This is a genomic window from Demequina globuliformis, from assembly GCF_000975155.1.
Lineage (GTDB): Bacteria > Actinomycetota > Actinomycetes > Actinomycetales > Demequinaceae > Demequina > Demequina globuliformis.
On record NZ_BBRG01000001.1, the window covers coordinates 873,095 to 930,473 of the forward strand.

The 57,379-nt window shown below is 66.0% G+C and carries 50 protein-coding genes, 2 tRNA genes, 1 other RNA gene and 1 riboswitch (2 of these 54 cut by a window edge); of the genes, 24 read left to right on the forward strand and 29 right to left on the reverse strand.

All coding sequences use genetic code 11. From position 1 onward, the window contains the following. Positions 1–508 carry the beginning of a non-hydrolyzing UDP-N-acetylglucosamine 2-epimerase gene (wecB, locus tag AOP75_RS04020; RefSeq protein ID WP_062077033.1) on the reverse strand. 536 nt of this gene lie to the left of the window's left edge, so the window shows 508 of its 1,044 coding nt (coding positions 1–508); its start codon is at positions 506–508; its stop codon lies off the left edge, out of view. 119 nt (positions 509–627) lie between these two features. Between wecB and dcd the strand changes: the two genes are divergently transcribed. Next, positions 628–1,203, forward strand: coding sequence for a dCTP deaminase (gene dcd, locus AOP75_RS04025; RefSeq protein ID WP_062077034.1), 576 nt, complete (start codon positions 628–630; stop codon positions 1,201–1,203). Between the two features lie 85 nt (positions 1,204–1,288). On the opposite strand, the gene AOP75_RS04030 is transcribed toward dcd, so the two are convergent. Next, entirely contained in the window at positions 1,289–1,849 is a 561-nt protein-coding gene (locus AOP75_RS04030) for a TetR/AcrR family transcriptional regulator (RefSeq protein WP_062077035.1), read from the reverse strand. A 76-nt stretch (positions 1,850–1,925) separates the two neighbouring features. Between AOP75_RS04030 and AOP75_RS04035 the strand changes: the two genes are divergently transcribed. The 4 genes from AOP75_RS04035 (at position 1,926) to AOP75_RS04050 (ending at position 5,973) form a co-directional block, all read left to right on the forward strand. Further along, positions 1,926–2,282, forward strand: a complete 357-nt coding sequence (locus AOP75_RS04035) for a DsrE family protein (protein WP_236683068.1) — start codon at positions 1,926–1,928, stop codon at positions 2,280–2,282. Between the two features lie 111 nt (positions 2,283–2,393). Continuing rightward, positions 2,394–2,524, forward strand: a riboswitch (TPP riboswitch). Positions 2,525–2,549: 25 nt separating this feature from the next. Then, on the forward strand, positions 2,550–3,656 hold the full coding sequence (locus AOP75_RS04040; protein WP_236683069.1) for a thiamine ABC transporter substrate-binding protein: 1,107 nt from the start codon (positions 2,550–2,552) through the stop codon (positions 3,654–3,656). 29 nt (positions 3,657–3,685) lie between these two features. Next, positions 3,686–5,326, forward strand: coding sequence for an ABC transporter permease (locus AOP75_RS04045; RefSeq protein ID WP_062077037.1), 1,641 nt, complete (start codon positions 3,686–3,688; stop codon positions 5,324–5,326). Then, a complete protein-coding gene (locus AOP75_RS04050; protein WP_083966677.1) occupies positions 5,323–5,973 on the forward strand; it encodes an ABC transporter ATP-binding protein in 651 nt (216 codons plus the stop codon). The genes AOP75_RS04045 and AOP75_RS04050 overlap by 4 nt, the downstream gene beginning before the upstream one ends. Before the next feature lie 46 nt (positions 5,974–6,019). Here the strand turns inward: AOP75_RS04050 and AOP75_RS04055 are convergent, their stop codons facing one another. The 5 genes from AOP75_RS04055 to AOP75_RS04075 form a co-directional block, all read right to left on the reverse strand. Further along, on the reverse strand, positions 6,020–7,528 hold the full coding sequence (locus AOP75_RS04055) for a hypothetical protein (RefSeq protein WP_152649934.1): 1,509 nt from the start codon (positions 7,526–7,528) through the stop codon (positions 6,020–6,022). Positions 7,529–7,541: 13 nt separating this feature from the next. Continuing rightward, entirely contained in the window at positions 7,542–8,876 is a 1,335-nt protein-coding gene (locus tag AOP75_RS04060) for a S8 family peptidase (protein ID WP_062077040.1), read from the reverse strand. Between the two features lie 4 nt (positions 8,877–8,880). Next, a complete protein-coding gene (locus tag AOP75_RS04065) occupies positions 8,881–10,254 on the reverse strand; it encodes a S8 family peptidase (protein ID WP_062077041.1) in 1,374 nt (457 codons plus the stop codon). Between the two features lie 5 nt (positions 10,255–10,259). Next, positions 10,260–10,742 (reverse strand): hypothetical protein, encoded by a 483-nt coding sequence (locus tag AOP75_RS12505; protein WP_152649935.1) that lies wholly within the window; start codon positions 10,740–10,742, stop codon positions 10,260–10,262. 160 nt (positions 10,743–10,902) lie between these two features. Beyond that, entirely contained in the window at positions 10,903–11,367 is a 465-nt protein-coding gene (locus AOP75_RS04075; protein ID WP_062078398.1) for a rhodanese-like domain-containing protein, read from the reverse strand. Positions 11,368–11,655: 288 nt separating this feature from the next. On the opposite strand from AOP75_RS04075, the gene dnaK reads away from it, so the two are divergent. The 4 genes from dnaK (at position 11,656) to AOP75_RS04095 (ending at position 15,644) form a co-directional block, all read left to right on the forward strand. After that, a complete protein-coding gene (dnaK, locus tag AOP75_RS04080) occupies positions 11,656–13,515 on the forward strand; it encodes a molecular chaperone DnaK (RefSeq protein ID WP_062077043.1) in 1,860 nt (619 codons plus the stop codon). 65 nt (positions 13,516–13,580) lie between these two features. Beyond that, positions 13,581–14,171 carry a nucleotide exchange factor GrpE gene (locus AOP75_RS04085; protein ID WP_062077044.1) on the forward strand — a complete coding sequence of 197 codons (591 nt, stop codon included), beginning with the start codon at positions 13,581–13,583 and terminating at the stop codon, positions 14,169–14,171. Between the two features lie 41 nt (positions 14,172–14,212). Further along, positions 14,213–15,178: a DnaJ C-terminal domain-containing protein gene (locus tag AOP75_RS04090; protein WP_062077045.1), complete on the forward strand. Its 966-nt coding sequence runs from the start codon at positions 14,213–14,215 to the stop codon at positions 15,176–15,178. 31 nt (positions 15,179–15,209) lie between these two features. Then, complete coding sequence (locus AOP75_RS04095; protein ID WP_062077046.1) at positions 15,210–15,644, forward strand: heat shock protein transcriptional repressor HspR; 435 nt, start codon at positions 15,210–15,212, stop codon at positions 15,642–15,644. A gap of 155 nt (positions 15,645–15,799) precedes the next feature. Here the strand turns inward: AOP75_RS04095 and AOP75_RS04100 are convergent, their stop codons facing one another. Beyond that, positions 15,800–16,561 (reverse strand): hypothetical protein, encoded by a 762-nt coding sequence (locus AOP75_RS04100; protein ID WP_062077047.1) that lies wholly within the window; start codon positions 16,559–16,561, stop codon positions 15,800–15,802. Positions 16,562–16,733: 172 nt separating this feature from the next. On the opposite strand from AOP75_RS04100, the gene AOP75_RS12365 reads away from it, so the two are divergent. Next, positions 16,734–19,895 (forward strand): sigma-70 family RNA polymerase sigma factor, encoded by a 3,162-nt coding sequence (locus AOP75_RS12365; protein WP_083966679.1) that lies wholly within the window; start codon positions 16,734–16,736, stop codon positions 19,893–19,895. Between the two features lie 2 nt (positions 19,896–19,897). On the opposite strand, the gene AOP75_RS04110 is transcribed toward AOP75_RS12365, so the two are convergent. The 10 genes from AOP75_RS04110 to AOP75_RS04155 all read right to left on the reverse strand — a co-directional run bounded on the left by AOP75_RS04110 (position 19,898) and on the right by AOP75_RS04155 (position 33,751). After that, complete coding sequence (locus tag AOP75_RS04110; RefSeq protein ID WP_083966680.1) at positions 19,898–20,503, reverse strand: DJ-1/PfpI family protein; 606 nt, start codon at positions 20,501–20,503, stop codon at positions 19,898–19,900. Positions 20,504–20,533: 30 nt separating this feature from the next. After that, positions 20,534–21,805, reverse strand: a complete 1,272-nt coding sequence (locus tag AOP75_RS04115) for a multidrug effflux MFS transporter (protein ID WP_152649936.1) — start codon at positions 21,803–21,805, stop codon at positions 20,534–20,536. A gap of 269 nt (positions 21,806–22,074) precedes the next feature. Then, on the reverse strand, positions 22,075–23,061 hold the full coding sequence (locus AOP75_RS04120; RefSeq protein WP_062077049.1) for a ribonucleotide-diphosphate reductase subunit beta: 987 nt from the start codon (positions 23,059–23,061) through the stop codon (positions 22,075–22,077). Positions 23,062–23,094: 33 nt separating this feature from the next. Then, a complete protein-coding gene (locus AOP75_RS04125) occupies positions 23,095–25,887 on the reverse strand; it encodes a ribonucleoside-diphosphate reductase subunit alpha (RefSeq protein ID WP_236683114.1) in 2,793 nt (930 codons plus the stop codon). A gap of 540 nt (positions 25,888–26,427) precedes the next feature. Next, complete coding sequence (gene upp / locus AOP75_RS04130) at positions 26,428–27,069, reverse strand: uracil phosphoribosyltransferase (RefSeq protein ID WP_062077050.1); 642 nt, start codon at positions 27,067–27,069, stop codon at positions 26,428–26,430. Between the two features lie 73 nt (positions 27,070–27,142). Continuing rightward, the gene (locus AOP75_RS04135; protein ID WP_062078404.1) at positions 27,143–28,063 is read right to left on the reverse strand and encodes a carbohydrate ABC transporter permease; all 921 of its coding nucleotides are present in this window, start codon (positions 28,061–28,063) and stop codon (positions 27,143–27,145) included. A gap of 38 nt (positions 28,064–28,101) precedes the next feature. Continuing rightward, complete coding sequence (locus AOP75_RS04140) at positions 28,102–28,941, reverse strand: carbohydrate ABC transporter permease (protein WP_062078402.1); 840 nt, start codon at positions 28,939–28,941, stop codon at positions 28,102–28,104. Positions 28,942–29,220: 279 nt separating this feature from the next. Then, positions 29,221–30,621 carry an ABC transporter substrate-binding protein gene (locus AOP75_RS04145; protein ID WP_062077051.1) on the reverse strand — a complete coding sequence of 467 codons (1,401 nt, stop codon included), beginning with the start codon at positions 30,619–30,621 and terminating at the stop codon, positions 29,221–29,223. Between the two features lie 33 nt (positions 30,622–30,654). Next, positions 30,655–32,502: a glycoside hydrolase family 13 protein gene (locus AOP75_RS04150; protein ID WP_062077052.1), complete on the reverse strand. Its 1,848-nt coding sequence runs from the start codon at positions 32,500–32,502 to the stop codon at positions 30,655–30,657. 235 nt (positions 32,503–32,737) lie between these two features. Further along, positions 32,738–33,751, reverse strand: a complete 1,014-nt coding sequence (locus tag AOP75_RS04155) for a LacI family DNA-binding transcriptional regulator (RefSeq protein WP_062077053.1) — start codon at positions 33,749–33,751, stop codon at positions 32,738–32,740. 166 nt (positions 33,752–33,917) lie between these two features. On the opposite strand from AOP75_RS04155, the gene tadA reads away from it, so the two are divergent. The 5 genes from tadA to AOP75_RS04185 all read left to right on the forward strand — a co-directional run bounded on the left by tadA (position 33,918) and on the right by AOP75_RS04185 (position 37,579). Continuing rightward, complete coding sequence (gene tadA, locus AOP75_RS04160; RefSeq protein WP_062077054.1) at positions 33,918–34,355, forward strand: tRNA adenosine(34) deaminase TadA; 438 nt, start codon at positions 33,918–33,920, stop codon at positions 34,353–34,355. Then, positions 34,352–35,476, forward strand: coding sequence for an FUSC family protein (locus AOP75_RS04165; RefSeq protein ID WP_062077055.1), 1,125 nt, complete (start codon positions 34,352–34,354; stop codon positions 35,474–35,476). Before tadA ends, AOP75_RS04165 begins: the two co-directional genes overlap by 4 nt. 33 nt (positions 35,477–35,509) lie before the next feature. Next, a tRNA-Ser gene (locus AOP75_RS04170) sits at positions 35,510–35,600 on the forward strand. A 677-nt stretch (positions 35,601–36,277) separates the two neighbouring features. Beyond that, on the forward strand, positions 36,278–36,850 hold the full coding sequence (locus AOP75_RS04180; RefSeq protein ID WP_062077057.1) for a hypothetical protein: 573 nt from the start codon (positions 36,278–36,280) through the stop codon (positions 36,848–36,850). Between the two features lie 384 nt (positions 36,851–37,234). Then, positions 37,235–37,579 (forward strand): hypothetical protein, encoded by a 345-nt coding sequence (locus AOP75_RS04185; RefSeq protein ID WP_062077058.1) that lies wholly within the window; start codon positions 37,235–37,237, stop codon positions 37,577–37,579. Positions 37,580–37,956: 377 nt separating this feature from the next. Here AOP75_RS04185 and AOP75_RS04190 read toward each other — a convergent pair whose 3' ends face one another. Continuing rightward, positions 37,957–39,384: an aldehyde dehydrogenase family protein gene (locus tag AOP75_RS04190; RefSeq protein WP_062077059.1), complete on the reverse strand. Its 1,428-nt coding sequence runs from the start codon at positions 39,382–39,384 to the stop codon at positions 37,957–37,959. Positions 39,385–39,674: 290 nt separating this feature from the next. Here AOP75_RS04190 and AOP75_RS04195 point away from each other — a divergent pair, with 290 nt between their 5' ends. Further along, positions 39,675–40,187, forward strand: coding sequence for an LURP-one-related/scramblase family protein (locus AOP75_RS04195; RefSeq protein WP_062077060.1), 513 nt, complete (start codon positions 39,675–39,677; stop codon positions 40,185–40,187). An 18-nt stretch (positions 40,188–40,205) separates the two neighbouring features. Here the strand turns inward: AOP75_RS04195 and AOP75_RS04200 are convergent, their stop codons facing one another. The 5 genes from AOP75_RS04200 to AOP75_RS04220 form a co-directional block, all read right to left on the reverse strand. Then, the gene (locus tag AOP75_RS04200; protein WP_062077061.1) at positions 40,206–41,069 is read right to left on the reverse strand and encodes an SDR family oxidoreductase; all 864 of its coding nucleotides are present in this window, start codon (positions 41,067–41,069) and stop codon (positions 40,206–40,208) included. Then, positions 41,066–41,506, reverse strand: a complete 441-nt coding sequence (locus AOP75_RS04205) for a MarR family winged helix-turn-helix transcriptional regulator (RefSeq protein ID WP_062077062.1) — start codon at positions 41,504–41,506, stop codon at positions 41,066–41,068. Before AOP75_RS04205 ends, AOP75_RS04200 begins: the two co-directional genes overlap by 4 nt. Continuing rightward, the gene (locus tag AOP75_RS04210) at positions 41,499–42,128 is read right to left on the reverse strand and encodes an NAD(P)-dependent oxidoreductase (protein ID WP_062077063.1); all 630 of its coding nucleotides are present in this window, start codon (positions 42,126–42,128) and stop codon (positions 41,499–41,501) included. Before AOP75_RS04210 ends, AOP75_RS04205 begins: the two co-directional genes overlap by 8 nt. Positions 42,129–42,174: 46 nt before the next feature. Continuing rightward, complete coding sequence (locus AOP75_RS04215; RefSeq protein ID WP_062077064.1) at positions 42,175–42,882, reverse strand: LytR C-terminal domain-containing protein; 708 nt, start codon at positions 42,880–42,882, stop codon at positions 42,175–42,177. A 38-nt stretch (positions 42,883–42,920) separates the two neighbouring features. After that, positions 42,921–43,010: transfer RNA gene (locus AOP75_RS04220), tRNA-Ser, on the reverse strand. Positions 43,011–43,082: 72 nt separating this feature from the next. Between AOP75_RS04220 and ffs the strand changes: the two genes are divergently transcribed. The 5 genes from ffs (at position 43,083) to recR (ending at position 48,290) form a co-directional block, all read left to right on the forward strand. Continuing rightward, positions 43,083–43,179: signal recognition particle sRNA small type (gene ffs / locus AOP75_RS04225), an RNA gene on the forward strand. A 218-nt stretch (positions 43,180–43,397) separates the two neighbouring features. Beyond that, entirely contained in the window at positions 43,398–44,429 is a 1,032-nt protein-coding gene (gene adhP, locus AOP75_RS04230) for an alcohol dehydrogenase AdhP (protein ID WP_062077065.1), read from the forward strand. A gap of 106 nt (positions 44,430–44,535) precedes the next feature. Next, positions 44,536–46,911, forward strand: coding sequence for a DNA polymerase III subunit gamma and tau (locus tag AOP75_RS04235; RefSeq protein WP_062078406.1), 2,376 nt, complete (start codon positions 44,536–44,538; stop codon positions 46,909–46,911). A gap of 55 nt (positions 46,912–46,966) precedes the next feature. Then, positions 46,967–47,590 carry a TetR/AcrR family transcriptional regulator gene (locus AOP75_RS04240; protein WP_062077066.1) on the forward strand — a complete coding sequence of 208 codons (624 nt, stop codon included), beginning with the start codon at positions 46,967–46,969 and terminating at the stop codon, positions 47,588–47,590. A gap of 103 nt (positions 47,591–47,693) precedes the next feature. Beyond that, the gene (recR, locus tag AOP75_RS04245) at positions 47,694–48,290 is read left to right on the forward strand and encodes a recombination mediator RecR (RefSeq protein WP_062077067.1); all 597 of its coding nucleotides are present in this window, start codon (positions 47,694–47,696) and stop codon (positions 48,288–48,290) included. A 266-nt stretch (positions 48,291–48,556) separates the two neighbouring features. Here recR and AOP75_RS04250 read toward each other — a convergent pair whose 3' ends face one another. After that, on the reverse strand, positions 48,557–49,837 hold the full coding sequence (locus AOP75_RS04250) for an ABC transporter permease (protein WP_062077068.1): 1,281 nt from the start codon (positions 49,835–49,837) through the stop codon (positions 48,557–48,559). Further along, positions 49,834–50,775, reverse strand: coding sequence for an ABC transporter ATP-binding protein (locus AOP75_RS04255; RefSeq protein ID WP_062077069.1), 942 nt, complete (start codon positions 50,773–50,775; stop codon positions 49,834–49,836). Before AOP75_RS04255 ends, AOP75_RS04250 begins: the two co-directional genes overlap by 4 nt. Positions 50,776–50,963: 188 nt before the next feature. On the opposite strand from AOP75_RS04255, the gene AOP75_RS04260 reads away from it, so the two are divergent. From AOP75_RS04260 to AOP75_RS04270, 3 genes are all read left to right on the forward strand, one after another. Next, a complete protein-coding gene (locus tag AOP75_RS04260; protein WP_062077070.1) occupies positions 50,964–51,506 on the forward strand; it encodes a TetR/AcrR family transcriptional regulator in 543 nt (180 codons plus the stop codon). 179 nt (positions 51,507–51,685) lie between these two features. Next, on the forward strand, positions 51,686–52,957 hold the full coding sequence (locus AOP75_RS04265) for an aspartate kinase (protein WP_062077071.1): 1,272 nt from the start codon (positions 51,686–51,688) through the stop codon (positions 52,955–52,957). Beyond that, positions 52,954–53,991 carry an aspartate-semialdehyde dehydrogenase gene (locus tag AOP75_RS04270; RefSeq protein ID WP_062077072.1) on the forward strand — a complete coding sequence of 346 codons (1,038 nt, stop codon included), beginning with the start codon at positions 52,954–52,956 and terminating at the stop codon, positions 53,989–53,991. Before AOP75_RS04265 ends, AOP75_RS04270 begins: the two co-directional genes overlap by 4 nt. A gap of 99 nt (positions 53,992–54,090) precedes the next feature. Here the strand turns inward: AOP75_RS04270 and AOP75_RS04275 are convergent, their stop codons facing one another. The 3 genes from AOP75_RS04275 to AOP75_RS04285 form a co-directional block, all read right to left on the reverse strand. Next, a complete protein-coding gene (locus AOP75_RS04275) occupies positions 54,091–55,584 on the reverse strand; it encodes a hypothetical protein (RefSeq protein ID WP_062077073.1) in 1,494 nt (497 codons plus the stop codon). Next, positions 55,581–56,129, reverse strand: a complete 549-nt coding sequence (locus AOP75_RS04280; protein ID WP_062077074.1) for a hypothetical protein — start codon at positions 56,127–56,129, stop codon at positions 55,581–55,583. The genes AOP75_RS04275 and AOP75_RS04280 overlap by 4 nt, the downstream gene beginning before the upstream one ends. Positions 56,130–56,194: 65 nt before the next feature. Further along, positions 56,195–57,379, reverse strand: the 3' portion of a protein-coding gene (locus AOP75_RS04285; RefSeq protein WP_062077075.1) for an ROK family transcriptional regulator. The gene runs 9 nt beyond the window's last position; only the last 1,185 of its 1,194 coding nucleotides appear in the window; the start codon falls outside the window, past its right edge; it ends in the stop codon at positions 56,195–56,197.

Sequence of the window (57,379 nt, forward strand, 5' to 3'; positions counted from 1 at the left end):
TGACGTCTCCCACGACTCGGGTGATCGCGGCAAGGCCCTCGTTCGCAAGATGGCCCTGTGCTACCTCCGTGGGAGCGAGCAAGAGGTCCGCGCAATGATCCGTCATGACACGGTTGTGCTCCTCAGGCATGCGCTTGTTGAAACTGCGCAACCCTGCCTCGAGGTGAGCGACCGGGAGATGGATCTTCACCGCGGCAAGTGCGGCTGCAAGCGTCGAGTTCGTGTCTCCGTACACCAACACCCAGTCCGGGTTGTGCTCCAAGAACACGGGCTCGAGCGCCGCCAGCATTGCGCCCGTCTGAGCGCCGTGAGACCCGGATCCCACGCCCAGGTGAACGTCAGGGGCCGGGATAGACAGCCCGTCAAAGAACACGTCCGACATGTCCGCGTCATAGTGCTGACCGGTGTGGACAATGACGTGATCAACCCCTGCGGCGGAAAGCGCCTGAGCGACCGGTGCGAGCTTGACGAACTGGGGGCGGGCGCCCACGACGCTGATGACCTTCATGGGGCACTACTGTAGAGCGTGCATCCGGAGCACAGTGTCCGCACAACTCAGCATGCGCATCGGCCCTATCCTCCGCGTCAAGCTGTCAGTCGCGAGAGCCGCCCGGCTAGGATGCGAACATGCTGCTCTCCGACCGCGACATCCGTGCAGAGATCAACGACGGCCGCGTGGCCCTCGACCCGTACGAAGAAGACATGATCCAGCCGTCCTCGATCGACGTGCGCCTGGACAAGTTTTTCCGCGTGTTCGACAACCACAAGTACGCGGCCATCGATCCGGCCGCGGAGCAGCCGCAGCTCACGCGCCTGGTCGAGGTCGAGGGTGACGGACCTTTTGTGCTTCACCCGGGCGAGTTCGTCCTGGGCTCCACTTTCGAATCCGTGTCCCTGCCGGATGACATCGCAGCGCGCCTGGAGGGAAAATCCAGCCTGGGCCGCCTGGGGCTGCTCACCCACTCCACGGCAGGCTTCATCGACCCCGGATTCACCGGCAACGTCACCCTCGAGTTGTCCAACATGGCGACGCTGCCCATCAACTTGTGGCCAGGCATGAAGATTGGTCAGTTGTGCTTCTTCCGCCTATCCTCCCCCGCTGAGCACCCGTACGGCTCAGACAAGTACGGCTCGCGCTATCGCGGCCAGCGTGGGCCGACTGCTTCGAAGAGCTTCCTGAACTTCCACCGCACGGACGTCTAACTCCCACGCGGGAGGCGCAGCCCCGCTCCGTCCGCGCAAGCGTGAGCGCCACGATCTGCACCCGCAGGGGCGGCACTGCGCCTACTCAGGCCGTCACCATGGCAACGGCCGCAGCGCGCGCACGCTCCACGGGCGCGGCATCGCCTGACACCTTCGCGGCGATGAGCGCACCGTCATAGAGCATCGCAATGGTCCGCGCCAGCTCGCCATCCCCGGTCGCTACCGCGAGGTACCGCACCACGTCCTCGGTGTGCTCCTGCACGACCTCCATCGCCGCAGCATTGCCAGGGACCTCGACGGCAGCCTTGGCAAACGGGCACCCGTGGAAGTCGCCGCGTTGAATATCGCCCACCACCGCGTCAAAGAGCGCGGCCACGCGCTGCGACGCCGCTGAGACCTCGCCGGGCTCGGCACTCAGGCCCGCGCGAGACGCTTCGAGGCGCTCGCGCAGGTACGCCACGACCAGAAGGTCTTTGCTGGCGAAGTGGTTGTAGAGCGTGGCTTTGGTGACGCCTGCGCGCGCAGCGACAGCCTCGACGCCTGTGGTGTTGATGCCACCGCAATAAAACAGTTCGCCTGCGGCTGCGAGCAATCGCTCGCGGGCATGGCCGCGTGGCGCGGGTGCCTCAGAGCCGTCACGTGCCATGACTTGACTATACCGATCGGTCAACTTAGGCTTCAACTATACCGACCGGTATGTATATCTACGAAAGGATCTCACTGTGAGTGACAACAAGATCGCCGTCGTCATCTACGAGCCCGCCTCCGGCGACCTCTCCCGCGTGTTCCGCGGCCTCAAGGTCGCCTCTGAGTTCAAGTCCGCTGGGGACGACGTCGTCGTGGTGTTCGACGGTTCGGGCGTCGAGTCGCTCGGCGCACTCAGCGAGGCCGACCACAAGCTCCACCCGCTGCTCGAGTCGCTGCGCGACAACGTGCACGGCGCCTGCGCCTACTGCGCCAACGGCCACGGCGTGAAGGACCAGATCGAGGCCGCCGGGTACGCGCTCAAGGGCGACGCCGACGGCGAAGTGTCCATCCGCAACCTGGTCACCGACGGCCGCCAGATCCTCAACTACTAACGACGCGCGCGTGCAGCCGTGGCGCCACCACATCGCGCCGCGGCTGCGCAGTCGCGTACCTCCCTGAGCTCACCGGCGTCGTTCCCCTCCCCACGCCCGCGCTATGCTGACCGGACACGACAGGGGAGCGCTTCCCGATTGCCAGTGGCATCGAGAGTAAGAGCGCTGAGAGTGCGGAACCGCCGCAGACCCTCGAACCTGATCCGGGTGATACCGGCGTAGGGAGTCGAGTCTCGTCCCCTCCTGATGCATGTGGGAGGAACCACTATGCGCTTCACGCGCACCACGGCCGTCACAACGGCCGCCATCGCCACCCTGACCCTCGCGGCCTGCTCAAGCGACGCGGAAGGGGACGCGACTTCTGCCACCCCAGCCGCGACATCGGCCAGCACCTCGCCCACCGCGACCGCCGCAACCGATCTCGCCGGCCAGAGCGTCACGGTCGTGACGCACGACTCCTTCAATGTCCCCGACAACGTGCTCGCCGCCTTCGAAGAGGAGACGGGCCTGACGGTCGAGTTCGCCGCCCCAGGAGACGCCGGCAGCCTGGTCAACCAGCTCATCCTCACCAAGGACGCACCGCTAGGCGACGTCGTGTACGGCGTCGACAACACGTTCGCGTCGCGCGCGCTCGATGAAGGCATCTTCGCGGACTACACCTCTGAGGTTCCTGCGGCAGCGGACGCAGCGGCGTACGCGGTGCCCGGGTCGCAGGCGCTGACCGCGATCGACTACTCCGACGTCTGCCTCAACTACGATCTGGCGACCTTCGAAGGCGACCTTGAGGTCCCACAGGGTCTCAGCGATCTAACGGACCCGGCGTATCAGGGGATGCTCTCCGTCACGAACCCCGCGACGTCCTCACCTGGACTCGCGTTCGTGCTCGCCACGGTCGCGGAGTTCGGCGATGACTGGGAGCAGTTCTGGACCGACCTGGCTGCCAACGATGTGCGCGTCACGTCGTCGTGGTCGGAGACCTACTACACGGACTTCGCGGCCCCCAACTACGGCGGCGACTATCCGCTCGTGTTGTCCTACGCTTCATCCCCGCCGTACGAGCTGATTGACGGTGAGCCCACCACGGCGGCACTGCTGGACACCTGCTTCCGCCAGGTCGAGTACGCGGGCGTACTCAACGGCGCGGCGAACCCTGAGGCGGCGCAGGCGGTCGTGGACTGGATGCTGTCGGACGACTTCCAGGCTGCTTTGCCGGAGAACATGTACGTCTACCCGGTCTCGGAGCAGATCGAGGTGCCAGCGGAGTGGGCAGAGTATGCGCCGCTTGCCGAGGAGCCGCACTCGTTGAGCCCGGAGGACATCTCCGCTGGTCGCGACGAGTGGATTGAGACCTGGAACGCGATCGTTCTGGGCTAACACCTCCACCACTCACGCCGAGGATCGCCATGCACCCGCGCCGCCATCGCCGCCACCTTGTGTGGTGGGCGGTGGCGGCGCTGCCGCTGGGGTTCCTCGGCATTTTCTTTGTGTGGCCGCTCCTTACGGTGCTGGCACGCGGCCTGTGGGACGGGGGCTTCGACTGGGCTGGCACATGGGCGGTGGTCGTTGACCCCCGGACGGCCGATGCCCTGGTCACCACCGCTGGTTTGGCCACCTTGGGAACGCTGGGATCCCTCGCACTGGGGATTCCAGCGGCGTACGTTCTGTACCGGCTTCGTTGGCGAGGGCAGGTCACGGTGCGCGCGATCGCGGCCGTGCCCTTCGTGTTGCCCACGATTGTGGTGGCGACGGCTTTCACGGCGCTGCTAGGGCGGTCGGGTCCACTCGCGTTCCTGGGATGGGATCAAACAGTGTGGGCCATTGGCCTCGCGATGGTGTTCTACAACACGTCCGTCGTGATGCGCATTGTGGGGGGAAGTTGGGCGGGCTTAGATCCGCGCAGGGCCGATGCCGCACGGACGTTGGGCGCCAACCGGCGCCAGGCGTGGTGGCACGTGACGGTCCCGGCGTTGGCACCCGCGGTCGCCTCCGCGGCATCGGTGGTGTTTCTGTTCTGCGCCACTTCGTTTGGCGTGGTGTTGGTCATGGGCGGCACGCGCATCAACACCTTGGAAACAGAGATCTGGTTGCAGGTCAACCAGTTTCTCGACATACGTGCGGCTGCCGTGTTGTCGATCCTTCAGTTGGTTTTCGTCGCCGGCATCCTCGCGGCATCCGCGTGGGCGCGGCGGCGGCGCGAGCGGGTGTTGGGCACCCGCACGGTCGATGGCACCAGGCCCGCAACGCGCTCTGACGTCAAGGTCGTTGTGCCGGTGCTCGTCGCCCTGGGGTTGCTCTTGGCCGCGCCGCTGTGGGCGCTGCTGTCGCGCTCGCTCAAGGTCGGCGATGGCTATGGTTTCGACCACTACGTCGCACTCTTCACCGACCCGCCGCGCTCGGTGTTGCCCGTGAGCGTCTGGCAGGCGACGCTCAACTCGCTCACCACCGCGGTGATTGCTGCGTCCGTTGCGACGGGGCTGGGGCTCATCGTCGCGTCGCTCCTCGCGCGACGGGGTCGCAAGGCAGCGGTGCTCGACGCAATCGTGATGCTGCCGCTGGGCGTCAGCGCAGTGATTGTGGGTCTAGGCATGCTGTTGACCCTGAACCGCACAGTGCTCGGGGTAGATCTGCGCGGGTCATGGTGGCTGGTCCCGATGGCCCAAGCGGTGGTGGCGCTGCCCCTCGTCGTCCGCACCCTGGTGCCGCCTGCCCGCGCTATCGATCCACGCATGCGCGCAGCCGCTGGCGCCCTAGGGGCCAGTCCCGGGCGGGTGTGGACACGTGTGGAGTGGCCGCTGTTACGGCGCCCGTTCGGGCTAGCACTCGGCTTCGCGTTCGCGATTTCCATGGGTGAGTTTGGTGCCACGTCCTTTGTTGCCCGCCCCGACCGCCCCACGTTGCCGACGGCGATTTATCGCCTGCTGGGCAGGCCAGGGGCGGAGAACCTCGGCATGGCGTTCGCAGCCGCTGTGCTTCTGGCGGCGTTGACCGCATCCGTGATGATGGTGTCCGAACGTATGCGGACCACTGTGGGAGGAGACCTATGACCGGCCTTCGCGTCGACAATGTGGTGGTGCGCTATGGCGGTGCTCACCCGGTGACCGCCGTTGATGGGGTGTCGCTCACTGTCGCTCCTGGCGAGACGGTTGCGCTCCTGGGCCCGTCTGGGTGCGGCAAGTCATCCCTGCTTGGCGCGGTGGTCGGTATTGTCGACGTCGACGCTGGCCAGGTGGTGTGGGACGACGAGGATGTGACGGACGTGGAAGTCCACCGGCGCGGATTTGGCCTGGTGTTTCAGGACGGCCAGTTGTTCCCTCACCGCTCGGTGGCGCGCAACATCTCGTTCGGCCTAGAGATGCAACGGCTGCCAGCCACCGACAAGCGGGCGCGTGTACTCGAGCTGCTCGAGCTCGTGGGTCTGGACGGGCTAGGGGATCGGCCCGTGACGGATCTGTCGGGCGGTCAGCGTCAACGCGTGGCACTGGCACGTTCGCTCGCTCCCCAGCCGCGCTTGCTCGCACTTGACGAGCCACTGTCCGCCCTCGACGCTGACCTCCGCGGCCGGCTTGCCATCGAAGTTCGGGACATCCTCGCTGCCGCGGGCACGGCCGCACTTGTGGTCACTCACGATCCGGCTGAGGCCGAGGTCATGGCAACCCGTGTGCTGCGCATGCGCGACGGCCGACTGGCCTGAAGCATCGGCCCGAGCGCCGTTGCTTCTCACCCGGGCAACGCGCTCGCTAGCCCTCTTCGCCCTCCGTGGGGTCGGGGGCTGAAGTCCGGCTTCCGGCGCCTGCGGCAGCGGATAGTGGACGCGCTTCAGCGTCATCATCGATCTTGGGCGCAATCAGGCCGCTACGCGTGGGGCCGTTCTTCCGGGATTGTTGCTGTGCAGCTGCGGGCGCACCGCCGCCGACCATGCCGGTACGACCTCCCGCGCCGGCGCCGGTGCTAGCAGCACCTCCGGCACCTGAACCGTTCACGCCGCCGCTACCCATGGCGCCGGCCCGTCCTGCGGCGCCGGCGTTCACACCGGTGCCACCTGCTCCCGTGCCCCCGCTCGCCACGCCACGCAAACCAGCACCGCTGCGGCCAGTGCCGCCTCCTGCCTGGCCACCAGCTCCCTGCCCGCCGGGGGCAACGTTGCCGAGCAAGCCTCGTCCAGCGTTCGCGGAGCCACCGACACCCGCGCCGGAACCGCTACCAAACCCGGACCCAGCTGTGCCGGCACGCATTGCGGCTGCGCCGCCCATGGCTCCGGCGCCCATGAGGCCCGAGGTAAGACCGCTGGACGCTCCACCGCCGTTGTACGAACCGCCGTTGTATCCTGCGCCGCCGGACGCGGAGCCGCCCCCGTACGCGCCACCGCCGTAGCTAGGTGTGGTTCCCGGCGACTGTGAGTCCACCGAGTAGTCGGAGTCGCTTCCGTCCCATGTGCCCGGCGTGTAGTCGCCGCCGCCCGACTGGCTCGGCTGATAGTCCGAGGGGTCAAAGGCGCCCGAGTCCACCGGCTGGCCGCTGGCCGGGACGTAACCGGCCCCACTCGAACCGGCCGGAACAAAGCCCGCGGAATCGTATTGAACACCCTGGTAATCGCGTGGCTTCAGCGGCGAGACTCCACCGCCACCGGTGTAGCCGCCCGTGCCATCACCGCCGCCTCCGTTGGTGTGCCAGTCATCATCCCGCCTATCGTCGTCGTCCAGCTCGTCTGGATCATCACCTCTGAACAGGTCCGGAAGAGCCCGGCGTAGTGCCTCTGCCTCCTGGCGAAGGTCTGCTTCAAGGTCGTTGAGAGCGTTGCGCGCAGCATTTTGCTTGGACTGGCCGAGCACGCTGGAGATCCCGGAGAGAGCGCCCGAGATCGTGAACGCAGGCATAGAGGGTTCGACGCGCACCCACTCCTGACCCTGCTGCGCGGCCCACGCGACCCGGTCCTGCATCCAGTCCGGGACAATGTCGGAAGGCAGGGAGTCGTATGCGGCAAGCGCGCGGTCGACGGCGTGGTTGGCGCGGTCGATGATCGTCTCCATCTCTGTGACAGCCGCCTCCACGCCTCGCATCTTTTTGCTCAACGCGTTGAAACTCTCTCCCGCAGCTTGGGCGGCTTCGCCTTCCCACCCCTCGGGCGCGCGCAGCGATCTGAGCGTGTCTGCCAACACACTGAAACTGGAACGCACCTGCCCAAACTTGGGCGCCTCGAACCGGCCCCCGTCCACGATCGCCCGCAAGCGTTCTACGTCACTGGCCATGACCATTCCCCCCCTAGTTCTCTGCCCGGCGGCGGCTCGCCACCACTACGGCCACAATAATGATGGCAAGCGCCACCAGCACACCCAACGCGATCCACACCACCGTGTTGGTGTTGCCACTATCGGTAGGTGCAGGCTCTGTAGTCGGCTCCGCGGTCGGTGCCGCAGGCGACGGGGACGCCTCACTAGAGGCCTCCCCACTTGGCTCCGGATCCGCCGTCGCGGCCGTCTCACCAAAGATCTCCTCGACCGTCGGCGACTGGTCGTCGCCGTCAAGAATGAAGGGGTTCACATCGTCATACTTGGTCGCATCATCACCCAGCAGCGAGATCGTGTCTACGACGCCGTAACCGACCTCACCGGTAGGGTCAAACACCGGTTCATGCGGAGCATCCACCCCAGTGTTATGAATCAGCAACTGCAACACCTGATTCGGCGTCGCCTCCGGATTAGCCTGCAACGCCAACGCCACATTGCCCGCCGTGATCGGCGTCGCAAACGAGGTGCCATTGCCCAGCTCGGGAGCCTCCCACGACGCACCACCACCAAGAGTCAAACCCACCCCCGGCGCCACCACATCCAACCACTCATTCGTATTGTGGACCGTCACCAGGTCCTCGGCACCATCAAAGGCCTCGCGGCTTGGAGTCTGACCATCCTCACCCACAGAACCCACACCCACCACACCGTTTCCAGTCATAAAGCCGACGCCAACATCGAGATCGTCATTAGGCACCCCAGCAGTGATAATCACGTTTTCACGCATCGCCCGCGCAAGTTGATCCGCAAACTCACCCGTCGACAACAGTTCGCCGCCTCCCACAGAGATTGTCACGATGTCCGCGTCAGCATCGAGCGCGGCCTTCAACGACGCGCCGACATCGAGCCGGTACTCCGAGGGATTTGAGCCGCACTTGTCCTCGGCGAAGTCTCCCCAGCTGTAGAACGTGATCTCCGCGCCCGGAGCAATGCCCTTGGGTCCTTGATCCCCGTTACCCACCAGGAAGCCAGTGACGTTCGTGCCATGGTCGTCCACGTCACCACCACTAATGGCCGCCGGAACCGACTCCCCGCCTTCCTGCTGCGGAACACAGAAACTCGGCTCATGCACCGTGACGTTCGCATCCGCCAAGAACGGCGCATCCGGATCAATCACCGAGTCGATCACCGCGATCTTCACTCCCGAACCATCAATACCCTGCTCATGAAAACTCGCCACGTCATAGTTATCGAAATACCAATACCCATCCTCGGTATTAGCAACCCCCACACCAGCAGCCACAACAGTCACCGCCAACGCTGACACCACCACAGCCGAACCCCGCGACACCCAACCAGACATCATCATCTCCCTACCTCACCACACCCTGTCGGCCACTACGCCGACGCGCCCCCACCACGACCACAGGCACCACCACCGCCACTACAACCACCACACCCACCGCAATCCACACCACCGTCATGGTGTTGCCACTATCGGTAGGTGCAGGCTCTGTAGTCGGCTCCGCGGTGGGCGCCGCAGGCGACGGGAACGCCTCCCTAGAGGCCTCCACACTTGGCTCCGGATCCCCCGTCGCAGCCGTCTCACCAAAGATCTCTTCGACCGTCGGCGATTGGTCATCGCCATCAAGAATGAACGGATTCACATCCTCATACTTCGTCGCATCATCACCCAGCAGCGAGATCGTGTCCACCACGCCGTAGCCGACCTCACCCGTAGGGTCAAACACCGGCTCGTGCGGAGCATCCACACCAGTGTTATGAATCAACAACTGCAACACCTGATTCGGCGTCGCCTCCGGATTAGCCTGCAACGCCAACGCCACATTCCCCGCCGTAATCGGCGTGGCATACGAGGTGCCATTGCGCGGCTCAGGAGCTTCCCACGACGCGCCACCACCAACAGTCAAACCCACCCCCGGCGCCACCACATCCAACCACTCATTCGTATTGTGGACCGTCACCAGCTCCTCACCATCGAGGACCTCCGACGTCGGGACCTGGCCGTCCGCACCCACAGACCCCACGCCCACCACACCATTGGCGCTTGTGGCGTCACCACCGAGCTCCGAGTCGTCATTAGGCGCAGCAGAGGTAATAATCACACCCTCACGCATCGCACGCGCGATTGGGTCGCGGAGTTGGCTCCTTTCCGCAAAGGAGCCAGTAACCGAGAGAGTCACAATGTCCGGATCGTCGGCAAGTGCGGCCTCAAGCGCACCCGCAGCATCGGCCCGATATCCCATGCCTTCACTACCCCGTGCCGTGCAATTGAGATCGTCCTCATCTCCCAGGTTGTCGCCCCAACTGTAAAACGTGATCTCCGCCCGCGGAGCAATGCCCTTGGGGCCCCGATCCCCGTTACCCACCAGGAAGCCCGTGACATTCGTACCGTGGGCATGCACGCTGGCCGCACCGCCCGTGATGGTCGCCGGAACCGGCTCTCCACCTTCCTCATCCGGAACACAAAAACTCGGCTCGTGAACCGTGATGTTCGCGTCCGCCAAGAACGGCGCATCCGGATCAATCACCGTGTCGATCACCGCGATCTTCACACCCGAACCATCAATGCCCTGCTCATGAAAACTGGCCACGTCGTAGTTATCGAAGTACCAATACCCATCGTCGGTATCAGCAGCCCCCACACCAGCAGCAACAACCGTCACCGCCAACGCCGACACCACCACAGCCGAACCCCGCGACAGCCACGGTGGAAGAGCCTGCACCTCGGTTACGCCTTGCCGCCGCGCACCGCGCGGACCTGAGACGTGTCGGTGTCGCCTCCGCGCACGCCGCGCGTGTCCACGGTGGAACTGTGAGTCTGGTTGTACTTCGGCTGCCCACCCGATTTCTTTGCGTCGGCGGCGGCATCTCCGCGCGCATCGTCGAGGATGCGTTCAGCACGCTCAAGAGTGACCTGCGCCTCGTCGTCCTCGGCAGTGAGGTCCCTAATCGCTGCTCGAACCGCCTTGTCCAGTCGCAGCAGCTCGTCACGAGCCGCGCGGACCTGGTCCGAGACAGTTTCAGCGGCGGCGTCCAGAGGGTCCTTAAACACGCGTGCGACGGCGTCATTGTTCGGGCCATTGGTTCGCCGCACGTCGGATGGGTCGGGAAACTCGTTTAGCTCCCTGAGCAACTTTTGGATCTGCTGCAAAACTGCATCGACATCGATCCTGACCTGCTTCACCACGAGGCCAACCCCCACCTTCGCCACACGCTTATGTGCACTGCGGGGCCACAGGGTGCGGTGTGCGATTCACCACGAGGCCCCCATCTCGCATCGGCCCCACCCCAAGCGGAGTGAAGCACGCGCGACGAGTCTATAGTCAACCCCGTACAAGCACCACTGGCAATCGAGGCTGCGCCTCACGACCTCAGCAGTCGCAGGCGATGACCCCGTGCGCACCGATGGAAGCCGTCAGAGGATCTGGGGCGCGGGTCGCGTCGACAGCGGCACTCGCGCCTTGTGTATCGACAGCGATCGCGTCAACCGGCATACCCTCGCGTGCCCAGTACTCAAAGCCGCCGATCATCTCCTTCACCGCGTAACCCAACTCAGAGATGATGAGGCCCGCGCGGGTGGCGCCGTTGCAGCCAGGACCCCAGCAGTAGACGACGAACTGCGTGTCCGCGGGATACTCCGGGATCCTCACCGGCATGTCCGGCTTGGGAATGTGCACGGCCCCACGGGCATGACCCTGAATCCACGCATGCTCGTCGCGAGTGTCAACGAAAACGAAGTCCTCACTGCCGTCGGCAAGCGCGGAGGCAACGTCGGAGGGGTCGGTCTCGAACGCGAGCTTGGCGCGGAAGTGGCGCGCGGCGTCAGAAGTGGTCATGAGCACAAAGTAGGACTCGGGGGCCAGCAGGCGCTAGACCCACCGTCACGCGAAGTGGCTCCAATTCGTTGTCTAGCAGTGCCATAACAACCACATGGCTCCATTTGGCGGGAAGGGGCGGAGTCGCGATCCACAGGAGTTGAGCGAAGTTCACTCAACTTTCACCGATTCGACTTGACACCGTGAGCCCAGCGTGGATACTTGAGCGTAGGCGGCTCAACTCTGGACGAGCCGGCAGCAACGCAGGGCGAGGGTCACCAACCCCGCCACCAACTCAAGGAGGAACGCATGTCGCGTGCAGTAGGAATTGACCTCGGAACCACGAACTCGGTGGTGACTGTCCTGGAGGGCGGCGAGCCCACCGTCATCGCCAACGCAGAAGGCGCCCGCACCACCCCGTCGGTCGTGGCCTTCTCGAAGACCGGCGAGGTCCTGGTCGGCGAGATCGCCAAGCGCCAGGCCGTCACGAACGTTGACCGCACCATCTCGTCGGTGAAGCGCCACATGGGCACCGACTGGACGCAAGAGGTCGACGACAAGAAGTACACCGCGCAGGAGATCTCGGCTCGTATTTTGGGCAAGCTCAAGCGCGACGCGGAGGAGTACCTGGGCGAGAAGGTCACTGAGGCCGTCATCACCGTCCCCGCCTACTTCAACGACGCCGAGCGCCAGGCCACCAAGGACGCCGGTGAGATCGCTGGCCTCAAGGTGCAGCGCATCGTCAACGAGCCCACTGCCGCCGCACTGGCGTACGGTCTCGACAAGGGCAAGGAAGACGAGCTCATCCTGGTGTTCGACCTCGGTGGTGGCACGTTCGACGTCTCGCTGCTCGAAGTCGGCAAGGACGAGGACGACTTCTCCACCATCCAGGTCCGCGCTACCGCCGGTGACAACCGCCTGGGCGGCGATGACTGGGACCAGCGTGTCGTTGACCACCTGATCAAGGAAGTCAAGAACACCGAGGGCGTCGACCTGTCCAAGGACAAGGCCGCCGTGCAGCGTCTGCGCGAGGCTGCGGAGCAGGCAAAGAAGGAACTGTCGTCCGCGACCAGCACCAACATCTCGCTGCAGTACCTCAGCATTGGCGAGAACGGTCCCGTCCACATGGACACCCGCCTCACCCGGGCCCAGTTCCAGCAGATGACCTCCGACCTGATCGAGCGCACCAAGGCGCCGTTCCACCAGGTCATCAAGGACGCCGGCATCCAGTTGTCCCAGATCGACCACGTGGTCCTCGTGGGTGGCTCGACCCGCATGCCCGCAGTGACCGATGTCGTGAAGGAACTGACCGGTGGACGCGAGCCCAACAAGGGCGTCAACCCCGACGAGGTCGTGGCTGTGGGTGCCGCGCTGCAGGCCGGCGTGATCTCCGGTGAGCGTAAGGACGTGCTGCTCATCGACGTGACCCCGCTGAGCCTGGGCATTGAGACCAAGGGTGGCGTCATGACCACCCTGATCGAGCGCAACACCGCGATCCCGACCAAGTCGTCCGAGGTCTTCTCGACCGCCGACGACAACCAGCCCTCCGTGCTGGTGCAGGTCTACCAGGGTGAGCGTCAGTTCGCTCGCGACAACAAGCTGCTGGGAACGTTCGAGCTGGGCGGCATTGCGCCCGCACCGCGCGGTGTTCCGCAGATTGAGGTCACGTTCGACATCGACGCCAACGGCATTGTGCACGTGGGCGCCAAGGACCGTGGCACCGGCAAGGAGCAGTCCATCACCGTGACCGGCGGCTCCGCGCTGTCGAAGGAAGACATCGAGCAGATGGTCAAGGACGCTCAGGAGCACGAGGCCGAGGACAAGGCACGTCGCGAGGCCCAGGAGACCCGCAACAACGCTGAGACCTTCGCCTACTCGACGGAGAAGATCCTGTCCGAGAACGAGGACAAGGTTCCCGCGGAGGTCGCTGAGGACGTCAAGAGCGCCATCGCCGAGGTCAAGACCGCGCTTGAGGGCGACGATGACGAGGCCGTGAAGACCGCGCACGACGCTCTGGTCGAGAAGGCTCAGAAGATTGGCGAAGCGGTCTACGCTGCCGAGCAGGCGGCAGGCGCCGAGGGTGCCCCCGAAGGCGAGCAGCCCGCGGACAACGCCGACGACGACGTCGTTGACGCCGAGATCGTCGACGACGAAAACGACAAGAAGTAGCAACCCGACAGCCGCGGGTCAGGTCACCCTGGCCCGCGGCTTCGGCCGCTCACGGAAGGCAGGCCATGACTGAGACGAACCCCACGCCCGAGCCCGAGGACCACAACGAGGCATCCCAGGGCGACCCCACCCCCGCTGACGACCGCGACGCGCTCGCTGAGGCGGAAGCCATCTTGAACGAAGAAGCCGCGCGCGCCGAGAGCGAGCAGGCCGACCCGAGCGACCCTGTCGCCCAGGCAGAGCAGAAGGCTGCCGAGCACCTCGCAGATCTCCAGCGCCTTCAGGCCGAGTATGTCAACTACCGCAAGCGTGTGGACCGCGACCGTGCCGCGGCAGGCGAGCAGGCGACCATCAAGCTCATCGAGTCTTTGATCCCCGTGCTCGACGACGTCTCGAAGGCGCGCGAACATGGCGACCTTGAGGACGGCCCGTTCGCGTCGATCGCCACCAAGCTCGAAGAGGCGCTCGGCCGCATGGGATGGAGCAGCTTTGGCGCCGAGGGCGAAGAGTTCGACCCTCAGCTGCACGAGGCCCTCACGTCCCAGCCGTCGACTGATGTCGAGGTCCCGACCGTCCAGATCGTCGCTCAGCCAGGACACCGCGTGGGCGACCGCGTCGTGCGCGCCGCGCGCGTCATCGTGGCTCAGCCCGAGTAACGCATACCACCCACTCACGCCGCAACTGAAGGGAGGCGCTGATGTCGAGCCAGGACTGGTTCACCAAGGACTTCTACGCAACGCTAGGCGTCTCCAAGGACGCCTCGGACGAGGAGATCAAGAAGGCGTACCGCCGCAAGGCCCGTGATCTCCACCCCGACCGCAATCCCGGTGACGCTGCAGCGGAGCAACGCTTCAAAGAGGCCGGCGAAGCCTACGGCGTGCTGTCCGACAAGGAACAGCGCCAGCAGTACGACGCCATCCGCACCATGGGCGGCGGGGGGCCGCGCTTCCAGTCAGGCGGCCCCGGCGGGGCTGGCTTCGAAGACGCGTTCTCGAACATGTTTGGTGGCGGCGCCCGCGGTGCCGGCCCTGGCGCTGGGCAGCAATACCGTGCCCAGGGCTTCGAGGACATGCTCGCGAACATGTTTGGCGGCGGCGGGTTCTCCCGCGGACCCCAGAAGGGAACGGATGTCGCCGCGACAACGGAAGTGAGTTTCCGCCAGGCGGCGCAGGGCGACACCGTGTCGCTGCGCACCTCCACGGGAACCATCAACGCCCGCCTGCCGGTTGGCGTCAGCGATGGCCAAAAGATTCGGCTCGCAGGCAAGGGCAGGCCGGGCACCAACGGCGGACCCGCAGGGGACCTACTGCTCACCGTAAGGGTCGCCAAGCACCCCGTGTTCGCCATGGATGGCAAGAACCTGCGCATGACCCTGCCCATCAGCATCGACGAGGCCGCCCTGGGTGCTCACGTCGAGGTCCCCACACTCGAGGGCGACCGCGTCAAGGTCAAAATCGCGGCGGGCACCACGTCAGGCACGGTCCTGCGCGTCAAGGGCCGGGGCCTACAGACTAAGGCCGGCACGGGCGACCTTCTCGTGACAGTGCAGGTCGACGTGCCCAGCAAACTCAGCCGCAAGGCGAAAGAAGCGCTGCAGGCGTTCGCGCTCGCCGCGGCAAAGCACGACCCGCGCGCCCACCTCTACAACGACGCCGCGAAGTAGCCGTACGGTCGCAAGGAAAAGGAGGACCGCGATGCAACAGCCAGATGTCGACGAGCCGGTCTTCCTGATCTCTGCCGCCGCGGAACTCGCGGGCATGCACGCCCAAACTCTGCGTCAATACGACCGTCTTGGACTGGTGGTACCCCGGCGCCGGGCCGGCGGCGGGCGGCGCTACTCCCTGCGCGACGTGGCGGTGCTGCGCGAAATCCAGCGGATGAGCCAAGACGAAGGCATCAACCTCGCAGGCATCAAGCGCATCCTCGCGCTCCAGAACAAGGTGGACCGCCTGTCCGCAGAGGTCGAGAAGTTGCGCCCGCGCGCGGACACCGGTTCGCGCGTGTTTACTTCCGGTCCCACCGGGCACGTGGTGATCGTCGAACGCGGCCGGCGCGTCAGCCGCAACGAGGGACGATCCTTGGTCCTGTGGCGGGATTCCTCCAGTTGGGACGCGCCCGGCTCCTCGTAGCGGGCCGCCACGTCCGCCCGTGGTGCGGGCCGATGCTGTGGTGACCCGGGCATCGGCCCGCAGGACCGGCGGGGCATCAGCGCCTCAGACAGCAACAGGGGTCTGGCACCGCCCTCAGCTCGGTGCCAGACCCCGTGTCTCCCGGAACGCCGGGACTACCGCTGCAGCGACTCCACGAGCGCGCTTGCGTAGTGATGGGTCGCGGGGAGCGTTTCAATCCACACCCGCGGGGGCTGGCGCATGAGGTTGTCTACCCGCATGGCCACCGCTCGTTCGGCGACGTGATCGCGAAGGGCCGCGATTCCCGCACCGAGTTGGTCATCGCGCCGGATCAGCACGGCGTACAGCCCTTCACCTAGACGGGCCATCGGGTGGCCAGCGCCGTAGGCACCCCGGAGCGCCTCGCCAATCGCGGCGTTACGGGCCATCCGCTGCCATGGGTCGGAGTCGTCCACAGACACGTCGACCACCACCAGCGCGTGCGTGCGGGAGACGTCGGTCTCACACCGCTCGGCGTTGCCATAAACCTCCGCGAGGCGCTGCACTAGGTACTCGGGGGTACCCAGTCCGGACTCGGGGTCCGTCATGGTGGGTACCGATGCGAGATCGGGAGCGCCCTCCGTCCATCCCTGGCACAGCGCTCGGATGGAGCGAATCGGGGTGGTTTCAAAGCCGGCCGCGCGGAACAACAACGACATGTCGTCGATCGCCTCGGTGATACCGACGCCTGCAGTCGAGCGAGCCTGACCCAAGCGATACGCCGCGGGCGCGGTATCGAGACGGGCCTCCAGCGCCTCCACGAGCGCCTCCGCAGCAGGCGTGTACCAGTCACCGGGGCGCAGCCATACCTGCTGCACGCTCGCCGACTCCCACTCGCGCAGTAGCGCGGCGGTCGGCGTCCCGGTGGTCTCGGTCATACCCCATGAGAGGGCCCACCAATCCGGCTATGACGCGGATTCTCGAGAAATTTCTGGATGTCCAGTACGCGGCAAGTGTGAGGAATTCCCCTGGTCACCTTCTTGCTTTCCCCGGCACACACGGGGACCATGGTGGACAACGTATGTCCAGAAGGCGGGAGGCCGGGGCAACATGAGTCCCGAGGGAATCGCAATGTGGACGGAAACGTCCAGCGATCCAGAGCTCATAGCCGGAGTGCGCGCAGGCGACCCGGCTGCCTTTGGCGTGCTTTACGAACGACACGTGGACGCCGCCCGCAAGGTCGCTCACCAATACACGAACAGCCACTCCGATGTCGACGACGTGGTGTCGGAATCCTTCTCCCGCGTCCTGCGGGCACTGCAGCAAGGCGATGGCCCCGACCTCGCCTTCCGCGCCTACCTGTTCACCATTGTTCGGCGCACCGGCATGGACATCATCAACAAGGGCATCCGCACCAAGCCTCGCGATGACATGTCGCCCTACGAATCCGCCATGGGGTATGAGGCACCGTCGGACGAGCCAGCCATGGCGGGCTTCGAGCACTCCATGGTGTCGGATGCGTTCACCTCTTTGCCCGAACGTTGGCAAGCGGTGCTGTGGTACACCGAGGTCGAGAAGAAGTCACCCAAGGACATTGCCCCGCTCCTGGGACTCAGCGCCAACGGTGTTGCTGCCCTCGCCTACCGCGCCCGAGAGGCACTCCGCCAGGCCTACCTGCAGCAGCACCTCGCTACGTCCGAGGACGTCAGCTGCATGGAGGCCAATTCGCAGTTGGGCGCCTATGTGCGTGGCGGCCTTGCCAAGCGCGAACACACCAAGATCGACACCCACGTCCGCGACTGCCCCCGATGCACCGCGCTCGTCGTGGAGCTTCAAGACGTCAACCGCGGCATGCGGGCGATCATCGCCCCGCTCGTGCTCGGAACCCTGGGCCTGGGCGCTCTCGAGGGTGGACTGCCCATTGGCGGCGCGTTCGGCCCGCATGCGGCAGCAGGTGGCGCTGGCGGTGCCGGCGGTGCAGGCGCTGCAGGTGCCGGCGGTGCGGGGGCTGGCGGGGCCAGCGCGGGCATTCTCGGAACGTTTGGCGCGGCCGGGGCACTGGGCACGCTTGCTCACTTCGCGGTGCCCGCGACCGCGGTGGTGGGGGCGGCGGCGCTGGTACTGGGTGGCATCACGTTGTTCGCGAACGACCCCGTGGGGGATGGGGCCGATGCCGGCCGTGCCACGGAGCGCGTAGGCGACGTCACGCAGGGGTACGGAAAGAACCCCGGCCCCGGCGTTGCTGACGGGACCGAGACGGCGCCAGGCGAGAGCGCCGTCAGCGGTGTCAACCCGGACGCCACGACTGAGGATTCCGCCAACAGCTCGTCCGAGGACTTCGCCGGCGCCATCGGCACCGGCCGGGGCAGCAGCGACAGCCGCGCGAACGAACGAGTATGGGCTGCGAGCGACCGCGCTGCGGCCGACGCTGCGGCACGCGACCGTGCCGCGTCCGGCGACAGTGAGTCCGGTAGCGATGCGTCCGGTGGCACCGCGTCCGGAGGCGTAGGCAGTGGCACGGGTAACGGGTCCGCGTCCAATGGCGGCGGCTCCTCCACGGGCGGCTCGGGCTCATCCACAGGCAACGGCGGCTCATCGACAGGCGGTTCGACTGGCAGCGGTGGAAGCGGCGGCACTGGTGGCAGCGGAAGCACCGGTGGCAGCGGCGGTGCCGGTGCCGGCAGCGGAGCCGGCGGTTCCACCGATTCCGGCGGGAGCACTGACCCCGTTGATCCCCCCAGTCCAATCGATCCGACGGACCCTGTCGACCCCACCGATCCTGTCGACCCTACGGATCCGGTCGATCCCACGGACCCCGACCCGGACAGCACCGTCGACCCAACCGAGCCGATCCCTCCCCCGGCAGGTTCCCTCCGCATCGGCCGGTCGAGCCTGCAGTTCCTCGAAATTTCGCGCACCGACCCCGCCGTCGACATGAGCGTCAGCAACGCGGCGGCCGTCGGCATTGACGACGTCACGGCGACCATCACCTTGCCAGAGGGCCTCACGTTCGCCATGCCCGGCTCCACCGGCGGCGCACAAGCAAGTGGAGCGGTCGCGCTGGAGCGCTACGTCGCCGCCACCACTGACACCACCTTTGCGGTCGGGGACTGGGACTGTGGCCTGTCCGCAGATTCCGCGGTCCTGTCGTGCGAACTCGTCCAGCTGGGCGCCGGGACGGACACCACGTTGGACCTCGGAATCTCCATCGATGCTGACGAACTAGCGGCGGACGCGGCCACGGTCTTTGATGTGAGCGCCGGCGCCCTCAGCGACACCTACTCCTTGCCCACCGGCCTGCGTGAGACCGATGACGATCTCGAGGACGGCTTCGAGGACCAGGGCGGTTTGGGCGTGGCGCAGTTTGGTGCGCCCGTGCTGGGATGCGACGTGTCTGCCACTCGCTGCCAGTCGGTGATGGGAACGCACGCCAACCCCAACGGGGTCCTATCCCTGAGCGGCACGAACAACAACGACCACACCATGGTGGAGCTGCGTGACGAGGACGGCCAACGCAACGGCGGCACCACGACCGTGACGCTTCCGGAGGGGGCGGTGGTCACGCACGCGTCGCTCGAATGGTCGGCCAACCGCTCCACCCCGACCGAGTCGTGGCGCAGCCCAGATGTGTGGTCAGGTGACCTCACCGCCGCGTCGCTACGCACTCCCGGCGGCGAGTTCCAATCCGTGGCTGGCGTTGACCTCGAAGTATTCACGCGCGACAAGCGCGAGTACTACCTGGCGCGCGCAGACGTGACACATCTGGTTCAAGCTGGGGGCGAGGGCGAATACTCTCTCGAGGACATCGCGACGTCCGCCACCCGGTTCGACACTGACCGCACCTACTACGGCGGCTTCACCCTGACCGTGGTCTACGAGGACCCCGCCCTACCGGCCGCGACGTCAGTCAAGCTGCTGGAGGGACCGCACTGGGTGTCCAGTTCCGCACCCGCGACGCGAGCCTTCGACACTGAGGCCGACGCTACGGTCACGTTGTCGTGGACGGCGTTCGAGACGGACCTCGGCAACTCGGGCGACTACGCGGCGGTGGACGGAACGAAGGTCCGCCCGCAACGCGGCAACACGCTCGGCTCAGCGACCAACGCCGGCGACTCGTGGGCAAACGGCTCAGTATTCGCGAACACCTTGGGAACCGACGCGAAGGGCTTCGCCCCCGTCGACGTCGACGCAGGACGCCACCAGATCACCGTGGCGACCAGCGGGGACAACTTCTTTGTGGGAACGTTCGCGGTGACGATCGCCCACGACTGACGCTACGCGCGCGGCTGAGGGCTCCACACCAGATCGAGTTGGCGCGCTGTCGCCTCCGCCAATGCGCGGTCCGCCAACCGCTCCACCACATGAAGCGCCATGTGCATGCCGGAGGTCAGGCCGCCGCTGGTCACCACGTCTCCCGCGTCGACCCATCGCACACCCTCAATCGCAGCCCGCACCCGTTCGTTGGCCAGCGCAGATACGTCCTCCCAGTGGGTGGTGGCATCGAGTCCCTCAAGCAAGCCCGCGCGGGCAAGCAGGAATGCGCCCGTGCACACTGAGGTGCGCAGCTTCGATTGCGCGGCGATCTGCGCCACCGCTTCAATGAGTTCGTCATCGGCCATGGCCTTGTCGATGTCGATGGTGCCGGGGATGACGACAACGTCGAGGCCGTTTGCCGCCTGAGCGTCACCCAGGCCGGTGAGCGTCATCCCGCCGAACGCGGTGACATCACGAGCCCCGGGGCTGAGCATCTCGACCTCAAACAGCGCTGGCTCACCTGCTCGCTCGCGCAGTCGCGAAGCGGTCAAGAAGACCTCATACGGCCCTCCCGCATCGATCACGTCGAAGCCGTCGAAGACCACAATCCCCATGCGCATCGTCATGCCGCGATGCTACCGGGCGCGACTGTCCCCCTAGGAGATCACGGCAGAGGTGGTGCGCGGCCAGACCGCAAAGCGCAGCGAGGCCGCGCCGATTGCCAGCGCTCCGATCATCACGATCGCCATAGACAGCGCGGACATGCCGAGCACGCCAATGAGGGGTGTGGCCGCTCCCGCCACGATGTTGTTACCGGCGCCAATGAGGGATGCGGCCGTGCCAGCTTGCGCACCGTGCCCGTTGAGCGCCATCACCTGGACAGCGGGCATCACGAGCCCGAGCGGCGGAACAATGAACAGCAGGGGCACCACCACGCCGATGAGGCCCACGTCCAGCAGCGCGCATACGGCGAGCGCGATCGCGCCCGCGCTCATCATGGCCACGCCCACCGCTGCGACTGTGCGTGGGGCCCATATGCGCATGAGCCGTCCACCCACTTGGGTGCCCACGATTTGTCCAGCAGCGTTGATGCCGAAGATCAGGCCAAACTGCTGCGCGCTCACGCCGTACTGGTCCTGGAGCACAAAGGAGGAGGATGAGAGGTAGGCGAACAGAGCCGTGAAGCCCATCGCGCCTACGACCGCGATTCCCACGAAGGCGCCGTCCGTGAGCAGCGTGCGGTAGCGGCGAGCGACATCGCTCATGCGCTGCTTTCCGCGCAGGTGCTTGGGGCGCGTCTCGTGGAGGGCAAACTTGGAAATCGCGAGCATCAGCACGCCGTAGCACGCGAGCACCACGAAGATCTCGCGCCAGTCCACCACCCGCAGCAGCTGGGAGCCGATCACTGGCGCGATCACGGGCGCGACGCCCGTCACGAGGGCCATGTTCGCGAGCATCCGAATCAACGCTTGCCCGTGGAACATGTCGCGCACCATTGCCATGGCCACGACCGCGCCACCCGCGGCACCGATTCCCTGGAAGACACGCGCCACCATCACCCACTCCACGGTGGGGGCGACGACGATCGCGAGCGATGCGACGATGTGCACGGCAGTCGCGATGAGGAGGGGCTTTTTGCGACCCACCGCATCGGAGAGCGGACCAACGATGAGCTGGCCCAGGCCAAAGCCGATCATCGTCGCCGTCAGCGTCATCTGAATGGCGGCGTCCGAGGCCTGAAGGTCTGCGGCGACCGTCGGGAACGCAGGCAGGTAGAGGTCGACGGTGAAGGGCCCCAGCGCGATCAGGGAGCCCAGGATAAGCACGTACGCCAGGCGGCGCCGACCCGTGATGCCAATGGGCTCAGGGTGAGGCGCGAACGAGGCTGGGGCGTCCTGTGTGGGGGCGTCCTGCGTGGGGGCAGACAAAAGTGCACACTCTTTCGAGGAGGAGGGGCGTCATTGGCGTGGGGCGCGGGCCTGGCGCTGCGCGCGTGGCGCTCAGCGGCGGGGACACTCAGGTCAACGCTCGGGTACCCCCAGTGTAATCCCGACCGATTGGTAAAAGTAACCTTGACTCTGGCTTGCCTCGATGATGAAGCGCCACGCGATGAAGCGCAGCGACGGCGCAGTGCGCGGACGCACAGAGGGACCCCGGCGTGCGCCGGGGTCCCTCTGTGATCGTTGGCGCGGGGCGCCTACTTCTTGGTGGCCTGCGCGTTGACCTCGTATGAGGTGTTGGTGGCCTCGAAGAAGTTCACCAACTGCAAGGTGTCGTTGGCGGTCGCCATCCACTTTGCGGGGTTGGAGACGTTGTAGTGAGCCTCGAAGCCCAGCTCCTCGAGACGACGGTCCGCGAGGTACTTGACGTACTGGTTCACGTACTCGGCGTTGAGGCCCAGGATGCCCTTAGGCAGCAGGTCGTGGTTGTAACGCTCTTCCATTTCCACGGCGCCCAGGATCATCTGGCGAATCTCCTCCGCGAACTCGGGGTCCTGGAGGTCCTCGTTCTCTTCAAGCACCGTGAGAATGAGGTTGATGCCGAACTGCAGGTGGAGCGACTCGTCGCGAATCACCCAGTCCATGAGTGAGCCGAAGTTGCGCAGCAGGTTTCGCTGACGGAACGACAGCGCGACCATGAAGCCGGAGTAGAACCAGATGCCTTCGAGGATGACGTTGTAGGCAACCAGGTTGCGGACAAAGTCCTTCTTGCCCTCGGTGGTGGAGATGTCGAGGGTCTCTTCCGTCATGCGGCGGATGAACTTGACCTCGAACTCTTCCTTGGCCGCCATGGACGGCACGGTGACGTGCGACTCGTACGCGGCATCGCGATCCAGCGGGAACGTCTCGAGGACGTACTCGAAGGACATGCAGTGGTTGGCCTCTTCCCACATCTGCTTCGCGAGGTACAGGTGGCACTCGGGAGCGTTGATGTAGGGATACACGCCAAAGGCCAGGGCCTTGTTGACGAGCAACTCGTTGGGGTTGAAGTAAGACATCAGGAAGGTGACGGCGTGCTTTTCCTCGTCCGTCATTTTCTTGAAGTCCGCCAGGTCCTCACCGAGCTGAATCTCGTTGGGGAACCACGTGTTGGCGACAGCCTGGTTGTAGAGGTCGTACGCCCAGGGGTACGTGATGGGCTTGAGGAGCAGTCCGTCCTGGATGCCGGTACCGAGAATTGCCATTGCTAGATCTCTTCCTTCGCTTCGACGTGCCTGCTACTGGCAGGACTCACACTGGAGGGCTTCCATCGGGTCCACGGGGCAGGCGACGCCGTCCACCATCTCCGTGTCACCGATGACGCCCGTGGCCTGCGCCAGGTTCAACACCGGCGCTCCTGTGGGGACAGACTGCGCCTCAAGGGCGTCAGCCGTGGGCTCGGGCTGAGTCTCCGGCAGAGACGTCGGCGGAACCTGGGGCTGCTCGGCCGGCGCGCTGGCAAGGTCCTGCGCGCCCTCCGAAGGCTGGACTGCACTGGCGGTCGGCACTGCAGATGCGGTCGCCGTGGCCTGCGCTGCGGGTGCAGCGACAGCGCCGAAGCCCTTGCGAGCGGGCGCGGCGGCGGGAGCGGCCGCCTGCGCAGCAGGAGCCTCCACCGCGGATTCCGCGACGGGCGCGGACTCGGCAGTAGCCACCGGGGCGGCGGCCTTCGCAGCGCCAAAGCCCTTGCGGGCGCCGAAGCCACGGCGCGAGGGTCCACCGGTGGCTCCGCCAGAGGCGGCACCGGAGGCCTTGTTGAGCTTCTCCGTCTTGTTCACGCGTACCGTCGACTGCTCGGCCGTGTGGCGGGGCTTCATGTGCAGGTAGTACGTGGTCTTCACGCCGCGCTCCCACGCTGCCGTGTAGAGGTCCATCATGTTGTCCACGTCGCGGTCGGCGAGGTAGATGTTGCGGCTGATGGCCTGGTCGATCCACTTCTGCGCACGTGCCGCCACCTCAATGAAGGAGTACGGCGAGAGCTGGAAGGACGTCTTGTAGACCTCCTGCAGGTGGGCAGGGACGTCCTCCAACTGCGACAGGTCGCCCTGTGCCTCGAGGAGCTGGTCGCGGGTGTCTTCCCACAGGCCCAGTTCCTGCAGGTCGCGGACCAGGTTGCGGTTGACCTCGAGGAACTTACCCGAGGAGGTGGCACGCGAGAAGATCTGCGAGAACTGCGGGTCGAACCCGGGAGTCGTGCCGGCGACGAGGCCGATCGACGCGGTCGGCGCCACGGCCATCAGCGTGGCATTGCGGATGCCGCCCTTGACCTTGGCGCGCAGCATGTCCCAGTCCTGACGCGTGGTGCGGTTGACCTGGATCTTCACGCCGCGGTCTTCCTCGGTCGTGGCGATGGTGTCGAACGGCACCTTGCCCTGCGACCAGCCGGAGCCCTCGAAGTTCGAGTAGGAGCCGCGCTCACGAGCGAGGTCAGCGGAGGCGTCGATCGCGTGGAAGGACACGAACTCCATGATCTCGTCGATGAGGTCGTAGGACTCCTCCGACTCGTACGCGAGGCCCAGACGCTCGGTGAGGTCCGTGAAGCCCATGACTCCCAGGCCCACCGCGCGGTTCTCACGGTTGGCGAACTCGGACTCGGGCACCGAGGACAGCGTGATGTCCACCAGGTTGTCGAGCTGACGCACGGCGAGGCGTACCGACTTCTCCATGCGGTCCCAGTCCAGCTTGCCGTCGACCAGGTGCGTCGACAAGTTGACCGACGCGAGGTTGCACACCGCGATGTTTTCGCGGTCCTGCGGCAGGCAGATCTCGGTGCACAGGTTGGACAGGTGGATGGTGCCGGTGTTGGTGTTCAGGGCACGGTTGTTGATCGTGTCCTTCCAGGTCAACCAGGGGTGCGACGTGGTCTGCAGCATGATGAGGATCGACTTGTACTGCTCGCGAGCCTTCATCTTCTTGAAGGAGCGCATCTTGCCTGCCTCAGCGAGGGCAACGTACTCCGCGTAGCGGGCGGAGAACTCCGAGCCGGTCAGCTCGACCAGGTCAGGGGCCTCAGCGGGGTCGAACAGGTACCAGTCCGCGTTGGCCTGTACGCGCTTCATGAACTCATCGGAGATCCACACTGCGGTGTTGGCGGTACGGGTACGACGGTAGGGGTCACCGGAGTTCTGACGCAGGTCGAGGAACTGCGCGAAGTCCATGTGCCAGTTCTCCATGTAGAAGCACAGGGCGCCGAACTTCTTGCCACCGCGCGACACGGCGCGAAGCGTCGAGTCGATGGTGTGCATGAACGGGATGGGGCCGGTCGAGGTCGTGTTGTTCGACTTGATCGGCGAACCCTCGGAACGCAACTTGGTGACGGACAGGCCAATACCGCCGGTGCCCTTCGTCAGCCACATGACGTCGCGCACGGACTTGGCAATGTGCTCGATGTCGTCTTCCATCTGCATGACGAAGCAGTTGGACAGCTGCGGGTACGAGGTACCTGCGTTGACGAGCGTCGATCCAGCGGGGAGGTAGTCCAGGCGCGAGATCTTCTCGTAGAAGCTGATCGCGGCCTCGGTGGGGTTCGCCTCGTTGAGCGACAGGCCCATCGACACGCGCATCCAGAAGTACTGCGGGACCTCAAGTGACTTACCGTGGCGGTCGGTGATCATGTAGCGGTTGCGCATGGTCACGGTGCCGATGTACTTCAGCAGGTCATCCCGCTCGTGGTCCAGCGCTGCGGCCAGGGCGTCGAGGTCAAAGAGGGTCTCGAGGCGCTTGTCGAGGAGTCCTTCCTCGACTGCGTCGCGGACGTAGCCCGGGAAGCGGGCCTGGTGCAGGAGTGCGAGCTCGAGGTTGGTCTCGTACCCGCCGAGGACGCGCTTGTAAATCACCTTGCGCAGCAGACGTGCCGCGATGACATCGAAGTCGGGGTCGTCCTTCACGTTCTGGATCGCGACGCCAATCGCCGCCTCATCCAGCTGCTCCGTGGTGATGCCGTCAAAGAGCGTGATGGCAAGTTCGGACGCGACCTGCGTGACCTTCGAGATCTGGTCGTCGAGGCCTTCCGCGGCGCGCTCGATCGCCATGTTGATGCGGTCAGCGTTGTACGGCTCACGGGTGCCGTCGCGCTTGGTGACGTGGATGCCGGTGCGGGCCGGGTTTGCCTCAGCGGCTGCCTCAGCGACTGCGTCGCCGTTGACGCTGTCCTGGGCGGTGTTTTCGGTGATCGTCACGATTCTCCCCTCGCGAGTGAGCGATGCTGGTGGCCCCATGAAGGGCCGTGATACACGGACTTGAAAGTGGCGCTGGGGCCTGTGCGACGAGGCCCTTGTAGGGCGGCTGTCACGAGCGCGAAGCGTGCTTTGACTCTAACGCGAATTACACCGGTGTGCAACAAGATATGGGGGTCAAAACCGCTAACCATCCCTAGATGTTGTGGTTGTGTGGACAAACTTGTGTAAATCCTGTGGACAGCGCGGCGTGTCGTCCACACCCCCATACGAGATCTGGGGACACTGGGATTTCGGCCGCGTTGATTCACGCCCTCAGGCTCTCACCAGGGTCTGACACGCGCGCCAAAGACACCTCACCGTCAGCGCGATCCGACGGCGAGTGAGGTACGTGAATTAGATGTCGACGATCCCGTAGAGTCGGTCGCCCGCGTCGCCCAGCCCTGGCACGATGTAGCCCTGCTCGTTGAGCTTCTCGTCCACTTGCGCCACGACTACCTTGACGTCAGCGCGGTCGCCCACGGCCTCGCGCACGTTCTCGATTCCCTCGGGCGCAGCAAGCAGGCACACGCAGGTCACATCGGTCGCACCGCGTTCCAGCACGTAGTCGATCGCCATGATGAGGGAGCCGCCAGTGGCGAGCATCGGGTCAATGAGGAACACCTGACGGCCCGTGAGGTCCTCGGGGAGCCGGTTCGCATACGTGATGATCTCGAGGGTTTCCTCGTTGCGCTTCATCCCAAGGAAGCCGACCTCGGCGCTCGGAATCAGCCGCTGCATCCCATCGAGCATGCCCAGTCCAGCGCGCAGAATCGGCACAATGATGGGCGCAGGGTCAGCGATCTTGGTGCCCACGGTCGAGGTGAGAGGGGTCTCCACGTCGCAGTCAACCACGCGCACTTCACGGGTGGCTTCGTAGGCCAGCAGCGTCACCAACTCGTCCACAAGCAGGCGGAACGTAGGAGAGTGTGTCTCCCTGTTGCGCAAGACAGTGACCTTGTGGCGGATGAGTGGATGATCGGCGACGTGCAACTCCATGGCTCCACGGTACTCGGTACGGTGCCCGGGGCGGGCCGATGCCGCGGCTGGCACCCGTACACCGCGGCGCAGGCTAGCCCTTCACAGCACCGCCCAGCCCCGCTCCGCGCAAGAACATCCGCTGGAAGACCAGGAACAGCACCACGGGGATGATCGTGGAGATCGCGAGCGCGGCGAGGAACACATCTAGCTCGATGAATTTCTGTAGCGCCGGCAGTCGCACCGACAGTGGCTGCATCGCGGGGTCGGGCAACACCAACAGCGGCCACAGGAAGTCCTTCCACGCCCCAATGATGGCGAAGATCGAGACGACTCCGAGGATGGGTTTAGACATGGGCAGCACCACGGACCAGAACATCCGGAACGGACCCGCGCCATCCATGCGTGCCGCCTCGAACACCTCGCGCGGGAGCGAATCAAAGAATCGCATGACGAGCAAGACGTTAAAGGCGTTGGCCCCCGCGGGTAGCCACACCGCCCAGAACGTGTTGATCATGCTGGTACCGACCAGAGGCGGGTTCAGGATCGTCAAGTACAACGGCACCAACAACACCACGGCGGGAACAAAGAGCGTGGCCATCACCAGGCCGATCACCACTTTGCGATACGCAGGTCGCAGGACGGACAAGGCGTAGCCACCCGTCGTGGCCACGACGATGGACACGAGCCATACGCCGAATGCCAGCGCCACAGTATTAAAGAAGTAGCGATCAATCTCCACCCGCGTCCACGCCGTGACCAGGTTCTCAAGATCGATCCCGTTGGGCCACAACGACAGCGGCTCGCGCAGAGTGTCCTGCGTCGGAGTGACCGCGGCCTTCCCCAGCCACAGCAAGGGACCCAAGCCCACCAGGAACAAGCTGGCGAGCAAAAGCCCATGCGAGATCCGCATGGACCACCGCACGCGCGGACGTCGCCAATCCGCCTGCGACACAATGCCGCGGTCGTTGGCCCCTGCGGCCTTCTGGTTCTTGTCGGGTCCGGTGCGCAGCATGCGCGCTTTGAGCGCGCCGCCGTTGCTGGCGTTGTATGTCATGAGGTGCTCCACGATCGAGTGATGCGGAAGTAGATGGCAGAGAACACGGCGAGCACTCCCGCGAGCATCAGACTCAGCGCTGTCGCGGCGCCATAGTCACCGCCCAGCGAGTTCTCGAAGGCGTAGCGGTAGATCAGCAGCAACACCGTCAACGTGGAATTGGCGGGCCCACCGTTGGTGAACAGATACGGCTCCAGGAACACTTGCGCGGTGCCAATGATCTGCAGAATGAACGTCACGAGCAGGATGCCGCGCAACTGCGGCATGGTGACGTGCCAGACCTTGCGCCAGATGCCGGCTCCGTCGACCTCCGCAGCGTCGTACAGCTCCGTGGGAACGCCAATCACGGCGGCCAGGTAAATGATGATCGTGCCGCCCGCGGCCGCCCACGTGGCGTAGAGGACCAGTGATGGCATGGCGGAATCAGCAGACTGTAGCCACGGCTGAGGGTCAATGCCGACCCACCCGAGCACGGTGTTGAACACACCGGTGGGGGAAGCGTCGTAAAAGAACTTCCATAGCAGGACGGACACCACCGGCGGGATCACGACCGGCAGATAGGCGAGCGCGCTATAGAGGCCCTTTGCCTTGCGCACTTCACTCATCAACACCGCTGCCGCCAGCGGCACCGGGTAGCCCAATACCAAGGCGAGCGCAGCGAAGTACAACGTGTTCAGCACCGCCGTTCCCAGCAATGGGTCAGACAGCACTTGCTGGAAGTTCTCCAGCCCCACGAAGGTGGGCTCGTCGACGAGGTTGGTGTTCTGGACGCTCATGATCGCGGAACGCACAATGGGCCACCACGAGAACAGGCCAAAACTGAGCAGCAGTGGCATCAAGAAGATCAACGTCGACAGGCCTCCGGAGGAGGCCCAGCGCCCGGGGGCGTTCAGCCATGCCACCCAGGCGCGGCGAGGGGCCGATGCCGTGGCGAGGCCACGCTCGGCCGGCACCTGGGGTGCCAACCCAGCTGGCGCATCGGCCCCATGCGCGCTGTCCGTGCCCTCATGACCGCTGGGAATCGGGTCCCGCTCAGTCGTCGTCGAGGAGGTGCTCATCCTTAGTCCTTCCGGCGAGGTGTGGGGGCAGCCGAGGCCGCCCCCACACCCAAGGGGTTACTCGGCGCTGGCGTAAATGCCCTCAGCCTGCGTCTGGGCATCCGCGAGCAGAGCGTCGATGTCCGCGGCCTCGTCAGTCAGTACGGACTGGACCACAGAGTCGAGCATCGCGTAGACCTCTTGAGTCGCCGTCTTAGGCTCACCCACGAGTTGCTGGTCGAAGATCGCGTCGGTGTACGGCGCCATCTGCTCCACCGGAACGTTGATGTAGTCAGCGATCCACTCGCGCGACTGGTCGTAGAGCTCGCGGTCAAACACCGGAAGCTCTGGCGCTCCCACCGGCTGGTCGAGCGAGGCCGCCACCTCTGCGTTGGCCTTGGCCTGCTCCTCATCGGCCAACTTGGCCATGTAGTAGAAGTCGATCCATGCCACCGATGCCGCCTGCGTAGCCTCGTCGGCCTTGGGGTTAACCACCGCAAGGGTGCCGCCGCCAAGGACCCCGGGGTCCTCACCTTCCAGCGGCAACACCGTGAGCCCGTAGTCGTCGGGGACCATGGCGTTCTGGGTCACCAGGTTCCCGTAGTTGCCGCCACCCGAGACGTACATGCCGATGCGTCCGGCAGCGAAGTCCTGGTTAATGGTTCCCCAGTCGTACAGGAAGTTCGCTCCCATGGAATCGTCTTCCCAGCGCAGGTCCTGCAGATACTCGAGCGCCTCCTTCACGGCGGGGTCGTCCAGCGTGGGCATCGTCGTGTCGGCAGACTCGGTGCGCCCGCCCATGGCGTACGCGAGGGTGGTGAGGATCCAGCCGCCCGTGTTGGACGACGTCATCTGGGCGTAGCCCGCCTCTCCGGTGGCCTCCGCGATGGTGTCCGCGTACTCGCGGACCTCGTCCCACGAGGTGGGCGGGCTGTCCGGGTCCAGACCAGCCTCTTCAAACAGCGTCCGGTTGTAGTGCAGGCCCTGGCCATAGGCGGCGATCGGGATTGCCCACATGTTGCCGTCGGCGTCCTGGCCGGCCTGCGCCACGTTGGGGTTGAACTGGTCGGCGTAGGGCAGCTCGTTGACCAGCTCGTGAATGTCCGCGATCTGCTCGCGTTCAATCAGGCCGCGGCCATCGGTGTACGGCACGGTGAAGACGTCGGGAAGTGTGCCTCCAGCGAGTTCGGCGGCAAAGGTGGTGCCCGTCCAGGTGTACTCCTGAGCCTCGATGGTGACATCGGGGCGGTCAGCCTCGAACTGGTCAACCCGCTCGTCAAACGCATCGCGTGCCTCGGGCTCGAGTCCCGCGTCGATGGCGACCTTGACGGTGACGGGTCCAGCGGGTGCTGCCTCCGCCGATCCGCTGTCGCTCGTGGTGCTCGCGGGCTCCTCCGAGGTGGAGCATCCCGCCAATACAAGGGCGCTGGAGGCGATCAGTGCGCCCGCCATGCCAGCCCTGCGGCCCAGTGACTTCATTGTCGTGTTCCTTTCCATAAGGGGGTCGCGCCGTCAGGCGCTGGTGTGGGGATCTGGTTCAACGTCGAGCCAGACAGTGCAATCTGGGGGCAGCTCGGTGCCGTCCAGGGGTCCGCTCGCGAGCAGCACGCTCGCATTGCCTGGCAGCGCCACGTTGCGCTCGCCCAGGTTGGTGATGGAGGCGAAGGTGGCGCCGCGGCGAAAGGCAATCGCGTCCGGCCCAGCATCAAGCCACGTCAGGGCGCCGGTGCGCATGTCTTCACGCTCGCGGCGCAGGCTCAGAGCCTCCCGGTAGAGCTGCAGCATGGAGTGGGGGTCTGCCTCTTGGCGAGCCACGCTGAGGTGCGACCACTGCGCAGGCTGGGGCAGCCACGGCTGTGCGGATGGCTGCGCGGAGAATCCCAAGGACGCTCCGTGTTCCGACCACGGCAAGGGGACGCGGCATCCATCGCGACCCGGATCTACGCCACCTGAACGGAAGTGCATGGGGTCCTCGATGAAGCTCCGGTCCAGCTCCACCTCCGGCAGGCCCAGTTCATCGCCCTGATAGATGTAGAGGGAGCCGGGCAGGGCGGCGGTGAGCAGGGCCGCCGCGCGTGCTCGACGGGTGCCCAACTCCAGGTCGGTCGAGGTTCCGAAGCGCTTGCGGTCAAACGCAAAGCCCGTGTCTTCACGGCCGTAGCGCGTGACCGGGCGCGTAATGTCGTGGTTGGACAGCACCCAGGTGGCGGGGGCGCCGACGGGCCGATGCTCCGTCAGGGTGCGCTCGATGGAGGCACGCAGAACCTGGGCTTCCCACGGCTGGGTCATGAACTCGAAGTTGAAGGCCGTGTGCATCTCATCCGGCCGCAAGTACCGGGCGAAGCGGGCAGCATCAGCGAGCCAGACTTCCCCCACGAGGATCCGCGGCTCGTCATACTCGTCCGCGACGCCACGCCACGCACGGTAGATGTCGTGGATCTCGTCGCGGTCCAAGTGAGGGTGCTCCCCTGGTGCAGGATCGTGAGGCAGCGGCGGGAACGAGGGGTCCTTCACCGGCAGCGCTGCAGAGTCGATCCGGACTCCCGCTACGCCTCGATCAAACCAAAAGCGAAGCACGTCTTCATGCTCGTGGCGCACGTCCGGGTGGTTCCAGTTCAGGTCAGGCTGTTCCGGGGTGAACAGGTGGAGGTACCACTGGCCTGGGGTGCCATCCGCGTTGGTGGTGCGCGTCCAGGTGGGGCCTTGGAAACTCGACACCCAGTCGGTGGGCATCTGGTCGCCACCCTCGCCCAGCCCGTCGCGGAACCAGAAGCGTTCGCGCGCAGGGCTGCCCGGTTCGCTGGCGAGGGCCTCTTGGAACCACGGGTGCTCATGGGAGATGTGGTTGGGGACCACATCGATGATGGTGCGGATCCCGAGTTCCCTCGCCTCGGCAATGAGTTCCTCGGCCTGGCGCAGGTCCCCGAACATCGGATGGATGTCGCGGTAGTCGGCCACGTCGTAGCCAGCGTCCGCCAGTGGGCTGGGGTACCAGGGGTTGAACCACAGGGCGTCGACGCCCAACTGAGCGAGGTATGGCAAGCGCTCGCGCACGCCGGCAAGGTCGCCGGTGCCATCTCCGGATCCGTCCGCGAAAGATCTCACGTAGACCTGATAGATCACGGCCGTGCGCCACCAATCGTGCGCCAGCGCCGGGTCCTCCGCGGCACGTAAGGGGTTGCCGTCATCACTGGCTACGATGCCGGCCGTCGCGCCGTGCGACGGCGCAGCGTTGGCGGCTCGGTCGGCGGCGGCCGCGGGCGATTCGCGCCCGGTGAGGGAAAGGACCTCGCTGTCCACACTCACTCCTTTGTCGTCTTGACTCGAAAGTTCGATTGACTGCGACTGTAACTTCAGCATCGCACGTACGCAAGTAATCGACAGACTATTGCAATATTACGATTCCGCAACGGCCCTTCAACGAGCGGCCAAGGTGCACCAGAGCCGAGGCGTGCAGACATGCACCCGCGTGGCCGGGCGGCAGCAAGGGAGCCTGCGGAACGCCTTGGGGCCGGCAGAGACCGCTGCCGAGCGCACACGAAGGGTGCGGGGGCGCCGGGGCGAGGCCGACGCCGGGAGGGGTGGCGTACGGGTCTTAGTCCGCGACGGGAGCGGGGCCAGTGGAGCCGCGCAAGACAAGCTCGGGCTCGAACAGCAACTCATCCCCAGGCGCGTCAGTGCCGTGAATCTGACCCAGCAGGAGGTCAATGACCGCCCTGCCCATCGCATCAATGGGCTGGCGTACCGTGGTGAGCGGCGGCTCAGTAAAGCTCATGAGCGCGGAATCGTCGAAGCCGACGACAGATACGTCGCGCGGAACAGCGAGATCCAGGCGGCGCGCGGCGCGGATCGCGCCGAGCGCGAGCGGGTCCGAGGCGCACACAAGCGCCGTGGCCCCCGCGTTGATCAGGCGCGATGCCCCGGCCTGGCCAGACTCGATGGAGTACAGGCCGTTCACCACTAGGCGGTCGTCCAAGGGCGAACCCAGGCCCGCCAAGGCGCGCCGCGCACCTTCGCGCTTGCGCACCGATGGCTGGTGCGCCGCTGGGCCCAGGAGCAAGCCGATTTTCCGGTGGCCCAACTGGTGCAGATGCTGGACCGCCTGCTCTGCAGCCGAAGCATCGTCAGTCGAGACGGTCGCAAACTCAACCCCCGCGACAGGGGCACTCACGAGCACGGTGGGAAGCTTGACGCGCCGCAGCCGTTCGTAGTGCTCGTGCGGAGCGCCACCTTCGGTGTAGCTGCCACCCAGGAAGATCACGCCGCTTACCTGCTGCGCAAGTAGCAGGTCCACGTAGTCGCTCTCGGTGATGCCGCCCGCGTTTTGGGTGCACAGCAGGGGCGTATAGCCGTTTTGCGCGAGAGCGCCGCCAATGATGTCCGCGAGCGCCGGGAAAATAGGGTTCTGCAGTTCCGGAAGGACCAGGCCAACCAGTCGGGCACGCTCACCACGCAGCTTGGTTGGCCGCTCGTACCCCATGATGTCAAGCGCGGTCAGCACCGCCTCACGAGTGGCGTTGGAGACACCCGGCTTTCCGTTCAGGACGCGGCTGACGGTGGCTTCACTCACACCCACCTTGGCCGCGACTTCCGCGAGACGCTTCGACATAGCCTCAGACTATGCAAGAACTTGCGCAATCACGCAACTCTTGCGCTCGTTACCGCAGGCACTGCCCCGCCCCCGGAGAGCGCGGGGGTCCGCATCACAGGTCCGATGCCGGGGTGCGGGTGCGAGCCCCGGGTAGCCTGGCGAGGTGGAAAAGTACGTGGGGCCCATGCACGCCGCGCTCGAGCTCGCGCGCGCGGCCGGCAATGCCGGGGATGTGCCGGTGGGCGCCGTCGTTCTTAACCCCCACGGCGTCGTCATCGGTGAGGGACGCAACCGGCGAGAGGTGGATGGCGACCCCACGGCGCACGCCGAGGTGCTCGCGATGCGAGCCGCCGCACAGGCCCGCGGCCGCTGGCGCCTTGAGGACTGCACTCTCGTGGTGACGCTCGAGCCGTGCCTCATGTGCGCTGGCGCGATCCTCGCGGCCCGTATCCCCCGCATCGTCATCGGCGCCTGGGACGCGAAGGCCGGCGCCACCGGATCCCAATGGGACGTGGTCCGCGACGCCCGCATCGGCTCCAAAGTGGAAGTTATCTCTGGCGTGCTCGAGCACGAGTGCGGCCGGGTGCTTACCGATTTCTTCGAGGCGCGGCGCGGCGAATGACCGAGCCGTCCCCTCGCCGCCGAGACATCTGGCGTTCGGGCGCGCGCCGGGCGGTCACGTCACTGGGCACCATCTCACCGGCGGCGGACCCGCGCTGGCCCATCGCTCTTCAGGCAGCCATCACGCTGATGATTCCGCTGTTTGTCGGCATCGCCGTGGACCGCATCGACCTAGGCCTGCTGGCCTGCGTGGGCGCGTTTACGGTGCCGTACTTTTCCGCCCTGCCACGCCTCGAGCGGCTGCGGCTGCGGCCCATCGCCGGCCTGGTCCTCACCGCGTCCGCGGCGCTAGGCGCGTTGCTGGGACCCCACCCGGTAGCGGCAGCCGTGGGCCTCGCAGCCCTGGCCACAGCCGTCGGCCTGGCGGTTCACGGCTACCGTCTGGGCCCACCCGGCCCCCTCTTCCCCGTCATCGTGTACGGCATGTCTGCGCACGCCACGGGCAAAGGCGTGCCTCCTGAGACCGTCATTGCCTGCGTCGCCGCTGGGTGCGCGCTCGCCGTCGTGGTGAGCATTGCACCCCTGGTGCGCCGCCGCCACTGGCTAGTGACGCCCCGTCCGCTGTCGGTATTGCTCGCACGTCCCGTCTGGGACGCAGGCGCCAAGGAACTCGCAATGCGCACCGCCATTGTCGCGGTGACCTGCACGGCCCTGAGCGCGCTCTACGTTGATCCCGAGCGCGCATACTGGACCGTCGCCGCGGGCGTCGTGGTGGTGGGAGTGGTGCCAGGACGAGGGCCCGCCGTGAGCCGCGGTCTGCACCGCATGGTCGGCACCATCGCAGGAGTGGGCATCTACGTAGCCATCACGCGCCCAGAGGTCCCCATCATCCTGCTCGCCCTCATCTTGGGAGCCCTGCAGTTCGTCACCGAGGTGGCAATTACCCGCCACTACGCGATCGCGACCGCTGCCGTCACCCCCCTGTCGCTCATCCTGGTCAGCTCAGCGGAGGGCAACCTGGGCGCACTGGACTTGGTGGGCGAACGTACCCTCGACACGGTCGTGGGCGCGGGGATCGCAGTCGCCACCGCTCTGCTCCACCGACCGGCAGCACCCGACCCCGAGCACCGCTTCGCTCCCCCGCACGCGACCCCGCCCGCGGCGCCGTCGAGTGCCGATTAGGTCTGCGGTCCCCGAGCAGGTATTCTCTTTCGCGGTGACGTGTCCGAGCGGCCGAAGGTGCAGCACTCGAAATGCTGTGTACGGTAACCCCGTACCGTGGGTTCAAATCCCACCGTCACCGCCATTGAGAAGGACCTGTTTTCCCTGGTAAATACCGGGAGAGCAGGTCCTTTTCGTTTCGCTCGGGTAACTTCCCGGCAACGCCGAAACGCCGACATCGGTCGCTAGCGCCGCCCACCCGGCTGGGGCCGAGCAAGCCTCGCGACGCGCAGTCACACTGTGCAAGGGGACTTCCGCTGTCGCGCCGGCAGATTGCGCGCGGCACGTTGCGTCGGGTTCGGCCACATACGGTCGCATAGGCCCGCACAACCATCTGTCCTGCTAAGAGTGACCGTGCGGTGATTTTGCAGGCGTGATGGCCAGTGTCGGTGGTAGGTTGAACATCAGCTCTAGGGGGGCTTTGATTGGGTCACTACAGGGGTATACCGAGAACTTTTCTCTGTTCTGGGATGATGACGGCTCGCGGTACTTGCGCCTTCTTCGCGCTCGCATTGATGGCCTTTCCATCATCGAGACGTTTCTCGCGGTTCAGAGCCAGATCAACTCCGTTTTGCAAGCGGAGGGCAGTCGGGAGTTCCGACTCCATTGTGATCGAGTCAGTCAGTAGAACCTTCATCGCTTCGATCTGGGTCGAGCCCAAGTTTTTGGCCTCAACGGAGCCATCCGTGTTCGAGCGCCATTTCAATGAGGCACGTCAATCCGCGCTTGGTCCGCGTCTGCTCGCATTCAGAGGTGCCGCCCGTGTCTGACGAACGCATCGAGGTCGAGTTCCAGGCACGTGAGCCCGATGCGACCACGATGAGCCAGCAATCCGCCCGGACATACGCAGATGTGCCGCGCAAGCACTGGTACGTCAGATTCCTCTTGAGGCGAGGGCGTTCGCGCGGAACAATTCTGGTCGCGATTATTCCTGGATTGTTGCTCGTCACGGCCACTACTGTCCCCGTCCTGGATGCGTTTTCTTGGGCCCTAGTGAGGTCGGAAGACGGAAGCGGAGTCCCGCTCAAGCGGCTACTCATCGTCGCGGGAATAGGACTGGCGTTGGGCTTCGCCTACGCGTGGTCGCTATCGATCTTCGCCCGCCGCGAGGCACGCGCGGAGGTGCCTTGGGGAGGGATCTGGGTGATCGTCGGATTCTTCAGTACCGCGTTCTGGCTCATCACGCTCAGTTTCTTCAGTATCAGCCTTCCCGGCACACTGATCTTCTGTCTTCTGCTCGCGTGGGCAGGCCGCTCCGCCGCGAATGCCCTAACTTGGCCAAGGTGGCGAGCCGCAGCGCTCGAGAGTCCATCGACTTCCCCTACTGCCGCGTGAGAGACCACCAAGCTTGCCGCCTCGCTCGCTTCGCTGGTCCACGCCAGCGCTCAGCGTCCGCTACGCGGTGACATGACTGCCGCCACTAAGCGCGGCATCGGCCCCTACGTAAAATGTGCAAGGGGGCGCCCCGGCGGGGCGTCACGTACGAGTACCGACTACCACTGGCGGCGAGGCGGCGGCTGCCGGTCCCAGCGGGCGCTGCCGAATACACGGCCCTGCCGCGGCGATGCCGCGACGCTCGCGGAAAGGACGAAGGACTGTGCCATTGGCCCACGCAAACTACTGGGCGGCTGAGTGTGCGCTACGTTTGCATCGCGGCAGCCGCCACGGTCTGCTGATGGTAACGACCGCCACGGTCGACTTCCTGAGGGGGAAACCAATATGACTACGCCTAACCCTGCGCTCGCACACAGCGCCATCGATGCCAAGGCGCTCCGGACGCGAAGTGCCACGTCGTTGGTCTGGGGCATCCTGCTATTGATCATGGGCCAGTCCATGATGACGATCGCTTCGCTCATGCCTAGCGAACTCGGCTACGACGGTCCTGAGATGAGCGGGGGCGCGGTCTTCTTCCTCGGGGCCGGCATCATCGCCTCCCTGCTCGGCCTGATCATCACCCTGAGCATGCTGCACCGCTTCCTTACGCGCGACGACCGTCGCGCTGCGGTGGAGTTCGTTGACCCGCCCCAACCCGCGAAGCCGACCGACCCCGCTCTGCAACAGTAGAGCGCTCCCGGCGGTTGGCGTCTAAGTACAGGCGCGACGTGCGTGCGGTAGAGAGGCAGTCCTGATGCACTGTCGTCGCGCGACAGCCGCATGCATCATCGTCTTCCTGGCGGTGACTGCGTGGACGATTGGGACTGCTGACGGCCGCTGGGATGCACCTGTCTCCACATTGGTAGTCGGACTGCCGATCCTGGCTGTGGTTCTTGGGGCGTTATGGCTCGTCCAACGTTCGCGCATGGCTCGACGTCCTCGTTGAGTTCGACCGGCTAGCGCCGGTTCCACCATCTCCTCGTGGGGTGCGAGAACCGGACCACCGATTCCCAGATCCGCGCACGAGCACCCGCGGCCAACCGAGCAGCAACCAGCTTAGCGCCGCGCTAAGGCAGCATGCGGGTCGATGCCTTCGTCACGACGCGCTCTTTCCAACGGGAGTGTGGCGGGTGCACCGCACGCGTCGAGTCGACTCCGCGCGTCTTGTGAAGCACTGAGCGTTCGTGACTGAAGGTACGAATGCTCTGTTCACCCCGATACGCCCCCATCCCGCTGTTACCGACGCCACCAAACGGCAGGTGTGGAACGGACAACTGCGCCACTGCCGTGTTGAACGTGAGGCCGCCCGACTGGGTGCGTGCGGACAGCGCCTTCTTTACTCGGCGCCGCCGCGTGTAGGCGTACAGCGCCAACGGATGCGGGCGCTCGTTGATGACGTCAATGGCTGCATCGAGGTCATCCACCACCACGATGGGCAAGATGGGGCCAAAGATCTCCTCCTGCATGATCGCGTCCTCCCTCGACACGCCTACCAACACAGTCGGCGCCACATACCGAGAGTCGATGTCGACGTCACCACCCGTCACGAGTTCACCAGCACCCAGGAGCCCCGCGAGTCGTTCGGCATGGCGCTCGTTGACGATCCGTCCGTAGTCGGGGGAAAGGCGAGGCTCGGCCCCGTAGAACTCCTCGATCGCCGCGGTGAGCTCGCGCGCCAACTCGCCGGCGACGCGGCGCGTCGTCAGCACGTAGTCCGGCGCCACACACGTCTGCCCGCAGTTGGTGAACTTGCCCCATGCGATGCTTCGCGCAGCGCTCTTGATCGACACTGAATCGTCAATCCAGAGCGGCGATTTCCCGCCGAGTTCAAGCGTGACCGGAGTGAGGTGCTTCGCCGCGGCCTCCATCACGATGGAACCCACCTTGCTGTTCCCCGTGTAGAGGATGCGCCCCCACGGCTCCTCCAACAGCCGGGTGGTCTCGTCAACGCCGCCCTCGACAACGCGGACTGCGGTGGGATCGAGGTACTGCGGCACCAACTCAGCGAGCAGTCGAGAACTCGCTGGCGCGAGTTCACTGGGCTTGAGGACGGCCGTGTTGCCGGCCGCGATCGCGCCGGCCAAAGGCACCAGAACCAGGTTGATGGGGTAGTTCCACGGACCAATGATGAGGACCGGCCCAAGCGGCTGCCGTTGGATCGACGCCCGCGACGTTCCGATCAATGGGCTGGTGCGGCGCCGGCGCTCCTTGGTCCACCGCCGCAGTTTGCGCCGCAGCAAACGCGCCTCCTGCACCACGGCCGTGACCTCAGTGAGGTGCGCCTCCGTGGCGTTCTTGCCGAGGTCGCTCAGCAGCGCGTCGTGTACCCGGTCGGCATGCTCGGTCAGCATGCGCTCCAGGCCGCGAAGTTGCGCACGCCGCCACGACAATGGCGATGTCCGGCGACTCTCGAAGGTGGCACGCGTGGCCGCAATGGCGTCAGCGATGTCCCCCTCGCTCGTCGTGGGGGACTGGCGTGCAGTTGCCTGCGTCACGTTTACTCCTTCGCTCTTGTTAGGCGCCTTCCGGCGACCGCGAACGGTCGTCGGCACGCCTCCGTGGCCGTCCTCGTCAACGCGGGACGCCCCTCATCACATCCCCGCGCCCCTTTGGCCTCCCGCCGCTGGGCGCGGACGAGCCCGTCACTCGCTAGCGGCTCGGTGCCGGTGCCGCGCGGAGCCGTTGCGCCACCAGGAGTCCGTGAAACGTGACGTTTAGCGGCGGTATCCCACGCGCACATCGGCCGTTCTCACTATGGTGAAACCACAGCCGATGAGAGGAAGCCATGGCCATCCCCCCAGCACCAGAGGGCTTTGCCCGGTTCGTCATGAAGAGCAAGTTTGGCGCGGGGCGTGACTTCCGCGTCTTGGCTCCCGACACTGAGGCGGAGCTGTACTACGTGGACGGGCACATCGGGACTCGTCCAACGGCCGAGGTCCTCGACCCCCAAAAAAACGCCCTGTACTCCGTGCGTGGCAAGCTCTTCGGGATCCCGAAGCGTCTGGACATCACGGACGCGGCCGGCGAGCAGGTCGCGCACCTCCACTCGCCCGCGTTCAACTTTGTGAAAGACAAGATCGAGATCACCATGGCGTCCGGCGAGGAGCTGCTCCTCAAGGGCAACATCATCGAGAAGGACTACAAGGTTCACGACGCCCAGGGAGCGATGCGCATGCAGATCACCCAAAAGTGGGTGACCATCCGCGACAGCTACACCGTGGACGTCGACTCCACGGTCGCTCCCGCTCTCGCCTTTGCGCTGGTGTGGGCCATCGACCGTTGGGTGGAGCGCGACTGACCCGCTAACCGCTAGTCGCTAGTCGCGAGGGGCGAACGCGTCCGCGCGGTCGCGGACGTACTGCGCCATGGTTGTCGCGGGCTGTCCGGTCAACGCACGCACGCGGCGGTTGGGGAAGGCGGAGACGTTCATCCTGACCACACGGTGGATCATCTTCTGCACGGCGATGTAATCCTCGGGCAGGCCTTGCTTGCGTAGGCCATCCAGAAACTCGGCCTCCGAGGGGCGCCGGTAGGTGATGGGGCGGCCCAACTCCTCCGACATGATCTGTGCCACCTTCTTGTACGTCAGCGACTGCTCTCCACTCAGCGTGTAGGCCTTGCGGACGTGGCCCGGCTCGGTGAGGACCGCGGCAGCCACGCGCCCAATGTCGCGCGCGTCGATGAACGCCGTGCGTGAGCGTCCCGCCGGGACAAACAGCTCCCCGCGCTCGCGGATCGCGCTCACGTACGCGGTCTCGAGGTTCTGCATAAAGAAGTTGGGGCGCAACATCGTGTACGGCGCTTTGACCTGACGCAGGTAGGCCTCGACGGCGTGGTGAGGAGTGCTCCTGTTGCCCTGCACGCCCTGGAGGGACAGGAACACGATCTGCTCCATGCCGCGCCGCATAGCGGCGTCGATCACGGGGAACAGGAACGTCTCGACGTCCGCGATGGCCGGTGGACGCATCAAGAACAGCGCGGTGCATCCGTCGAGCGCCGCATCAATGTCCCCTGCTGGCGCACCGAACTCGAACGGGCGGGACTGTGCGCCCGCCGGCAGCGCTTCCGCGTCCGCCTCGGAGCGCACCCCTGCCACGACATCGGCGCCACGCTCAAGGAGCCCGTTCACCGTGGGCAGCCCGACGGTGCCGGTTGCCCCTGTCACAAACACTGCGCTCATCGCACCACTCCTGTTGTTCGCGTGAGCGTCGCGGCCAAAGCCGCGAGCTCCTCATCAGACACTGCCACAAAGTGCGGCGCCACAGCTTTCACGGCATTGGCCTCGAAAGCGGTGACGATCTCCCGGGCCGAGCCCGTCAACCGGACCACCTTGGATCGCGCGTCGCTGGGGTGCGGGACCTGCTCGACCAGCCCACGCTGAACGAGCGGATCGACCGCTTGTGTCACGGCGCCGCGGGTGACTCCCAGATGCTCCGCGAGTGCGCTGGGCGTCATGTCCTGAGCGCCGTGAGCGAGAGCGAACAGCACCTCCATGTGCGACCGGCTGAGCTCCTGGTCCGCGAACGGAGGGCGCGGCAAGCTCGCCAGCACCCGCTGCCACTGCACCATCGCCTCCAACACGGTGGCGATGGAGGTCGAGCGGCTCACGTCACGCACTCACGAACGGCATCTGGTGAACGAAGGTGCGGTCATCGATTTGCGTCACGATGAAGTCCGCGAGGTCCTCACGGCTGATCTTCATCCCGGTCCCGACGCCCACCCAGCCTGCGCGGTAGCTTCCCTGGCGGGGGTCCTCCGTGAGACGCGGGCCGCGCACGACCGTCCAATCCAGGTGGGACTTCTCAAGAATCTCGAGGTGCCCCTCGGCGTCAGCGAGCACGTGCCCTGCCATGAGCTTGAGCGCGCCGCGCATGAGCCGGTCGGGGAAGGCGGGCTGATCCTGAGGCGCGCGCAACCCGCCGCCTGACAGCGTCACCAGCCGCGTGGCGCCCGAGTCCTGCATCGCAGCCACGATGTTCGCCGTGCCGTCAGTCTGCAAGGTGCGCGGCGATCCCTTGACCTGGCCGAACAAACTCAGCACAGCGTCGGCCCCCTCCACCGTGTCAGCAACGGCGGCCGGATCGAGGACGTCACCCTGGATGACGACCAGGCGGTCGTGCTCGGGCAGGGCCGACGCGCGGCGTGCGAGGGCGCGGACGGTGTCGCCGCGGTCGAGGAGACGGGTCAGAACGCGCGAACCGGTCTTGCCGGTGGCGCCAAAGAGTGCAACGGTAGCCATGCGACTTAGTTTAGACGCTAAACAACCTGCCGGCTACCACCGGGCCTTACTCCTCGTCGCCGCCTTCGCCATCTCCCGAGGGCTCAGGCGACGGGCTGGCGGTGGCAAGCGGGTTCTCCGGTAGCACGCCTGGCGCAAGCTGAGGCTGGATGAGGTCTGCGGGCAGGCACTCCGCCTGAGCGCTCAGCTGAAGGTCGGGGTCCAGTTCAGGCGACAGCGCCTCGCGCAGACCCGGGTCCTCGCCATACTCGTCGCCCAAAATGAGGTCCAGAGTGATGTCATCGCGATTGTCGAGCGTGAGCTCCACATCGTCGAACTGAACCGAGAGGGTATAAGCCTGGTGAACGCCGGCGGAGCCAAAGAGGATCTCCACGCCTCCCGTGAACTCGCGATTCCAGTTCTGAGTCCCCGTCACCAGGAAGCCGCGCGATTCCAGCGCGGTAGCCGTCGTTCCAGCGAGCCCAGCCACGTCGGTGGCATTGCTCACGCGCAACACCACTTCCTCAGCCGGCAGCGGTGTGGCCCCGGCTGGCGGGCAGACCAGCGTCGTATCCGCCTCGAACGCCCCGGCCGGCGTGTGAATAGCGGCGTTGAATGGCCCCTGCGCATCCCCGCGGAAGATCGCGAGCGCCGCGATGGTGAGCGCCGTCAACACAATGATCGCGATTCCAAAGACCAGGAGCTGGCGCTCCCTCCTCCGACGACGCGTCACCGAACCGCGCGGCGTCGCGTCGGGGTGCTGGGCGTCTGTCACAGGTCCTACCTCTAGGCAGTGGTGCGTCGGGACGGAAATGGCGGAGGATAGGGGATTCGAACCCCTGAGGGCTTTAACACCCAACACGCTTTCCAAGCGTGCGCACTAGGCCACTATGCGAATCCTCCAGGAGCCACGATGGTACCCGAGCATTGCCGAGGGAAGAAATCGCACCACCCCGGATAGCCGCTAGACTATTCCCCGACCCCCCACGTGGCGATACCTCGCCCAACTCCCCCAGGGCAGGAATGCAGCAAGGGTAAGCGGGCTCTGTCGGGTGCGTGGGGGGTCCTTTTATGCCCGGGTGACCCCGGCATCGGCCCGGCGCCCACAGCGAGCCAACCCCTCCCTGACCCCGGCGACGCCCCTCCCCACGCCACTCGAACCATCCCCACGGCCGGACTGTGACCCAGGTCTCAAATGAACAGGGACTTTCCGCCCGGGCGCCGCGGGCCAAACAGGCATACCGTCGAAGTGTCGTCATCGAAGACCACACCAGATGAAGGGAACACATCATGGCCGACACATTCCGCGCCGCAGTCGTCGAAAGCTTCGACGCCCCCCTGAACGTCAAGGACGTAGAACTACCCACCCCAGGCCCATTCGAGGCACTCGTCAAGGTTCAGTACTCCGGCGTCTGCCACACGGACCTCCACGCAGCAGAAGGCGACTGGCCCGTCAAGCCCACGCCGCCCTTTATCCCCGGCCACGAAGGTGTCGGAGAAGTTGTCGCCGTCGGCGACCGCGTCACCCGTGTCAATGTGGGCGACACCGTCGGCAACGCCTGGCTGTGGAGCGCCTGTGGCGAGTGCGAGTTCTGCGAGTCCGGCTGGGAGACCTTGTGCCTGGCGCAGAAGAACGGCGGCTACGCCGTAGACGGCTCGTTCGGACAGTACATGCTCGTTGACTCGCGCTACTGCCCCGTCCTGCCTGAGGGCGTCGACCTCGCGGGCGCCGCGCCCATCCTGTGCGCTGGCGTCACCGTCTACAAGGGCCTCAAGCAGACGGACACCAAGCCCGGTGACTGGGTCATGATTTCCGGAATCGGCGGGCTGGGCCACATCGCAGTCCAGTACGCGGTCGCAATGGGCCGTCGCGTGGTGGCTGTTGACGTCGATGACGCCAAGTTGGAGCTCGCCAAGAAGCACGGCGCGGAAGTGACCGTGAACGCTGCGACCGCTGAAGACGCTGCCGCAGACATTCAGGCGGCGACCGGTGGCGGTGTGCACGGTGCACTCGTGACTGCGGTCAACGGCAAGGCGTTCCCGCAGGCAGTCAGTTCGCTGCGCCGCGGAGGCACCGTGTCGCTCGTGGGCCTGCCCCCCGAGCAGTTCCCACTGGATATCTTCTCCGTTGTGCTGAGCGGCTGGACCGTTCGCGGCTCCATCGTTGGCACCCGCCGCGACATGGAAGAGGCCATTGACTTCTTCGCTCGCGGCAAGGTGGTGCCGACCTACACGGTCGAGCCACTGGACAACATCAACGACATCTTCTCCCGCATGCACGCCGGCAAGATCGACGGCCGCATCGTGATGGACATGGCGTAACACCCGCAATCACCCCAAGGCCGCCCCGAGCACACCGCTCGGGGCGGCCTTTGCCTTGTGTGGAGGGCCGATGCGCGTGTCGGTGGGGACGGTTAGGCTCAGTCCCGTGAGCCAAGCCTTGTATCGCCGGTACCGCCCCGACGCCTTCGCCGACGTCGTGGGCCAGGAGCACGTCACCACGCCCCTCATGCAGGCGTTGCGGTCGGACAAGGTCAACCACGCATACCTGTTCTCCGGCCCGCGCGGCTGCGGCAAGACCACCTCAGCGCGCATCCTGGCACGCTGCCTCAACTGCGCGCAGGGGCCCACAGATACGCCGTGCGGCGAGTGCGATTCCTGCGTCGAGCTCGCGCGCGGTGGCGCGGGGTCGGTGGACGTGGTCGAGATCGATGCCGCATCCCACAACGGCGTCGATGACGCCCGCGAGCTTCGCGAGCGCGCGGCGTTCGCCCCCGCGCGCGACCGCTACAAGATCTTCATCCTGGACGAGGCCCACATGGTCACGACCCAGGGCTTTAACGCGCTGCTGAAGCTGGTGGAGGAGCCGCCGCCGCACGTGCGCTTTATCTTCGCGACCACCGAGCCGGACAAGGTCATCGGCACCATCCGCTCTCGCACCCACCACTACCCGTTCCGGCTGGTCCCGCCGTCCGTGCTGACCGAGTATCTCGAGACGCTGTGTGCCCAGGAGAACGTCACGGTCAGCTCCGGCGTGATGCCTCTTGTGGTGCGTGCGGGCAGCGGGTCCGTGCGCGACACGCTCTCTGTGTTGGACCAACTGATCGCCGGCTCGGACGCCGCTGGCGTCACGTATGAGCGCGCCATCGCATTGCTGGGCTTCACCGATGCCACGCTCCTCGACGACGCCGTGGATGCACTAGCGGCCTCAGACGGTGCGTCGCTGTTCCACGTGGTCGACCGCATCATCTCGACGGGCCACGAGCCACGCCGCTTTGTCGAGGACCTGCTTGAGCGCCTACGCGACCTCCTGGTGCTGGCCGCCTCAGGCCAGGCTGGCGCCGGGGCCCTGGGGGAAGTTCCTGAGGACCAGCTCGAGCGCATGCAAGACCAGAGTAGGCGTCTGGGGCTCGCACGAGCGTCCCGCGCCGGGGACTTGGTCAACGACGCCCTGACCTCGATGGTGGGCGCGACCTCGCCTCGCCTCCACCTTGAGCTCCTGTGCGCGCGCCTGCTCGCTGCGGACGCGTCCCCGGCTGGCGTCGCTGTCGCCGCCGCACCGAGCGCGGCACCGACGGCCGTCCCTGCAGGGACCGCCGCGAACCAGGTGCAAGGTGCGGGACACGCCGGTGGCGCCGCACAGATAGACGACGGCCTGACGGGCGCCGCTCGCGCCAAGGCGGCGCTGGCGGCGGCGCGGCCCCCGGCCAGCGAAGCTCAGGCCAGTGCAGCTCAGGCCAGCCAAGCTCAGGCCAGCGCGGCTCCGGCCGCGGAGCAGGTCACGCCTGGCGAACCTACTCGCCCCGCACCGTGGGATGACGAGCCCGAGGACGGCGCGACGCCGGCGACCTCGACGCAACCGGCGGAACCCGCTCAGGCGCCAACGCCAGCCCCGGCGCCATCGTCGGCGCCTGACACCCCGGCCGCTCCTCCTTCACCGAGCGCGCCATGGGACGAGCCTGAGCCGGTGGAACCCGACCCCATTGAGCCCATGCCGTACACCGCCCCCACCCCTGTCGTGAAGCAGGCTCCGGCAGAGGCACCCGCCGCGAGCGCTCCAGCGCCGACCGCGACGCCGGCCCCCCAGGAGCCCGCTGTCCCACCTGCGGCACCGCCGGCCGGATCTCAGGCCGGCGGCGCCGAGGACGCCGAGCTCCTTCGCCGGCGGTGGCAAGAGGTCCTCGGCACGCTGGAACGGCGCCGCGTGACATGGTCGATGGTGTCGCAGAGCGCTCAGGTCGCCTCGGTGGAAGCCGGCGTGCTCACACTCGCCTTCGACAACGCGGCACTCGCCGGGCGGTTCGGCGGCTCTCAGCACGCGGAGAACGTCGCGCTCGCGGTGCGCGAGACGCTGGGCCTCCAGGTGCGCGTCGAAGCCACCACTGGACCCGTCGCCACACCCACCGGTCCTGGCATCCCCGCGACGGGAGCAGCGCCGTCCTACGGTCAAGCACCATCGCACGGGGCCGCGCAGTCCGCCGACTCGGCGTCGCCGTACGGATCCGCGCAAGGTTCGGCACCCGCCTATGGAGCGTCCACAGCGCACGTTGCAGGGACCGCGGGTCTTGGCTCGCACGCGGCGGCCATGCCCAGCACCGCGGCACCCGCCCCTGCGGGTAGCGCCGCCTCGGTACCCGCCACCGGCGCATCGGCCGCTTCCGCACCCGCGGCTGCGTCAGCCACCGCAGCCGCCGATGACTACGAAGAGATCATTTCCGACGACGATGAGGCCGCACCTGATGCCACTCTGTCCGGCGCGGACGTCGTCGCAAAGATGCTTGGCGGGCAGGTCGTCGAGGAATAGTGCGGCGTCTGCGGCCCCCCTTGGCACGCGCTTACTGACTGGTAACGTGTGCGCCATGGGCGAGGCGGACAAAGGGGACAGGAAGAAGGCCCCCACTAAGTTCGAACTACGCCGCGCCAAGACTCGTGCCGACCTTCTGCTGCTGGGCTACGAGCGGTTCCCCATCAAGGGATATGCCTCCACCACCATCGAAGATGTGGTGCGCGACTCCGGATACACCCGCGGTGCGTTCTACTTCCACTTCGACTCCAAAGAAGAGTTCTTCCTGGAAGTGCTGCGCTACCGCAAGCAGATCCGCGGTCAATGGTGGGAGGTCCTGGAATCGGACAGCGTCACGGACCTGATGAGCGCGCTGGCGGCGACCTCAGCCGAGTTCGATCGGACAGACCCCAACGGCGGCGTGTGGACCATGCTGATCGCAGAGTTCGTCAATGAGATTGCCGGCAATGCCGACATCCTTGCGCCGCTACGTGACATGTACCGCGAATGGATTGCGGAGCTGGCGATCCTGATGCGCTTCCTTCAAGACAAAGGATGGGGCAGGACGGACCTTCCTGCGGAGGTCCTTGCCCAGCAGATCCTGTCGCTCACCGACGGCTACGGGCTCGCGCACCGCATGTACGACGTGGACTTCACCTCGATGTTCGACGCCTACGTCCGCATTCTCGAGCCCCGCTAACCGCGGCACCATACGGCAGGTGCGTGCGGCATCGGCCCTGGGCCCACTCCGGTTCGTGCGAGCCTGAACTCCACCACCAGTTCTGCCGCCTACGCTTGACCCCATGTATGACGGCGCGGTGCAGGATCTGATTGACGAACTGGGGTATCTCCCCGGCGTGGGCCCCAAGAGCGCCCAGCGCATCGCGTTTCACCTGCTGGCGGCGGACGCCACTGACGTCAAACGCCTCGCGGACGCGATCACCACCGTCAAGGAAAAGGTGCGGTTCTGCGACACCTGCGGCAACGTCGCTGAGTCCGCGCAGTGCCGCATTTGCGCCGACCCTCGGCGCGCCGAGGACTTGCTGTGCGTGGTGGAAGAGCCCAAGGACGTCGTCGTGATCGAGCGGACCCGCGAGTACCGCGGGCGCTATCACGTGCTGGGCGGCGCGATCGATCCCATGAACGGTGTGGGACCGGACGATCTACGTATTCGCGAGCTCCTTACCCGCCTGGGCGACGGAGTAGTGCAGGAAGTGATCATCGCAACCGACCCCAACATTGAGGGTGAGGCCACCGCAACCTACCTCACGCGCATGTTGGTTCCCATGGGCGTCAAGGTGTCGCGGCTCGCATCGGGCCTGCCCGTGGGCGGCGACTTGGAGTACGCGGACGAGGTCACGCTTGGCCGTGCCTTCGAAGGCCGCCGCCAGGTCTCCTAGCCCCGCACCCAGTTATCCCTGGCCGAACATACGCGGCGGGATCCGGCCGCTATCTGGGGCCCCGCCGAAGCTTTCCGGTGGTGAGCCACGCGAGCGCCATCGCTTCGCGCCCCAGGGCCACAGCATCGGTCCCCGCAGCGCGCCAACACCCCCGCAACGCGCCAAGGCCCCCGGTGGCCCCTGGAAACCACCGAGAATCGACGGCCAGGGGCCCGCGGGGGCCTCAACCCCACCGTGTATGTACGGCCAGGGGAATGGGGGGGTGGTTATGCCACTCGTGTTCCCGAGCGGAGCTTCTTGTAGGGGACACGGAGCCTGTTGATGACGATCCACATGGACCCCACCAGCAGGAGCACCGACACCCCGAGGCCGAGCCACGGAGCCCGTTCGAGGTTCGCCACCTCACGCTGACGCGCCTCCCAGTCCGCCTCGGTCTCGGCCCACTCCGCTTCCATGTCCTCGTCGCTCACCTGCGCCGCGGCGGAGATTTGGCGCTCGAGGTCAGCGCATTCATCCCAGGGCTCGTAGCCGGTGAGCTCGTCGTCCGGTCCCAGGCGGGCCTCCGACAGCAACTGGTGCACGTTCGCGAAGACACCGGGCGCCGCGCGACCGTCCTCTTCCCAGGTCTCAGGGTCGACGATGGGGGCGGTCTCGGTGATCATGACCGCCGGGTTCATGAGTAGGATCCACGCCACCTTCTCGGTATGCGTCACGGTGTACGCCCACTCCGAGTCGATGCAGGTGTAGTCATCCGCGTTAAGCGCGGAGAAGTCACCCGTCATGTAGGCGTCATTGAGCGCGTCTTCCGCCGCGGGCGTCATCTGCCCATAGTCGATGTACCGGTCGCGGTCAGGGGCCTCTTCGGTGACCAGCAGCGTCGACACTCCGAACACGATGATGGTGCCGATCAGGAAGAACCCCGTCGTGAGGTGCGCGAGCGCCACGGAAGCCACCGCGCGGGCGGCGATCGAGGACCACGCGAGGCCCACTGCGGTGAACGTCAGCACGACCAGGAGAATCGCGCCAATCGTGATCAGCATCTCCCCCAGCCTCCACCCAGAGGACAGGTACGTATAGATCAAGAACGGCGACAGCGCCACGAGTGCAAAAACGGACACCGTCCACGACGCGAGCAGCTTGCCGACGGCGATGTCCCCGGCCGTCAGGTGGCTCATCTGCAGCGGCGCCAATACGCCCTCGCCCGAGTCTCCGTTGATCGATGTCGCTGACAGCGATGGCGCAATCAGCATCCCGACACCGAGCACCATGATGAGCACGATCTCGAAGTTGGTCGACGACAGTTGAGCCGGCGTGAAGATGGCAGCCGCGATACAGATCGCGATGACGATCGCGAACAGGATCCCGTAGAAGATGTACCCCTTCGTGGAGGGGCGGCGGCGCCGGAGCTCGATGCGGGTCATCAGGCTGACGCCGCGGAAGGTCGGCAACCACGGGTTGCCCTTCCGGGGCGGAGGTGCCACCGGGGTAGGGGCCGATGCCGGGGGCGCAGCGGGTGGCTGGGTGCCAGTGGGGGCCGTGGTCGTCATCGCCGCTCCTCGTTCATCGCCATGTAGGTCTGCTCAAGCGCCGACCCCACGGGGCCAAAGCGGTGGACGGCCACACCTTGTTGGACCAGCCACGCGAGCGCTTGCGCCGCCTTGTGCGCGTCGTCAATCCTGACGATCGCGCCGTACTCCTGCGCCTCGAAGGGCACGTTGTACGCGGCGAGGGCCTCGTGAAGCACCTGCGGCTCGAGGGCGTCGACGCGGTACTTGGTCTTGGCATCAGCGACCATGGCCGCCGCATCGTCGCCAAGCGTGCGGCCTTGCGACATGAAGATCGCGTCGTCGACCATCTCGTCGAGCTCGGCGAGCACGTGGCTGGAGACCAGCACCGCGCGTCCCTCGCCGGCGAACTCGCGCACCAGGGTCCGTAGCTCGATGCGTGAGCGCGGGTCCAGCCCGTTCGCCGGCTCATCGAGCAGCAGAACACCGGGATCGTGAACGAGCGCGCGGGCAAGCGAGAGCCTCTGCTTTTGGCCGCGCGACAGCACCCGCGCGGGACGTTCGGCGAACTCGCTGAGGTGGACCCGCGCGAGCAGGTCCACTCCGCGGGCACGAGCCGTGGCGCGCGGAATGCGGTACGCCTCCCCCATCAACGTCAGGGTCTGGAGGCACGTGAGGTTGTCCCACGATCCCAGTTGGTCTGGCATCCAGCCAATCGACGCCCGCACAGCCGCAGCGTCGGTGCTGGGGTTGTGTCCTGCGACGGTGATGGTGCCGGCGTCCGGGCGCAGCAGCCCTGACAGCATGAGCATGAGGGTGGTCTTGCCGCATCCGTTTGGCCCAATGAGGGCGGTCACAGAGCCAGCGGGAACCGTCAGCGTCGCGTCTTGGACGGCGTGCACGGAGCCAAAGCTCCTCGCGACGCCCGTGGCGACGATTGCCTCACGCACGGGCGCAGGGGCCTGTGCAGTTGCGGTCATGATGCTCCTTGTCTAATGACGTGGGCGCGCCCCCTGCGCGCCGACTCCCCTAGCCTTCCAGCGCTCGTGCGGCATGCATATGAGGTAGCCCCCTGATATTTGGCGCGTGTCGCAACGGTGGCCGTCATACTCAGGTGTCATAGTGAGTAGACCAACTAGTTCACGTGTGAATGACCCGAGGAGAGCTCGTGCCCCGCAATCCGTCCGACAAACGCGAGCGACTCACCGCCGCGGCAATCCGACTTGCCCGCACCCAAGGGCTCGAGGCCACCACCATCGCCGCCATCGCCGCGGAGGCCGAGGTGCCATCCGGAAGCGTCTACTACTACTTCAAGACCAAGACAGACGTTGCGCAGGCCATCGCGGATGGCATTGCGGCGGTCTTGGCGGGCGAAGCCGCCGAGCACAGCGGGGCACAGGATCCCCGCGATGCGCTGACGTCCTTTCTCTCGTCGTACCTCGATGACGCTGACACCACCGTGGAGTACGGCACCGTGTTGTCGACGGCTGCGCGGGTCGGTTCAGGTGACGCTCATGCTCAGGTACTTGCATGGATCGCCGACACCTTCATGGAGCTCGGGTTCGCCGAGTCCGCAGCGCACGCCCGTGCCCAGCACCTGCTTGCTGGACTTGAAGGGGGAGCCGCACTTGCATCGGCCCTAGGCGACACCGCGCCCCTCGAACGCGAGGTCGCCCACCTCACCCGCTGGGTCGCCAACGCCAAGCCCTAGCAAAGCCGTCATGCCTGAAGTGGCACTTTCTGGCCGTTATGCACCCGCAAAACAGCCAAATGGAGCCATTTGGCGGGAGGTTGGGGGGCGCGGGTAGGCCTAACGGCTTGCGTTCACTACAATGGGCCGCGCGTCCGAGGTCGGGCGAATCATCCCAGATAACTTTACGGAGCCTTTCCATGCCGCTCGTGGTGCAGAAGTACGGCGGATCCTCGGTGTCAGACGCTGAGGCGATCAAGCGCGTCGCGCGACGCATCGTCGAGACCAAGCGCGCCGGCAACGATGTCGTGGTCGCGGTCTCTGCCATGGGAGACACCACGGACGAACTGATTGACCTCGCGAATGCCGTCACGTCTGACGCCGCCCCGCGCGAGATGGACATCCTCCTGACCGCCGGCGAGCGCATCTCGATGGCACTGCTTGCGATGGCCATTCGCGAACTCGGCGTCGGCGCACAAGCATTCACCGGGCCGCAGGCGGGCGTCATTACGACCGAGCACCATGGCCGCGCGCGCATCATCGACGTGGCGCCGGGGCGCCTCCAGAAGGCGGTCGGTGACGGAGACGTCGCAATCGTCGCCGGATTCCAAGGCCTCCACCCGGAGACTCAGGACGTCACGACCCTGGGTCGCGGCGGATCCGACACCACTGCTGTCGCGCTCGCCGCCGCACTCAACGCCGACGTCTGCGAGATCTACACCGACGTTGACGGGGTGTTCACCGCGGACCCCCGCATTGTCCCGTCGGCACGCAAGCTCACCCGCGTCTCCTACGAGGAGATGCTCGACCTCGCCGCCTCCGGCGCCAAGGTCCTCATGCCGCGCTGCGTCGAGTACGCGCGGCGATTCGACGTACCGATCCACGTGCGCTCGTCGTTCTCCGGTCTAGAAGGGACCTGGGTTTCGAGCGACACTGCTGAAGGAGAAGAGATGGAAGACCCGATCATCGCCGGCGTCGCGCACGACCGCTCCGAGGCCAAGATCACGGTCATCGGCGTGCCGGACATCCCCGGCTCCGCCGCGCGCCTGTTCGAGGCCGTCGCCACGGCAGACGTCAACATCGACATGATTGTCCAGAACGTCTCCGCGACGGTCACCGGCGTCACGGACATCTCGTTCACGCTCCCGGCGGACTCGGTCCCGCGCGCAACCGCAGCTATCGAGGCCGACCACAGCGCCATTGGCTACGCCGAGCTCACGACCGACGACACCATCGGCAAGATCTCGCTGGTGGGCGCTGGCATGCGCTCCAACTCGGGCGTGTCCGCCAAGTTCTTCTCGGCCCTGCGAGACGCGGGCATCAACATCGAGATGATCACGACGTCAGACATCCGCATCTCCGTCGTCACGCGTGCGGAGAAGCTCGACGAGGCCGTGCGCGCCGTGCACAGCGCCTTCGACTTGGACTCGGAAGACGGCGATGCCGTGGTGTACGGAGGTACCGGACGATGACCCTCACTGTCGCAGTTGTAGGCGCCACCGGCATGGTCGGCACCGTCATGCGTTCGCTGGTCGCGGAGCGCTTCCCTGAGGCGAAGGTGCGTTTCTTCGCTTCCTCACGTTCGGCCGGCACCACGCTGGAGCACCTGGGCGCAGATGTCACCGTCGAGGACATCGCTTCAGGGGACTACGCGGGAATCGACATCGCGATTTTCTCCGCTGGCGGCGGCCCGTCCAAGGAGTACGCCCCCAAGTTCGCTGCCGCCGGCGCGATCGTCGTGGACAACTCGAGCGCGTGGCGCTCGGACCCCGACGTACCGCTCGTGGTGTCTGAGGTGAACCCCGAGGCACTGAACGACATCCCCAAGGGCATCGTGGCCAACCCCAACTGCACCACCATGGCGGCCATGCCGACCCTCAAGGTGTTGCACGAGGAGGCCGGGCTCACCCGACTGGTGGTCTCGACCTACCAGGCAGTGTCGGGCTCGGGCGTCGCTGGTGTGGCCGAACTCGCTGGACAGGCGCGCGCCGTGATTGACGGCGCAGAGGGCCTCGCTCGCGACGGTGAGGCTGTGGAGTTCCCCGAGCCTGCCGCCTACACCGAGCCGATCGCTTTCAACGTGCTGCCCCTGGCTGGCGGCTACGTCGAGGACGACTCGAACGAGACCGTCGAGGAACGCAAGCTCATCGACGAGTCCCGCAAGATTCTCGCCCTGCCCCAGCTGCGGGTGTCCGGCACGTGCGTGCGCGTCCCCGTGTTCTCTGGCCACTCGCTGTCCATCAACGCCGAGTTCGAGCGCCCCCTGTCCCCCGCGCGTGCCTACGAGCTCCTCGCTCAGGCCCCCGGCGTCGAGGTAGAAGAAGTCCCCACGCCGCTCAAGGGCGCGGGCAAGGACTCGACGTACGTGGGTCGCATCCGCGTCGACCAGGGAGTCGATGACGGTCGCGGCCTCGCGCTGTTCATCGTGGGTGACAACTTGCGCAAGGGTGCGGCGCTCAATGCCATTCAGGTAGCGGAGCTCGTGGCCGCGAAGATCGCGGGCTAACCGCGTTCAGGCCTCACGCTTCCGCGCCGCCCGCTCAACCGGGCAGGCGGCGCGGAAGCGTGAGACTCCTGACCAATGGCGGCCGTCTGTGGCGCTCGCTCATAGATGCGTGTCCCGGGAGCCAGCGTTGTCGGTCAAGCACACGAGCCGTGACGTTCGCACGTACCGGGCAGTACCTAGGGCAATGAGCGCGACAGCAAGCACCACGGCAGTGGGCACGACGTGAGCCCACGCGCGGTTAAGTGAATCCCCCGCACCCACACGGTAGGCGCTGCCGCGCGCAACCCCCAGAAGGAGCATGACGGGAAAGAAGGTCGTCACTGCGAAGCGGAGCGGACGGGTAGTGGCGCGGCGCAGGCACACTACTGCAAAACCGACGATGAGCGGCAGCAAGGGAAGCATGGGAAACCATCCGCCCTCGTTGCGGATCAGATTGTCCCAGGTGGCTAGCACGCTGACTTTAACTAAGCCCGTCGTCAACGCTGTCGCGAGCGCCACCACCGCCCACAACCCAAATTCCCCGGTTGCGAGTATCCATACTTGAAAGCGGGCGGGCCAACGCAGCAGCGCCAGTCCCGCCATCGCCACCACGCCAACCGCAATGAACCAGGACACAACCGCGGGCATCGACATGGCCGGGCCGTGGAGCGCCCACAACGCCACTACATAACTCTGCCACGCCACAGCACTTGCACCCACACCCGCCAGAACAAGTGCTCGCGTTTGGCGTGGAATCTCGGACTGCGTTGCAAAAGCACACAACAACACCGCAAGTGCGACAATGGAGTCTGGCCGGGTAACTACCGCCGCAGCGCCGGCAAGGATCATGACTGGCACCAGTTCACGGCCGGCGAGCCCCTCCGCCAGGACCCACGCGCCCGCGCAAATTACGATGAATGCCAAGGCAACCGTAGCGTGTCCGTTGACATAAAAACCGGTAAACACCAGCCGGTTCGTTGCCGCGAGGGCAAGGACAAAAATCGCCGCGGCCCCGAGCGCTGCCGCCGGCCGCACCCGCATGCTCAGGACCCGCCAAATGGCCCATGCACCCATAGCGGCGACAGCCATGAACGTGAGCGGTGTCGCGGCGTGAAAGAACCACTCCCCGCTCAGGGCGCCAGGCAAGTGCAGGAGAGCTACCCCTACCAATCGTTCTTCGAGGAACAACGGGTAGATCGTGTCCACGTAGGTGTCATTGTTCAACAGGGCGGTGACATTGAGGTACGCGAGCGAGTCTGTCGACCACTTGTAGAGCAGGAACGAACGCGCCACTGAAGCCACCACGAGGGTAAGCACGTACGCGAGGGCCAACCATGCCCACGCAACGTGGTGCCGTATTCCTATGCTCTCGTGTCGATGGCGCCACAGACGCCACCCAAGTGCCCCGACGCCCAACGCGCACACTGCAAAGCCGAGTGTGCCGTGGTTCACGGGGAGATGCGCGACCACGAGCAACCATCCGACTCCCGGTAGGAGCACGGCCTGAGACACGACCGTGAGGACTGCTTGTAGAGCCCCGCGGGCGTTCGAAGCGACGGCAAAGCAGGCCCCAGTCGCGAACAGCACCGTCACGCTCGCCAAATCAAGAATCATTCCGAGCCCTCGTCGATACCGAGATCGATTAGACGCGCTTCCACGACGAGCTCCGGGTCCGTCAAAGTAGTAGGCGCAAGATGCACCAAGACGCTGTGCGAGCCTGCGGCGTCGAGGATGATGTCCCACTGTCCGGGCACAGAGTAGGTCTCCTCATCTCCCGTGAAAGCCAGGCGTCCCCATAGTTCGAGAGCAGGTGTGTCTACAGCAGTGACGCGCTCCGCTTTTCCGTACCCGGCAAGCCGCATTCCAGTCCAAGTACGTTGGAACGTACCGCCGTCCGGAAAGACCATGACCGCGCCGGGCGCCGTCTCGCCAACGGCTTGAGACAACGAGTAGGCCTCGTACAGCTGCGGACCCGACTCGACAGCAGCCGCAAGAATATCCGACGTCTCCTCGCTCTCCACGGCCTGATACCGGGATGGAAAGGACGCATCTGTACGCCCAAACCACAGCGCGGAAGCTGCGATCGTCGCAATGAGCGCGGCCCCGAGAGAGGCGCGCAGCACCACCGCATTCGACTCCACACTCAACGCGACGGGCATGACCTCGATTGTAGGGAGTCCGAACTTACGCTGTCGGCGCAGCAAACCGGCGCGTTGACATTCCCCTAGCCAGCCAACGGGTCCGCCAGCAGCGGCGCGAAGGCCAGCTCCGCGGCGCCAACGAACATGAGGTCGTCCCCGAGCGAATCGCTGGCGAGCACAAGCCGGTCGGCCAGCGGCGTGAAGGCGAGGTCCGCAACGCGCTGTCGCAACACCTCCCCGCGCCGTTCAAACAGCGCGGCAAGGAACCCGCCAAGAATGACCGCCTGCGGGTTGAACACCGACATGTGGGAACTGATCGCACCGGCGAGCATCTCCACCTGGCGGTCAATCTCCGCGGCGACGGGGCCGGCGTCCACGTCAGCGAGCGCGCTAGCGATATTGGCGAAGTCCAGGACCGTTGGCGCTGCGGCGGCCTTCAGGCGGGAGAACTGCACCTCCGTCTCGAGGCACCCGCGGCGTCCACAGTGGCACAGCGGTCCGGCGGAATCGACGACGGTGTGGCCCAGTTCGCCCGCGTAGCCATCGGCACCGCGTAGCACCGTGCCGCCGGCAATCAGCGCGCCACCGATGCCGGAAGCGGAGCCGTTCATGTAGAAGTAGGTCGAGAACTCGCGGCCTGCGCCGAACGCGGCCTCCGCGATAAGACCCACGTTGGCGTCGTTATCGATAAAGGCCGGCGCGGAGAAGGCGTCGGCAAGCATCCCTGCGTAGTCGACGCCGTGCCAGTCAAGGTGCGGGGAACGCGTGATGAGGCCCTCGGCGGGCTGCGCGAGCCCGGGCACGGCCGCCCCTACACCCACAATCCGGGTGACCTCAGGGTGCGCCGCGCGCAGTTGCCGCACGGCGTCGACGGCGATCTCGATGCTTTGCTGGGGCGTGGGCAGGCTCGGGACCGTGACTCGGGTCCGCGCCAGGACGGCGCCACCCATGCCCACGAGCGCCACCGCGATGGCGTCGACGTCGGGGTTCACGGCGATCGCTGCCAGGGAGGGGTCAGGAGTGACGCGCGGGCTGGGACGTCCCACGGTTCCCGACAGTGCGGATACCTCTCGGACCAGACCGGCCTCGGCAAGATCCGTCACCAGCGCGCCCACGGTCGAGCGGTTGAGCCCTGTCAGGCGGGTCATGTCTGCGCGCGAGATGCCCGGGTCGTGATGCGCCATCGACAACAGCAGTGACAGGTTGTGCTGCCGCGTCGACTCATTGCGGCTACCGCGCACGTTGGCGTGCGACCCTGCCGGCTGCTT

Coding starts and splice junctions, on each gene's coding strand:
- dcd (WP_062077034.1), top strand. CDS start 628: ATGCTGCTCTCCGACCGCGACATCCGTGCAGAGATCAACGACGGCCGC.
- AOP75_RS04030 (WP_062077035.1), bottom strand. CDS start 1,849: ATGGCACGTGACGGCTCTGAGGCACCCGCGCCACGCGGCCATGCCCGC.
- AOP75_RS04040 (WP_236683069.1), top strand. CDS start 2,550: ATGCGCTTCACGCGCACCACGGCCGTCACAACGGCCGCCATCGCCACC.
- AOP75_RS04045 (WP_062077037.1), top strand. CDS start 3,686: ATGCACCCGCGCCGCCATCGCCGCCACCTTGTGTGGTGGGCGGTGGCG.
- AOP75_RS04050 (WP_083966677.1), top strand. CDS start 5,323: ATGACCGGCCTTCGCGTCGACAATGTGGTGGTGCGCTATGGCGGTGCT.
- AOP75_RS04055 (WP_152649934.1), bottom strand. CDS start 7,528: ATGGCCAGTGACGTAGAACGCTTGCGGGCGATCGTGGACGGGGGCCGG.
- AOP75_RS04060 (WP_062077040.1), bottom strand. CDS start 8,876: ATGATGATGTCTGGTTGGGTGTCGCGGGGTTCGGCTGTGGTGGTGTCA.
- AOP75_RS04075 (WP_062078398.1), bottom strand. CDS start 11,367: ATGACCACTTCTGACGCCGCGCGCCACTTCCGCGCCAAGCTCGCGTTC.
- dnaK (WP_062077043.1), top strand. CDS start 11,656: ATGTCGCGTGCAGTAGGAATTGACCTCGGAACCACGAACTCGGTGGTG.
- AOP75_RS04085 (WP_062077044.1), top strand. CDS start 13,581: ATGACTGAGACGAACCCCACGCCCGAGCCCGAGGACCACAACGAGGCA.
- AOP75_RS04090 (WP_062077045.1), top strand. CDS start 14,213: ATGTCGAGCCAGGACTGGTTCACCAAGGACTTCTACGCAACGCTAGGC.
- AOP75_RS04095 (WP_062077046.1), top strand. CDS start 15,210: ATGCAACAGCCAGATGTCGACGAGCCGGTCTTCCTGATCTCTGCCGCC.
- AOP75_RS04100 (WP_062077047.1), bottom strand. CDS start 16,561: ATGACCGAGACCACCGGGACGCCGACCGCCGCGCTACTGCGCGAGTGG.
- AOP75_RS12365 (WP_083966679.1), top strand. CDS start 16,734: ATGAGTCCCGAGGGAATCGCAATGTGGACGGAAACGTCCAGCGATCCA.
- AOP75_RS04110 (WP_083966680.1), bottom strand. CDS start 20,503: ATGACGATGCGCATGGGGATTGTGGTCTTCGACGGCTTCGACGTGATC.
- AOP75_RS04120 (WP_062077049.1), bottom strand. CDS start 23,061: ATGGCAATTCTCGGTACCGGCATCCAGGACGGACTGCTCCTCAAGCCC.
- AOP75_RS04125 (WP_236683114.1), bottom strand. CDS start 25,887: ATGGCGATCGAGCGCGCCGCGGAAGGCCTCGACGACCAGATCTCGAAG.
- upp (WP_062077050.1), bottom strand. CDS start 27,069: ATGGAGTTGCACGTCGCCGATCATCCACTCATCCGCCACAAGGTCACT.
- AOP75_RS04135 (WP_062078404.1), bottom strand. CDS start 28,063: ATGCTGCGCACCGGACCCGACAAGAACCAGAAGGCCGCAGGGGCCAAC.
- AOP75_RS04140 (WP_062078402.1), bottom strand. CDS start 28,941: ATGCCACTGCTGCTCAGTTTTGGCCTGTTCTCGTGGTGGCCCATTGTG.
- AOP75_RS04145 (WP_062077051.1), bottom strand. CDS start 30,621: ATGAAGTCACTGGGCCGCAGGGCTGGCATGGCGGGCGCACTGATCGCC.
- AOP75_RS04150 (WP_062077052.1), bottom strand. CDS start 32,502: ATGCTGAAGTTACAGTCGCAGTCAATCGAACTTTCGAGTCAAGACGAC.
- AOP75_RS04155 (WP_062077053.1), bottom strand. CDS start 33,751: ATGTCGAAGCGTCTCGCGGAAGTCGCGGCCAAGGTGGGTGTGAGTGAA.
- tadA (WP_062077054.1), top strand. CDS start 33,918: ATGCACGCCGCGCTCGAGCTCGCGCGCGCGGCCGGCAATGCCGGGGAT.
- AOP75_RS04165 (WP_062077055.1), top strand. CDS start 34,352: ATGACCGAGCCGTCCCCTCGCCGCCGAGACATCTGGCGTTCGGGCGCG.
- AOP75_RS04185 (WP_062077058.1), top strand. CDS start 37,235: ATGACTACGCCTAACCCTGCGCTCGCACACAGCGCCATCGATGCCAAG.
- AOP75_RS04195 (WP_062077060.1), top strand. CDS start 39,675: ATGGCCATCCCCCCAGCACCAGAGGGCTTTGCCCGGTTCGTCATGAAG.
- AOP75_RS04200 (WP_062077061.1), bottom strand. CDS start 41,069: ATGAGCGCAGTGTTTGTGACAGGGGCAACCGGCACCGTCGGGCTGCCC.
- AOP75_RS04210 (WP_062077063.1), bottom strand. CDS start 42,128: ATGGCTACCGTTGCACTCTTTGGCGCCACCGGCAAGACCGGTTCGCGC.
- adhP (WP_062077065.1), top strand. CDS start 43,398: ATGGCCGACACATTCCGCGCCGCAGTCGTCGAAAGCTTCGACGCCCCC.
- AOP75_RS04240 (WP_062077066.1), top strand. CDS start 46,967: ATGGGCGAGGCGGACAAAGGGGACAGGAAGAAGGCCCCCACTAAGTTC.
- recR (WP_062077067.1), top strand. CDS start 47,694: ATGTATGACGGCGCGGTGCAGGATCTGATTGACGAACTGGGGTATCTC.
- AOP75_RS04250 (WP_062077068.1), bottom strand. CDS start 49,837: ATGACGACCACGGCCCCCACTGGCACCCAGCCACCCGCTGCGCCCCCG.
- AOP75_RS04255 (WP_062077069.1), bottom strand. CDS start 50,775: ATGACCGCAACTGCACAGGCCCCTGCGCCCGTGCGTGAGGCAATCGTC.
- AOP75_RS04265 (WP_062077071.1), top strand. CDS start 51,686: ATGCCGCTCGTGGTGCAGAAGTACGGCGGATCCTCGGTGTCAGACGCT.
- AOP75_RS04270 (WP_062077072.1), top strand. CDS start 52,954: ATGACCCTCACTGTCGCAGTTGTAGGCGCCACCGGCATGGTCGGCACC.
- AOP75_RS04275 (WP_062077073.1), bottom strand. CDS start 55,584: ATGATTCTTGATTTGGCGAGCGTGACGGTGCTGTTCGCGACTGGGGCC.
- AOP75_RS04280 (WP_062077074.1), bottom strand. CDS start 56,129: ATGCCCGTCGCGTTGAGTGTGGAGTCGAATGCGGTGGTGCTGCGCGCC.